This window comes from Glycomyces sp. NPDC050141 (assembly GCF_055586545.1).
Window position 1 is genome coordinate 1 of the sequence record NZ_JBVJHZ010000032.1, and the last position, 54,727, is coordinate 54,727.

54 protein-coding genes and 1 pseudogene (1 of these 55 cut by a window edge) are annotated in these 54,727 nt (G+C 70.5%); 24 read left to right on the forward strand and 31 right to left on the reverse strand.

What is annotated here, in order from left to right:
- Positions 1–105 precede the first annotated feature (105 nt).
- Positions 106–2,364, reverse strand: a complete 2,259-nt coding sequence (locus tag ACZ60M_RS18330; protein WP_465419547.1) for a heavy metal translocating P-type ATPase — start codon at positions 2,362–2,364, stop codon at positions 106–108.
- A 30-nt stretch (positions 2,365–2,394) separates the two neighbouring features.
- The gene (locus tag ACZ60M_RS18335; protein WP_465419549.1) at positions 2,395–3,336 is read right to left on the reverse strand and encodes a heavy-metal-associated domain-containing protein; all 942 of its coding nucleotides are present in this window, start codon (positions 3,334–3,336) and stop codon (positions 2,395–2,397) included.
- A gap of 287 nt (positions 3,337–3,623) precedes the next feature.
- On the opposite strand from ACZ60M_RS18335, the gene ACZ60M_RS18340 reads away from it, so the two are divergent.
- Complete coding sequence (locus tag ACZ60M_RS18340; RefSeq protein WP_465419551.1) at positions 3,624–4,658, forward strand: fatty acid desaturase family protein; 1,035 nt, start codon at positions 3,624–3,626, stop codon at positions 4,656–4,658.
- A 16-nt stretch (positions 4,659–4,674) separates the two neighbouring features.
- Here ACZ60M_RS18340 and ACZ60M_RS18345 read toward each other — a convergent pair whose 3' ends face one another.
- A complete protein-coding gene (locus tag ACZ60M_RS18345; protein WP_465419553.1) occupies positions 4,675–4,842 on the reverse strand; it encodes a hypothetical protein in 168 nt (55 codons plus the stop codon).
- A 200-nt stretch (positions 4,843–5,042) separates the two neighbouring features.
- Here ACZ60M_RS18345 and ACZ60M_RS18350 point away from each other — a divergent pair, with 200 nt between their 5' ends.
- From ACZ60M_RS18350 to ACZ60M_RS18375, 6 genes are all read left to right on the forward strand, one after another.
- Positions 5,043–6,248 (forward strand): cytochrome P450, encoded by a 1,206-nt coding sequence (locus ACZ60M_RS18350; protein WP_465419555.1) that lies wholly within the window; start codon positions 5,043–5,045, stop codon positions 6,246–6,248.
- A gap of 1 nt (position 6,249) precedes the next feature.
- Positions 6,250–6,915: a TetR/AcrR family transcriptional regulator gene (locus tag ACZ60M_RS18355; RefSeq protein WP_465419556.1), complete on the forward strand. Its 666-nt coding sequence runs from the start codon at positions 6,250–6,252 to the stop codon at positions 6,913–6,915.
- Between the two features lie 14 nt (positions 6,916–6,929).
- Positions 6,930–7,130 (forward strand): ferredoxin, encoded by a 201-nt coding sequence (locus tag ACZ60M_RS18360; RefSeq protein ID WP_465419560.1) that lies wholly within the window; start codon positions 6,930–6,932, stop codon positions 7,128–7,130.
- A complete protein-coding gene (locus tag ACZ60M_RS18365; protein ID WP_465419562.1) occupies positions 7,127–8,287 on the forward strand; it encodes an NAD(P)/FAD-dependent oxidoreductase in 1,161 nt (386 codons plus the stop codon). The genes ACZ60M_RS18360 and ACZ60M_RS18365 overlap by 4 nt, the downstream gene beginning before the upstream one ends.
- 66 nt (positions 8,288–8,353) lie before the next feature.
- Positions 8,354–9,592 (forward strand): cytochrome P450, encoded by a 1,239-nt coding sequence (locus ACZ60M_RS18370; protein WP_465419564.1) that lies wholly within the window; start codon positions 8,354–8,356, stop codon positions 9,590–9,592.
- Positions 9,593–9,699: 107 nt separating this feature from the next.
- The gene (locus tag ACZ60M_RS18375; protein ID WP_465419566.1) at positions 9,700–11,178 is read left to right on the forward strand and encodes a glycoside hydrolase family 43 protein; all 1,479 of its coding nucleotides are present in this window, start codon (positions 9,700–9,702) and stop codon (positions 11,176–11,178) included.
- 3 nt (positions 11,179–11,181) lie between these two features.
- Here ACZ60M_RS18375 and ACZ60M_RS18380 read toward each other — a convergent pair whose 3' ends face one another.
- The 3 genes from ACZ60M_RS18380 to ACZ60M_RS18390 form a co-directional block, all read right to left on the reverse strand.
- On the reverse strand, positions 11,182–11,628 hold the full coding sequence (locus ACZ60M_RS18380; RefSeq protein WP_465419568.1) for a universal stress protein: 447 nt from the start codon (positions 11,626–11,628) through the stop codon (positions 11,182–11,184).
- 118 nt (positions 11,629–11,746) lie between these two features.
- Positions 11,747–12,163: a VOC family protein gene (locus ACZ60M_RS18385; protein WP_465419570.1), complete on the reverse strand. Its 417-nt coding sequence runs from the start codon at positions 12,161–12,163 to the stop codon at positions 11,747–11,749.
- A 52-nt stretch (positions 12,164–12,215) separates the two neighbouring features.
- Positions 12,216–12,554, reverse strand: a complete 339-nt coding sequence (locus tag ACZ60M_RS18390) for a helix-turn-helix transcriptional regulator (protein ID WP_465419677.1) — start codon at positions 12,552–12,554, stop codon at positions 12,216–12,218.
- A 217-nt stretch (positions 12,555–12,771) separates the two neighbouring features.
- On the opposite strand from ACZ60M_RS18390, the gene ACZ60M_RS18395 reads away from it, so the two are divergent.
- The 7 genes from ACZ60M_RS18395 (at position 12,772) to ACZ60M_RS18425 (ending at position 21,812) form a co-directional block, all read left to right on the forward strand.
- Positions 12,772–14,049: an MFS transporter gene (locus ACZ60M_RS18395; RefSeq protein WP_465419572.1), complete on the forward strand. Its 1,278-nt coding sequence runs from the start codon at positions 12,772–12,774 to the stop codon at positions 14,047–14,049.
- A gap of 23 nt (positions 14,050–14,072) precedes the next feature.
- A complete protein-coding gene (locus tag ACZ60M_RS18400) occupies positions 14,073–15,647 on the forward strand; it encodes an ABC transporter substrate-binding protein (protein ID WP_465419574.1) in 1,575 nt (524 codons plus the stop codon).
- Entirely contained in the window at positions 15,647–16,588 is a 942-nt protein-coding gene (locus ACZ60M_RS18405; protein ID WP_465419576.1) for an ABC transporter permease, read from the forward strand. The genes ACZ60M_RS18400 and ACZ60M_RS18405 overlap by 1 nt, the downstream gene beginning before the upstream one ends.
- Positions 16,585–17,373, forward strand: coding sequence for an ABC transporter permease (locus ACZ60M_RS18410; protein WP_465419578.1), 789 nt, complete (start codon positions 16,585–16,587; stop codon positions 17,371–17,373). The genes ACZ60M_RS18405 and ACZ60M_RS18410 overlap by 4 nt, the downstream gene beginning before the upstream one ends.
- Positions 17,370–18,992: an ABC transporter ATP-binding protein gene (locus ACZ60M_RS18415; protein WP_465419580.1), complete on the forward strand. Its 1,623-nt coding sequence runs from the start codon at positions 17,370–17,372 to the stop codon at positions 18,990–18,992. The genes ACZ60M_RS18410 and ACZ60M_RS18415 overlap by 4 nt, the downstream gene beginning before the upstream one ends.
- Positions 18,993–19,098: 106 nt before the next feature.
- Positions 19,099–20,538 (forward strand): basic amino acid/polyamine antiporter, encoded by a 1,440-nt coding sequence (locus ACZ60M_RS18420; RefSeq protein WP_465419581.1) that lies wholly within the window; start codon positions 19,099–19,101, stop codon positions 20,536–20,538.
- A gap of 26 nt (positions 20,539–20,564) precedes the next feature.
- On the forward strand, positions 20,565–21,812 hold the full coding sequence (locus tag ACZ60M_RS18425; RefSeq protein WP_465419583.1) for an arginine deiminase: 1,248 nt from the start codon (positions 20,565–20,567) through the stop codon (positions 21,810–21,812).
- Between the two features lie 79 nt (positions 21,813–21,891).
- On the opposite strand, the gene ACZ60M_RS18430 is transcribed toward ACZ60M_RS18425, so the two are convergent.
- Positions 21,892–22,362 carry a carboxymuconolactone decarboxylase family protein gene (locus tag ACZ60M_RS18430; protein WP_465419585.1) on the reverse strand — a complete coding sequence of 157 codons (471 nt, stop codon included), beginning with the start codon at positions 22,360–22,362 and terminating at the stop codon, positions 21,892–21,894.
- 181 nt (positions 22,363–22,543) lie between these two features.
- Here ACZ60M_RS18430 and ACZ60M_RS18435 point away from each other — a divergent pair, with 181 nt between their 5' ends.
- Positions 22,544–23,425 carry a sigma-70 family RNA polymerase sigma factor gene (locus ACZ60M_RS18435; RefSeq protein ID WP_465419587.1) on the forward strand — a complete coding sequence of 294 codons (882 nt, stop codon included), beginning with the start codon at positions 22,544–22,546 and terminating at the stop codon, positions 23,423–23,425.
- A 107-nt stretch (positions 23,426–23,532) separates the two neighbouring features.
- Positions 23,533–24,003 carry a rhodanese-like domain-containing protein gene (locus tag ACZ60M_RS18440; RefSeq protein WP_465419589.1) on the forward strand — a complete coding sequence of 157 codons (471 nt, stop codon included), beginning with the start codon at positions 23,533–23,535 and terminating at the stop codon, positions 24,001–24,003.
- A 91-nt stretch (positions 24,004–24,094) separates the two neighbouring features.
- Here the strand turns inward: ACZ60M_RS18440 and ACZ60M_RS18445 are convergent, their stop codons facing one another.
- The 6 genes from ACZ60M_RS18445 to ACZ60M_RS18470 all read right to left on the reverse strand — a co-directional run bounded on the left by ACZ60M_RS18445 (position 24,095) and on the right by ACZ60M_RS18470 (position 31,174).
- Entirely contained in the window at positions 24,095–24,883 is a 789-nt protein-coding gene (locus ACZ60M_RS18445) for a hypothetical protein (protein WP_465419591.1), read from the reverse strand.
- Complete coding sequence (locus ACZ60M_RS18450; RefSeq protein ID WP_465419593.1) at positions 24,880–25,449, reverse strand: SigE family RNA polymerase sigma factor; 570 nt, start codon at positions 25,447–25,449, stop codon at positions 24,880–24,882. The genes ACZ60M_RS18445 and ACZ60M_RS18450 overlap by 4 nt, the downstream gene beginning before the upstream one ends.
- A 149-nt stretch (positions 25,450–25,598) precedes the next feature.
- Positions 25,599–26,753 (reverse strand): right-handed parallel beta-helix repeat-containing protein, encoded by a 1,155-nt coding sequence (locus ACZ60M_RS18455; RefSeq protein WP_465419595.1) that lies wholly within the window; start codon positions 26,751–26,753, stop codon positions 25,599–25,601.
- Positions 26,754–26,913: 160 nt separating this feature from the next.
- A complete protein-coding gene (locus ACZ60M_RS18460; protein ID WP_465419597.1) occupies positions 26,914–28,224 on the reverse strand; it encodes a glycosyltransferase in 1,311 nt (436 codons plus the stop codon).
- Positions 28,221–30,500, reverse strand: a complete 2,280-nt coding sequence (locus ACZ60M_RS18465; RefSeq protein WP_465419599.1) for a glycoside hydrolase domain-containing protein — start codon at positions 30,498–30,500, stop codon at positions 28,221–28,223. Before ACZ60M_RS18465 ends, ACZ60M_RS18460 begins: the two co-directional genes overlap by 4 nt.
- Before the next feature lie 92 nt (positions 30,501–30,592).
- Positions 30,593–31,174, reverse strand: coding sequence for a histidine phosphatase family protein (locus ACZ60M_RS18470; protein WP_465419601.1), 582 nt, complete (start codon positions 31,172–31,174; stop codon positions 30,593–30,595).
- Between the two features lie 96 nt (positions 31,175–31,270).
- On the opposite strand from ACZ60M_RS18470, the gene ACZ60M_RS18475 reads away from it, so the two are divergent.
- The 3 genes from ACZ60M_RS18475 (at position 31,271) to ACZ60M_RS18485 (ending at position 34,039) form a co-directional block, all read left to right on the forward strand.
- Positions 31,271–32,350: a hypothetical protein gene (locus ACZ60M_RS18475; protein WP_465419603.1), complete on the forward strand. Its 1,080-nt coding sequence runs from the start codon at positions 31,271–31,273 to the stop codon at positions 32,348–32,350.
- A gap of 84 nt (positions 32,351–32,434) precedes the next feature.
- Entirely contained in the window at positions 32,435–33,415 is a 981-nt protein-coding gene (locus ACZ60M_RS18480; RefSeq protein ID WP_465419604.1) for a S66 peptidase family protein, read from the forward strand.
- Positions 33,416–33,502: 87 nt separating this feature from the next.
- On the forward strand, positions 33,503–34,039 hold the full coding sequence (locus ACZ60M_RS18485) for a GNAT family N-acetyltransferase (protein ID WP_465419606.1): 537 nt from the start codon (positions 33,503–33,505) through the stop codon (positions 34,037–34,039).
- Between the two features lie 52 nt (positions 34,040–34,091).
- On the opposite strand, the gene ACZ60M_RS18490 is transcribed toward ACZ60M_RS18485, so the two are convergent.
- The gene (locus tag ACZ60M_RS18490; RefSeq protein WP_465419608.1) at positions 34,092–34,658 is read right to left on the reverse strand and encodes a dihydrofolate reductase family protein; all 567 of its coding nucleotides are present in this window, start codon (positions 34,656–34,658) and stop codon (positions 34,092–34,094) included.
- A gap of 102 nt (positions 34,659–34,760) precedes the next feature.
- Positions 34,761–35,795, reverse strand: coding sequence for an endonuclease/exonuclease/phosphatase family protein (locus tag ACZ60M_RS18495; RefSeq protein WP_465419610.1), 1,035 nt, complete (start codon positions 35,793–35,795; stop codon positions 34,761–34,763).
- A 39-nt stretch (positions 35,796–35,834) separates the two neighbouring features.
- Here ACZ60M_RS18495 and ACZ60M_RS18500 point away from each other — a divergent pair.
- The 3 genes and pseudogenes from ACZ60M_RS18500 to ACZ60M_RS18510 all read left to right on the forward strand — a co-directional run.
- Positions 35,835–36,227, forward strand: a pseudogene (locus tag ACZ60M_RS18500) (serine hydrolase domain-containing protein); the annotation flags it as partial.
- Between the two features lie 149 nt (positions 36,228–36,376).
- Entirely contained in the window at positions 36,377–36,832 is a 456-nt protein-coding gene (locus ACZ60M_RS18505; RefSeq protein ID WP_465419612.1) for a MerR family transcriptional regulator, read from the forward strand.
- A gap of 12 nt (positions 36,833–36,844) precedes the next feature.
- Entirely contained in the window at positions 36,845–37,588 is a 744-nt protein-coding gene (locus tag ACZ60M_RS18510) for a DUF1963 domain-containing protein (RefSeq protein WP_465419614.1), read from the forward strand.
- Here ACZ60M_RS18510 and ACZ60M_RS18515 read toward each other — a convergent pair.
- The 8 genes from ACZ60M_RS18515 to ACZ60M_RS18550 all read right to left on the reverse strand — a co-directional run bounded on the left by ACZ60M_RS18515 (position 37,582) and on the right by ACZ60M_RS18550 (position 44,843).
- Positions 37,582–38,508: a phosphotransferase family protein gene (locus tag ACZ60M_RS18515; protein ID WP_465419616.1), complete on the reverse strand. Its 927-nt coding sequence runs from the start codon at positions 38,506–38,508 to the stop codon at positions 37,582–37,584. The genes ACZ60M_RS18510 and ACZ60M_RS18515 overlap by 7 nt on opposite strands.
- A gap of 106 nt (positions 38,509–38,614) precedes the next feature.
- On the reverse strand, positions 38,615–38,956 hold the full coding sequence (locus ACZ60M_RS18520; protein WP_465419618.1) for a GrpB family protein: 342 nt from the start codon (positions 38,954–38,956) through the stop codon (positions 38,615–38,617).
- A gap of 18 nt (positions 38,957–38,974) precedes the next feature.
- On the reverse strand, positions 38,975–39,673 hold the full coding sequence (locus ACZ60M_RS18525) for a hypothetical protein (RefSeq protein ID WP_465419620.1): 699 nt from the start codon (positions 39,671–39,673) through the stop codon (positions 38,975–38,977).
- A 430-nt stretch (positions 39,674–40,103) separates the two neighbouring features.
- Positions 40,104–40,757 (reverse strand): response regulator, encoded by a 654-nt coding sequence (locus ACZ60M_RS18530; protein WP_465419622.1) that lies wholly within the window; start codon positions 40,755–40,757, stop codon positions 40,104–40,106.
- Entirely contained in the window at positions 40,754–41,737 is a 984-nt protein-coding gene (locus tag ACZ60M_RS18535) for a sensor histidine kinase (protein WP_465419679.1), read from the reverse strand. The genes ACZ60M_RS18530 and ACZ60M_RS18535 overlap by 4 nt, the downstream gene beginning before the upstream one ends.
- Positions 41,737–43,200: a serine hydrolase domain-containing protein gene (locus ACZ60M_RS18540; protein WP_465419623.1), complete on the reverse strand. Its 1,464-nt coding sequence runs from the start codon at positions 43,198–43,200 to the stop codon at positions 41,737–41,739. The genes ACZ60M_RS18535 and ACZ60M_RS18540 overlap by 1 nt, the downstream gene beginning before the upstream one ends.
- 78 nt (positions 43,201–43,278) lie before the next feature.
- The gene (locus ACZ60M_RS18545) at positions 43,279–44,226 is read right to left on the reverse strand and encodes a phosphotransferase (RefSeq protein ID WP_465419625.1); all 948 of its coding nucleotides are present in this window, start codon (positions 44,224–44,226) and stop codon (positions 43,279–43,281) included.
- 41 nt (positions 44,227–44,267) lie between these two features.
- The gene (locus tag ACZ60M_RS18550) at positions 44,268–44,843 is read right to left on the reverse strand and encodes a mycothiol transferase (RefSeq protein ID WP_465419627.1); all 576 of its coding nucleotides are present in this window, start codon (positions 44,841–44,843) and stop codon (positions 44,268–44,270) included.
- A gap of 216 nt (positions 44,844–45,059) precedes the next feature.
- On the opposite strand from ACZ60M_RS18550, the gene ACZ60M_RS18555 reads away from it, so the two are divergent.
- A complete protein-coding gene (locus ACZ60M_RS18555; RefSeq protein ID WP_465419629.1) occupies positions 45,060–46,196 on the forward strand; it encodes a Cmx/CmrA family chloramphenicol efflux MFS transporter in 1,137 nt (378 codons plus the stop codon).
- On the opposite strand, the gene ACZ60M_RS18560 is transcribed toward ACZ60M_RS18555, so the two are convergent.
- Entirely contained in the window at positions 46,186–46,776 is a 591-nt protein-coding gene (locus ACZ60M_RS18560) for a TetR/AcrR family transcriptional regulator (protein ID WP_465419631.1), read from the reverse strand. The genes ACZ60M_RS18555 and ACZ60M_RS18560 overlap by 11 nt on opposite strands.
- 60 nt (positions 46,777–46,836) lie before the next feature.
- Between ACZ60M_RS18560 and ACZ60M_RS18565 the strand changes: the two genes are divergently transcribed.
- Positions 46,837–47,244, forward strand: a complete 408-nt coding sequence (locus ACZ60M_RS18565; RefSeq protein WP_465419633.1) for a DUF6463 family protein — start codon at positions 46,837–46,839, stop codon at positions 47,242–47,244.
- Here ACZ60M_RS18565 and tsaD read toward each other — a convergent pair.
- From tsaD to metE, 7 genes are all read right to left on the reverse strand, one after another.
- Entirely contained in the window at positions 47,241–48,299 is a 1,059-nt protein-coding gene (tsaD, locus tag ACZ60M_RS18570; protein ID WP_465419635.1) for a tRNA (adenosine(37)-N6)-threonylcarbamoyltransferase complex transferase subunit TsaD, read from the reverse strand. The genes ACZ60M_RS18565 and tsaD overlap by 4 nt on opposite strands.
- The gene (rimI, locus tag ACZ60M_RS18575; RefSeq protein WP_465419637.1) at positions 48,296–48,739 is read right to left on the reverse strand and encodes a ribosomal protein S18-alanine N-acetyltransferase; all 444 of its coding nucleotides are present in this window, start codon (positions 48,737–48,739) and stop codon (positions 48,296–48,298) included. The genes tsaD and rimI overlap by 4 nt, the downstream gene beginning before the upstream one ends.
- Positions 48,740–48,759: 20 nt before the next feature.
- Entirely contained in the window at positions 48,760–49,416 is a 657-nt protein-coding gene (tsaB, locus tag ACZ60M_RS18580; RefSeq protein ID WP_465419639.1) for a tRNA (adenosine(37)-N6)-threonylcarbamoyltransferase complex dimerization subunit type 1 TsaB, read from the reverse strand.
- Complete coding sequence (gene tsaE / locus ACZ60M_RS18585; RefSeq protein WP_465419641.1) at positions 49,413–49,889, reverse strand: tRNA (adenosine(37)-N6)-threonylcarbamoyltransferase complex ATPase subunit type 1 TsaE; 477 nt, start codon at positions 49,887–49,889, stop codon at positions 49,413–49,415. The genes tsaB and tsaE overlap by 4 nt, the downstream gene beginning before the upstream one ends.
- A gap of 53 nt (positions 49,890–49,942) precedes the next feature.
- Positions 49,943–51,142 (reverse strand): alpha/beta fold hydrolase, encoded by a 1,200-nt coding sequence (locus ACZ60M_RS18590; RefSeq protein ID WP_465419643.1) that lies wholly within the window; start codon positions 51,140–51,142, stop codon positions 49,943–49,945.
- Positions 51,143–51,227: 85 nt separating this feature from the next.
- Positions 51,228–52,415, reverse strand: coding sequence for an alanine racemase (gene alr / locus ACZ60M_RS18595; RefSeq protein ID WP_465419644.1), 1,188 nt, complete (start codon positions 52,413–52,415; stop codon positions 51,228–51,230).
- A 75-nt stretch (positions 52,416–52,490) separates the two neighbouring features.
- A protein-coding gene (gene metE / locus ACZ60M_RS18600; protein WP_465419645.1) for a 5-methyltetrahydropteroyltriglutamate--homocysteine S-methyltransferase crosses the window boundary here: on the reverse strand, positions 52,491–54,727 show its 3' portion. The gene runs 7 nt beyond the window's last position; 2,237 of the gene's 2,244 nt are visible here — the last part of the coding sequence; its start codon lies beyond the right edge, outside the window — the gene reads right to left on this strand; the stop codon is at positions 52,491–52,493.

Here is a 54,727-nt window from a genome sequence, read left to right on the forward strand (position 1 = left end):
ACACCCTCCTCCCCCCCCCCCCCCCCCCCCCCCCCCCCCTCCCCCCCCCGCCCCCCCCCCCCCCCCCCCCCCCCAAACCCCCCCCCCGGGACTTCGCTGATTGGTTCAGTTGTCGCGGGCGCCGCTCTTGAACGAGCGCAGCCGCAGGCTGTTGCCGACCACGAACACGCTCGAGAACGCCATCGCTGCCCCCGCCAGCATCGGGTTCAGCAGCCCCAGCGCGGCGAGCGGGATCGCCGCCACGTTGTATGCGAACGCCCAGAAAAGATTCCCCTTGATCGTGCCGAGCGTCTTGCGCGACAACCGGATCGCGTCTGCCGCCGACCGCAGGTCGCCGCGCACCAGCGTCAGGTCCGCGGCCTCGATCGCGACATCCGTCCCCGTGCCCATCGCCAGCCCGAGGTCGGCTTTCGCAAGCGCCGCCGCATCGTTCACGCCGTCGCCGACCATCGCCACGACCCGGCCCTCGGCCTGCAGCCGCGCCACCTGCTGGACCTTGTCCTCGGGCATGACCTCCGCGATGACCTCGTCGATCCCGACCTCAGCCGCGATCCGCTCGGCCACCACCCGGTTGTCGCCGGTCAGCAGCACCGGGGTCAGGCCCAGTGCCTTGAACTGCGCCACCGCCTCCGCGCTCGTCGGCTTCACCGTGTCCGCCACGATCAGCACGCCGCGCGCCTCGCCGTCCCAGCCGACCGCGACAGCGGTCTTGCCCTCGTCCTCAGCCGACGCCTTCGCCTCAGCCAGTTCAGGACTCAGCTCCAGCGACCAGTCGGAGAGCAGCGACTCACGGCCGACCACCGCGAGGTGGCCTTCCACGATCCCCTGGACGCCCTTGCCCTCGATGTTCTTGAAGTCCTCGACCTCGGGCAGCGCACCTTCAGCGGCAGCGAACTTCGCGATCGCCTGCGCGACAGGGTGTTCCGATGCGTGCTCCAGAGCGCCCGCGACCCGCAGCAGCTCGGCCCGGTCCGTGTTCTCCGCAGGAACGGCTTCGACCAGGGTCATCTTGCCGGTGGTCACGGTCCCGGTCTTGTCGAGCACGATCGTGTCGACGCGCCGCGTGGACTCCAGCACCTCCGGGCCCTTGATGAGGACGCCCATCTGCGCGCCCCGCCCGGTACCGACCAGCAGCGCGGTAGGCGTCGCCAGGCCGAGAGCGCAAGGGCACGCGATGATCAGCACCGCGACAGCCGCGGTGAAAGCGGCCGTAGCCGGGTACCCGGCCCCCAACCAGAAGCCGAGCGTCGCAACCGCAATCGCGATCACGATAGGCACGAAGATCCCCGAGACGCGGTCCGCAAGGCGCTGCACCTCGGCCTTCCCTGACTGCGCGTCCTCGACCAGTTTCGCCATGTGCGCGAGCTGCGTGTCGCTGCCGATCGCCGTGGCGCGCACGACGAGTCGGCCGCCAGCATTCACCGTGGCACCGGAAACGGAGTCCCCCGCGCCGACCTCGACCGGCACCGACTCGCCTGTCAACATCGAAGCGTCAACGGCCGAAGTGCCGGAGACGATCACGCCGTCGGTCGCAACCTTCTCGCCGGGCCGGACCACGAACTCATCCCCGACAGCCAACTGCCCGACAGGAATCCGGGTCTCGACACCACCACGCAGTACCGCGACGTCCTTGGCGCCCATGTGCAGCAAGGCCCGCAGCGCCGCGCCCGCCTGCCGCTTCGACCGCTTCTCGAAGTACCGCCCGGCCAGGATGAACATCGTGACCCCGGCGGCGACCTCGAGGTAGATGTTCCCGGCCCCGTCGGTCGGGGCGACGCTCAGCGTGAACGGGTGCGTCATGCCAGGCGTCCCGGCCGTGCCGAGGAACAGGGCGTACAGCGACCACACGAACGCGGCCAGCGTGCCGACCGACACCAGAGTGTCCATAGTGGCTGCCCCGTGGCGCAGGTTCACCCAGGCCGCCTTGTGGAACGGCCACGCCGCCCACAGCACGACCGGCGCCGCGAGCGCCAGCGAAGCCCACTGCCAGTACTCGAACTGCAGGGCCGGGATCATCGACATCGCGATGACCGGAAGCGACAGCACCACCGACCCGATGAGCCGCAGACGAAGGCTCGTCAGCTCAGGGTCCGGCTTTTCCTCGTCCTCAACCGCCTCAGGCTCGGGCGGCGCGGGGAGAACGGCCGTGTACCCGGTGGCCTCGACGACCGCGATCAGCGAGGCCGGATCGGTGCCCTCGGGGGCCTCGATCCGCGCCTTCTCGGTCGCGTAGTTGACGGTGGCGGTGACGCCCTCGACCTTGTTGAGCTTCTTCTCGATCCGCATGGCGCAGGAAGCGCAGGTCATCCCGCCGATTTCGAGTTCGATGCGGTCGACCGGACCTGTCGGCAGCGACGTGGTCATGTTGGTCATTCCTCTCTCTCGCAGCGGGGCCTAGTGGCCGTGGCCTTCGGATTCGGACTCGGAGGCGGCGTCCGGTTCCGGGGTGGGTTCGGTGTCCGCGTCGACCACGAAGGCCGCACTGTGGACCTGGCCGTCGACCTGGAAGTCGAAGTACAGGTAGTACCGGCCCGAAGTGGGCACATCGGTCGCGAAAGTGACCTCGGGACCGGAGATGTCACCAGCGGCGGGCGCTTCGCCCTCCGGGTGCACGTGGAGGTAGGCGAGGTCGCCTTCGCGAAGGGCCACAAGGTGACCGAATGCGCCGAGGTAGGGCTCAACGGTGGTCACCGGCTCGCCGTCGCGCGAGACCGAGGCCGTCAGCTCGGCCGTCGCCCCCGCGGTCAGGTCGCCTTCGAGCGTGACCGTGAACCCGTCGACCTCCGACACCAGTGAGGGCGCGGTCGCGATCTCGGGCCCGTAGTCGCCCGCGACCTCGATGGTCCGGGTGAGCGTGACGTCGAGTTCTTCGTCGACGTCGCCAGGGACGAAGTCGGCGTAGACGCGGTAGGAACCGGCGGCGTCCCAGGTCCAGGGGAGCGACCAGGTGCCGTCGGCGGCGAGTTCGGGGTGGACGTGCCGGAAGTGGGTGCCGTCCGCGCGCACGACGATGAGGTGAAGTTCCTTCTCGTGCGAGACCGTGTAGTCGGTCAGCGGCTCGCCATCAGACCCGGTGATCTGGAACGCCAGTTCACCGGCCGCGCCGACCTCGGCAGGTGCGGCGACCTCGCTGAGCAGGTAGCCGTCCTGCTCGATCGAGAGCCCGCGAACAGGGTTGGGTTCGGCGCTGTGGCCTTCGTCTTCGTGGCCGCCTGCCTGGTCGTTCCAGTCGTCGGCCGCGTCGTCGGGGGCGACGAGCGCGGCCGTGCCGAACGCGGCAGCGAACAGCACCGCGAGCCCGCCGCCGTACAGGCCGAGTCGTGTTCCGGTGTTCATAGCGATCCTCCCGGTCAGATGATACCCCCTTAGGGTATCTGCATAGCTCGTATTTTTACCCCCAGGGGGTATCCATGTCAACCCTGGGGGTAAATCGTGAGCCACGAGACAGGTGACCGCGCTGGTCAGCCGTCGCAGTCTCGGAGGCATTCCTGCCGGACGCGGACCGCTGCCTCCTCGATTTGGTCGCGCTGATCCGGCTTTGCCTTGTGCGGTGTTCCGAGTCGTGGTTATGGTGGAGATGACCGGTTCCAATGAGCGCGCACGACTGGTAAGAGGTATTTGCCGTGGGCGACTCAAGGGTCGGCAGCGACTTCGCCGAGCTGTCGCGCAGGATTCGGGCAGCTGGCCTCATGCGCCGCCGCCCCCGCTACTACGCGATCCGGTTCGCGCTCGTCGGCGGGGTGTTCGCGGCCTCCTGGGCGGCCTTCGTCCTGATCGGCGACACCTGGTTCCAGATGTTCATGGCCGTGTTCATGGCCATCGTGAGCGCCCAGGTGGCGCTGCTCGGCCACGATCTGGCGCACCGTCAGGTCTTCCGGGGCCGCGCCGACACCGAGCGGGCGGGTTGGTTCACCGGCAATCTCGCGAACGGCATGGGCTACGGCTGGTGGACTGACAAGCACAACCGCCACCACGCCAACCCGAACCACGAGGAACTCGACCCGGACGTCTCACCGGGCCTGTTCGTGTGGACGGAGCGTCAGGCGCGCACCGCCGAGGGCCTGAGCCGGTTCGTGATCAAGTACGAGGCAGCGCTGTTCTTCCCGGCCCTGCTCTTCGAGGGCTTCAACCTCAACTGGTCGGGCATCAGATCGGTCCTCACACCGGGCCTGAGGCACCGGGGCATGGAGGCGGCGCTGCTCGCGGTGCACTTCGCCGCGTATCTCTCTGCCGTGTTCCTGGTGCTCCCGCCGGGCAAGGCGATCGCGTTCATCGTGGTGCACAAGGCGGTCTGGGGCCTGTACATGGGATCGGTCTTCGCCCCCAACCACAAGGGCATGCCGACGTTCGCGGGCGACACCGAGCTGGACTATCTGCGCAAGCAGGTGCTGACTTCGCGGAACGTCAAGGGCGGCTGGCTGATGGAAGTCGCGCTCGGCGGCCTGAACCTCCAGATCGAGCACCATCTGTTCCCGGGTATGCCGTCGGTGCACTTGCATCAGGCCAGGCCGATCGTGCGCGAGTTCTGCGCCGAGAAGGGCATCCCCTACCACGAGACCGGTCTGATCGAGTCCTGGCGCGAGGCCCTTACCCAGTTGCACCGCAACGGCGAGTACCTGCGCACGGCTGTCCGGGGCGAGGCGAAACCCCGCCCTTGATACACGGTCGCCGTGGTCAAGCCGCGCGGTGGTGACCGGCGCTGCGCCTGATGAACGCGAAGACGATCGTGCCGATGAACAGCACGATGCCGGCGACGGCCAGCCAGAGCAGGCCCTCGATGGCGAACCCGATGATCGCGAGCAGGACCCAGGCGACGATCAAGATCCAAAGGACGGTAGCCATATCTCGATCGTATGCCCGTGAACAGGGCAAAGGACCCGAATATGAAGCAAATTCCCGTGCGGAGACGCCCCTGCGGCGGTCGTCTCGTCGGCGGGATGCGGGTCGCCCGCTCGATGAATTTTAAGTCAACCGCTTGACTTATCAAGATTTCCGCGCTTCAATTGGGGTGAAATCGTCGCCGAAGCCAAGGAGGCAGTGCAATGGTTCACGAGAGCACAGACGTGCTGAAATACCCGATCCCCAATGACGGCACCCTGGAGCCGCCCGCCGAGTGGGCGGAGCTTCGCGGGAAGTGCCCCGTCGCCCACGTGACCTTCCCCAGTGGAGACGCGGCTCGCCTGCTCACCCGCTACGAAGACGTCAAGGACCTGCTCGCGGACACCCGATTCGGTCGCGGCACCGGGCAGGACGCCGCCAGCGTCACCGAAGGCGAGCACGACCCGCTCAACAACTCCGACATGGCCATGGCCATCCCGCAGGAAGGCGAAGGCCACCTCGCCTGGCGCCGCCAGCTCAACAAGTGGTTCACCGCGAAGCAGATGGCGCGGCTGCGTCCACGTATCAGTGAGGTCGCCGAGCGCCTCATCGACGAGATGACCGCCAAGGGCGCCCCCGCGGACATCAAGGGGGACTTGGGCTTCCCGCTGCCCGTGTGGGTGATCTGCGAGATCCTCGGCGTCCCGGAAGAGGACCGCGACAAGTTCTCGTACTGGTCCGACACCCTGCTCAACATGACCCGCTACGACGGCTCGGAGATCCGGGCCGCGCAGACCGAGTTCTACACGTACCTGGCCGGGCACGTCGCCGCCAAGCGCGAGAACCCGGGCGAGGACCTGCTGTCGGAGCTGGCGAACGACCCCGAGTCCACCATGTCCGACGCGACGCTCATCGCCACCGGCCAGGGCCTCCTGGTCGCCGGGCACGAGACCACCGCCAACATGATCGGCAAGATGATGGCGATGCTCCTCGCCGACCGCAGCCGCTGGGAGGCGCTGCTGGCAGACCCGAAGCTGATCCGGTCCGCCGTCGAGGAGGCGCTGCGGCTCGACGTCAACGCCGGGTTCGGCATGATCCGCTACATCGACCAGGAAATCGCGATCGCAGGTGTCCAGATCACTCCGGGAACCACGGTCGTATGTTCGATGGCCGCCGCCAACCGCGACGAGAGCGCGTTCGCGAACGCGGCCGAGATGGACCTCTCTCGGACCCCGAACGCGCACTTGGCATTCGGGGCCGGGCTGCACTCGTGCCTCGGGCAGTCGCTCGCGCGCACCGAACTGCAGGTCACGCTCGAAGTGCTGCTGCGCAAGCTCCCCACGCTGGAGCTCGCCGTGCCGGAAGGCGACCTGAAGAAGGTCGAAGGCCTGCTCGTCGGCGGATTGGTCGCAGTCCCGGTTAGATGGTGACATGAACGCAACGAGCACCAAGCGCACCGACCGCGTCGCGGCCACCCGCGACGCCATCATCAACGCCGCCGAGCGGCTGTTCGCCGAGCAGGGCGTGCAGGCCGTCTCGAACCGCCAGATCAGTGAAGCCGCCGGTCAGGGCAACAATGCCGCCGTCGGCTACCACTTCGGCGGGAAGGCGGACCTGATCCGCGAGATCGTGCGCAGGCACGTGGAGCGGATGGAACCGCTGCGAGAACGCATGTACGAGGCGATCAAGGACTCGAAGGATCTGCGGGACTGGGTCGAATGCCTGGTCGTGCCGGTCTTCGAGCACTACGACACGCTCGGCCGGCCGTCCTGGTTCGCGCGGTTCGCCGCGCAGGTGCAGTTCGACCCGCAGCTGCGGTCCATTGTCGAGGACGAGGCTTTGCGGGCCGAGTCGCTGGACCGTACGGTCGAGGGGCTCAGCCGGTACATGCCCGCGCTGCCTGAAGACGTTGTGGCCGAACGGTTCCGGATGATGCAGATGCTCATGGTGCTCACCCCCGCCTCGCGAGAGGCGTCGATGGCCAAGGGGGAGCCGGTGTACGGCTCCTCCTGGCGCGAAGCCGGGGGCGCGCTGGTCGACGCGATCGTCGGCCTGCTCCAGGCCCCGCACAACACCCAGGAAACACAGCAGGAATGAGCAAGGAGAACACCATGAAGGTCACCGTTTACGAGGACAAATGCTGCGGCGCCGGCTCCTGCGTCATGGCCGCGCCGGACGTCTTCGACCAGCGCGACGAGGACGGGATCGTGGTCCTGCTCGAGGAGTCGCCCGGTGAGGACCAGTTCGAGGCGGTCCGCGAGGCCGCCAGCATCTGCCCGGCGCTCGCGATCGAGCTGAGCGAGGCGAAGTGAACAGCGTGCTCGTGGTCGGGGCCTCGGCCGCCGGCCTCGCCACCGCTGAGGCGCTGCGCCGCAAAGGCTTCGACGGCCGCGTGACGCTGCTCGGGGCCGAGGCGCACCTTCCCTACGACCGTCCGCCGCTGTCGAAGCAGGTCCTCAGCGGCGACTGGGAACCGGAGCGGGCCCGTCTGCGGCCCGAATCCATGTTGTCTGATCTGGACATCGAGCTGGCGCTCGGCGAGGCGGCCGTGAGCCTCGACGCCGGGAAGCGCCTGGTCAAGACCGAGCGCGGGCGCGAGATCGGCGCCGACGCGATCGTCATTGCCACCGGGATCCGGCCCCGTGCCTTCCCCGGGAGCACCGGGCTCGCCGGTGTGCATCTGCTGCGCACCTTGGAGGATGCGGCGCTGCTGCGTGCTGAGCTCTCGGAGTCGGGTCGGCTCGTGGTCGTCGGCGACGGGGTGCTCGGGGCCGAGATCGCCGCTACCGCAACAAAGCTGTGCAGCAGCGTGACGCTCGTCGGGCCGCAGGCCGCTCCGATGGAGATGCAGCTCGGCGGCGAGGTGGCCAAAGCGCTTGCGGCGCTGCATGTCGAGCAGGGCGTCGACCTTCGCCCGGGTGTCGGCGTGGACGGCCTGGTGGAGTCGGGCGGGCGCGTGAGCGGCGTCCGGCTCGAGACCGGCGAGGTGCTGGCGGCGGACGCCGTGGTCGTCTCGATCGGGTCGGTGCCGATGACCGAATGGCTGGCCGGGTCCGGTCTGCGCATCGAGAACGGCGTCGTGTGCGACTCGCAGTGCCTTGCGGCCGAGGGGATCTGGGCTGTGGGCGATGTGGCCCGGTGGGACCACGTCGGGCTCGGGCGGTCGCTGCGGCTGGAGAACCGCACGAACGCGACCGAGCAGGCCGGAGTCGTCGCAGCGAACATCCTCGGCGAGGGGCTGCCGTACGCGCCGGTTCCGTATTTCTGGACCGACCAGTTCAACGTGAAGATCCAGGTGTACGGCCTGCCGAGCGTCCAGGCCGGGACCGAGGTCGTCGAGGGCGACCCGGCTGACGGCCGGTTCGTGCTGCGCTGCAGCGAGAACGGCCGCGTGAGCGCGGTGATCGGCTGGAACATGCCGAAGCAGTCGCGGTTGCGGCGCGCGGAAGTCGTCGCCGCGTACGCCTAGCGCGCTCCAGGTGCCCCCGGATGCCGCCCGCCCTTGCCCTGCCGACACCCAAGAGAGGCAAGCAATATGACCGACACCGAAATCCCCGCCTATCCGATGGAGCGGGCCGCGAAATGCCCGTTCAACCCGCCGCCGCAGCTGCAGGCGCTGCAGGCACAGACGCCGATCGCGCGGGTGCGGCTCGCCGACGGGACCACGCCTTGGCTGGTCACCGGGTACGCCGACCAGAAGCAGGTGCTCTCCGACCCGCGCGTCTCGGCCGACGCGAACCGTCCCGGCTACCCGATCGGGCGCGAAGGCGGCGACCAGTACGAGAGCGAGAAGCCGCCTGCCGAGGAGGCGAAGGGCCCGAGCATCGGGTTCATCCTCATGGACGACCCCGAGCATGCTCGGTTGCGGCGCATGGTGACCGCGCCGTTCATGGTGAAGCGGATCGAGGCTATGCGCCCGGCCGTGCAGAAGATCGTCGACGACCTGCTCGACGAGATGCTGGCCGGGCCGAAGCCGGTGGACCTGGTGGAGGCGTTCGCGCTGCCGGTGCCGTCGCTCGTGATCTCCGAGCTGCTGGGCGTGCCGTACGGCGACCACGAGTTCTTCCAGGAGCAGAGCAAGGTCATCATCAACCGGTTCACGACCGATGCTGCGCGGCGGGGCGCGATGGGCGCGCTCGTCGGGTACCTCGCGAAGCTCATGGGCGAGAAGATGAAAGCGCCCGGTGAGGATCTTCTGTCGGGGCTCGTGCCGCGCATCGAGGGCGGCGAGATCAGCGTCGTCGACGCGGCGCAGATCGGGATGCTGCTGCTCATCGCCGGGCACGAGACGACCGCGAACATGATCGCGCTCGGGACGCTCGCGCTGCTCGAACACCCTGACCAGCTGAAACTGCTGCAGGAGACGGACGACCCGAAACTCATCGCGAGCGCTTCCGAAGAGCTGCTTCGGTTCCTGCACATCACCCATAACGGGCGGCGGCGGGTTGCGTTGGAGGACTTCGAGATCGGCGGCCAGGTCGTCCGGGCCGGCGAGGGCCTGATCATGGCGAACGACATCGGGAACCGCGACCCGCGCGTGTTCGACGAGCCGGACCGGCTCGACCTCGCGCGCGAGGCGCGGAACCATGTGGCGTTCGGGTTCGGGGTGCACCAGTGCCTCGGGCAGCCGCTCGCGCGAATGGAGCTGCAGGTCGTGTACGGGACGCTGTACAAGCGGATTCCGACGCTCGCGCTCGCCGGGGACATCGCGGACGTGCCGTTCAAGCACGACGCTTCGGTGTACGGCGTGTACGAGTTGCCGGTGACCTGGTAAAACGGGGTCGGGTCGCCGCCGGAAGGCGGCGGCCCGGAGCGAGTTCGGTTGACAAAGTTTGGCGACACAACTTAATCTTGGGCTTCCGCGCTGATCGAGGGAGCACAGTGAACCGACCTGCCGTGTCCGGGGCCGAGTATCCGATCGTCTCCGGGTTCCACCCGGACCCGTCGATCTGCCGCGTCGGCGACGACTACTACCTCGCCCACTCCAGCTTCGAGTACTTCCCCGGCGCACCGATATTCCACAGCCGCGACCTCGTGCACTGGAAGCAGATCGGCAACATCCTCGACCGCCGCAGCCAATTCGTCCCCGGCGGCGGCACCGCCTCCGGCGGGATCTACGGCCCCACCCTCCGCCACCACGGCGGCCGCTTCTACTACATCACCACCAACGTCTACGACTCCCGCGGCCAGCTCATCGTCTCCGCCGACGACCCCGCAGGCGACTGGAGCGACCCCGTCTTCGTCCCCGCCGCCAACGGCATCGACCCCGACCTCTGCTGGGGCGACGACGGCGAGTGCTACCTGACCTGGACCGGCCGCACCGAATCCGGCCTCGAAGGCATCCTCCAAGCCCGCCTCGACCTCGCCACCGGCGAGTTCATCGGCGACCCCTACCTCGTCTGGCAGGGCACCGGCCTCGCCGCATGCGAAGCGCCCCATATGTACCGGATCGGCGACTACTGGTACCTCATGCTCGCCGAGGGCGGCACCGAACGCGGCCACAGCGTCACCATCGCCCGCGCCGAAAACCTGCAAGGCCCGTGGGAGGCCTGCCCCGCCAACCCCGTCTTCACCCACCGCTCGACCGCGCTCCCGGTCCAGAACACCGGCCACGCCGACCTCATTGAGACCGCCACCGGCGAATGGGCCGTCGTCTACCTCGCGGTCCGCCCGGGCGGGTTCACGCCGCAGTTCCACGTGCTCGGCCGCGAGACGTTCCTCGCCGGGGTCGAGTGGGTCGACGGCTGGCCCGTCTTCGACGAGAGCCGCTACTCCTTCACCCCCGACGACACCACCTTTGTTGACGACTTCGCCTCGGAGACTTTGGATCTGCGCTGGGTCGCGCCGTCGAGCGAACCCGAAGCGATCGCTACCGCCCGCGGCAATGGCCTCGACCTGCGCGACCCGGACGACGGCTCCCCCGGTCTGCTGTGCATCCGCGTGAAGGACCACCGCTGGAGCGCCGAAGCCGAGTTCGAAGGCGACGGCCGCTTCGTGCTCTGGCTCGACAAGCGCCACTGGTACGGACTGGCTAGCGAGAACGGTGTGGTCCGGGCGCAGGCGCGCATCGGCGGCGTCACCGCCGAACTCGGCTCAGCCCCCGCGCCGGAGGGCCCGGTCGTGCTGCGCCTCGACGCGGTCGACCCGCAGGCCGACGAGATGTGCGCCTACGGCCCCGACGACATCGTGCTGTCCTTCAAGGGCGGCAACGACTTCACGGAGCTGGGCAGGCTCGACGGACGCTACCTCTCCACGGAGGTCGCGACCGGCTTCACCGGCCGGATGCTCGGCGTCGGAGCAGCTGGCAGCGACTCGCGGGTGCGCGAGTTCCGGTACACGCCGACGTCATCCGAGGAGTAACGCTCAGTCCGTACTGCGGATGACGACGACCGGGCAGCTCGCGTGGCTGACGCAGTAGTGGCTCACCGAGCCGATCAGCGTCCCCACGAAACCGCCGTGCCCTCGGCTGCCCACCACCAGCAGGTCCGCGCCCTCGGCCATGTCGATGAGCGACTTGGCCGGGTGGCCGCCCACGGTGTGGTGCTCGATCTCGACGTCCCGCCTCCCGCCGAGCACGCCGTTGACCGCCGCTTCGAGCGACTGCCTCGCGGAGTTGTCGAACTCCTCGCCGCCGGGCAGGACCATCATGCCGCTGCCGTACATGGTCGGCACTTCCCACGCCTGCACGGCCTCGACCTTCGCGCCCGTGCGCCGCGCCTGCTCGACAGCCCACTCGAGGGCCTTGATCGAGGGCCCGGAGCCGTCGACGCCGACGACGATGCGCTCCTGCCGCTCCATCTGCTCGTCCATGTCCCCTCCTAGGAGCCGGTCCGAGCTCCAGGAATACCCGCTCAGACGCCCGTCGAACCCTCCCCGGAAACGCGAAACGCCCGGGCGGGACCGGGCGTTTCACGTGGTCAGTGGGCGCTTAGTCGTCCTTGCCGCCGGGCTGGGTGATGCGGATGTGGTTGCCGAACGGGTCGCGCAGCGCGCAGTCGATCCCGTACGGCTGCTCGACCGGCTCCTCGGTGAACTCGACGCCGAGGTCCTTGAGCCGCTTGTACGTGCCGCGGCAGTCGTCGGTGTTGAGGATGGTCGCGCCGAGCGCGCCCTTCGTGAGCAGGTCGCGGACCTGGGCGGCGATCTCCTCGCTCTTCGAGGGCGGGCCGGGCACCTCGAGGTGGAGGTGGCGCTCGGGGTCCTCCGGCAGCGCGATCGTGAGCCAGCGCATGAAACCCAGGTCGGCGTCGGTCGTGACCTGGAAGCCGAGCTTGCCGACATAGAAGTCGAGCGCTTCGTCCTGGTCGAGGACGTACACCGTGTGAATGCTGATTCCTGTGAACATGCCCCCAGCCTATGGGCGCGGGCGGCCTGCGGGCTTATCCGAAACTGCTCAGTCAGCCGCCGGGTCTGGTCCAGCTCTTGACGAAGCAGACCGGGGCTTTGAGCGGGACCGCCTGCGCCCTGTACAGGGTGGGGGAGCGGCCGATGAGCGCGCTGAACGTGCGGGAGAAGGTGCCGAGCGAGTCGAAGCCGACCGCGAGCGCGGTCTCGGTAACGGTGCGGTCGGTGTCGCGGAGCATCGCGCAGGCGCGTTCGATGCGGCGCCGCTGGAGGTAGCGGTGCGGGGTCTCCCCGAACGTGTCGCGGAACTGGCGGCTGAAGTGCGCGGGCGACATGAGGGCGACGCGCGCGAGGGCGGGCACGTCGAGCGGTTTCGCGAAGTCGCGGTCCATCGCGTCGCGGGCGCGCAGGAGCCGCCGGTTCTGGTCCTCCGCTGGGGTCTTCACGGCATCCTCCGAGGTCACGTGCGTGTATGCCGATGATCGCACGGGTGGAGGCACGTCACATCCGGGGATGAGCACACAGTATTGAAAACGAGTTCCGTTATCTTTGTCGAATCCGACTGCCCTCCGGCGCTCCCCGGCGCCGCCCCTGCCCCGGTGAGGTCCCTTGCGCACCATACGGTCCTTCGCGGCGCAGCCGCTCCCCGTGCGGCTGCTGCTGGTGAACCAGCTCGGCGTCAACCTCGGCTTCTACATGGTCATCCCCTACCTGGCGGTGCACCTCGAAGCGTCCGCCGGGATGTCGCTAGCGGCGATCGGCGTGGTGCTCGGGGTGCGGAACCTCGCCCAGCAGGGGCTGTTCCTGATCGGCGGCACGGCCTCGGACCGGCTCGGCCCGCGCGGAGTCATCATCGCCGGATGCCTCATGCGCGCCTTCGGGTTCGGGCTCTTCGCGCTCACGCCGAGCCTGCCGGTGCTCATCGCCGCGTCGGTCGTGAGCGGCGTGGCCGGGGCGCTGTTCAACCCGGCGGTGCGCGCGTACGTCGCCGAGGCGGCGGGGGAGCGGCGGGCCGAGGCGTTCGCGCTGTTCAACCTGTTCGCCAACACCGGGATGTGCCTCGGGCCGGTGGTCGGGAGCGCGCTGGTGGTCGTCGACTTCCGCTTGGGCGCCTTGGTGTCGGCGCTCGTGTTCCTGGGCCTGGCGGTCGCGCAGATGCTGGCCCTGCCGCCACACGGGGCGGCGAAGGCCGCGACGACGGTGCTCGGCGGGTGGCGGGAAGCGTTCGCGGACAAGGGGTTCCTGGCGTTCACACTCGCCACGGCCGCGCTGTTCGCGCTGCAGAACCAGCTGTACCTGCTGCTGCCGAAGGCGGCCGTCGACGCGACCGGCACGGACTGGGCCACGGCTGCGGTGTTCGGCGCTTCGACCGTGGCGACGCTCGGGCTGCAGGTGCGCAGCACCGAGTGGTGCCAGCGCCATCTGAGCCGGGCGGCGGCGATCGCGGCGGGCATGGCGCTGATCGGCGCGGCGTTCCTGCCGCCGGTGCTGCTGCCCGCGAGCGAGCCGGGGCCGCATTTCGCGGCGGTGCTCGTGTCGGCGCTGCTCTTGTCGATCGGGGTGATGGTCGCGCAGCCGTTCGTCATGGAGCTCATCCCCGGCTATGCGCCGCAAGGGCTCACGGGCACGTACTTCGGCGTCTACTACCTCCTCTCCGGCATCGCGGCCGCGCTCGGGACGAGCGCGGTCGGCCTCGTCGCCGACGTCGCGGGCGACCGCGCCCCCTGGGCGTCATGGGCGTGCTGCGCCCTGCTCGGGCTCGCCTCGGCGGGCGCGGTGGCCGCCATGCGCGGCTCCCGATCCCTCGCGGCGGCGGCCCAGCCGGGCGCCAGCGCCTCGCGTTCGGCGTCGCCGCCCTCCTCTCCCGAAACCGCGCAGACCTCTTGAACCGCAACCACTAAGGAACCGCTATGACCAGCCCATCGAACACCTCGCCCGTCACCCCTGCGACCCCTCACCTGAGCCGCCGTACCGTTCTCGGCGCCGCCGGTCTCGCCGTCGGGGCCTCTGGGGCCGTACTCACCGCGTGCAGCTCCGACTCCGGGACCGCAGGGACCGAACCGAAGTCAGGCGGCACCCTCCGGGCGGCCTTCGCCGGGGGCGGCGCGGACGAGACCATCGACCCGCACCGCGTCAACCTCTTCGCCGACGCCGCCCGCGCCAAAGCCGTGTACGACAAGCTCGCCGACCTCGGCTCCGACATGGCGGCCGTGCCGCGCCTCGCCGAGTCCTGGTCCTCCGACCCCGACCTCACGGTGTGGACCGTGAAGCTCCGCGAAGCGGTCTTCCACGACGGCGGCCCCGTGCGCGCGGCCGACGTCCTCTACAGCTACCGGCGCATCGCGAACCCCGAGGAGACCTTCCGCGCCAAGCAGGACCTCGCCCCCATCGACCTCGAAGCCAGCAGGGCCGTCGACGACCTGACCGTCGAGTTCGTCCTGCACTACCCCCTCGCCGAGTTCCCGAACTCCCTCTCTGCCTTCGGTGCCTACATCGTCCCCGAAGGGTCCGACACTTTCGACGCACCCGTCGGCTCGGGCCCGTTCAAGTTCACCTCGTTCACCCCCGGCAGCGAGTTCACCGCCGACCGGTTCGACGGCTACTGGGACGGCGCGCCGAAACTCGACCGGCTCCAGATCGTCGTCGCCGACGAGGAGTCCGCGCGCATCAACGCCCTCCTCGGCGGCCAGGTCGAGTACGCCCACGACCTCTCCGCGACGACCGCCCGCGCCAACGAGGCCAACGACGCCGTCGACCTCGTCTCCTCCCCGGGCTCGAACATGCTCGGCTTCGCCATGAAGACCGAACGCGCCCCCTTCGACGACCCCCAAGTGCGCCAAGCGATGTTCCTGCTCTGCGACCGCGATGAACTCGTCGAGTCCGTGCTCTCCGGGCGCGGGCAGGTCGGCAACGACCTGTACGGCCTCGGCTTCGCGCACTACGCCGCCGACATCCCCCAGCGCGAACGCGACCTCGAGACCGCCAAGACCCTCCTCGCCGCCGCCGGGGTCCAGAGCATCACGCTCGACACCGCCGACGTCGGCTCCGGGTTCACCGAGGCCGCCCAGATCTTCGCCGAACAGGTGCGCGAGGCCGGGATCGAGGTCGAGATCAACGAACGCAACGCCGACACCTACTGGGCCGACGTGCTCACCGAAGGCCAGATCGCCTCCTACCGGTCCGGCGCCATGCCCATCGCCTCGCACCTCTCGCAGCGCCTCCTCACCGAGTCGCCCACCAACCTCACCCAGTGGCACCACGCCGACTTCGACGAAATGTACCTCCAGCTCCAGTCCACAGCGGACGAAGCCGACCGCGAGGTCCTGTACCGGCAGATCCAGCAGCGCCTCCACGACGAGGGCGGCTACCTCGTCTGGGGATTCGCCGACTGGATCGTCGGCACCCTCCCCGGCGTGCACGGCGTCGAGCAGGCCCCCGCGAACACCCTCGGCTGGGCCCGCTTCGACAAGGTCTGGATGGACTAGTGCTCGCCTACGCGGCCAAGCGGATCGGCCTCGGCGCGCTCCAGGTGCTCGCCGTCGCGGTCCTCGCGTTCGCGCTCGTCGAACTGCTCCCCGGCGACGCGGCCGTCGCGCTCGCCGGGGACCAGCCCGACCCCGCGAACATCGCCCGCATCCGCGAGCAGATGCACCTCGACGAACCGGCGCTCGCGAGGCTCGGCGACTGGCTCGCCGGCATCCTCACCGGGGACTTCGGCGCGTCGCTCGTCTCGGGCCGCCCGGTCGCGGGCCTCCTCGCGACCGCGCTCGAACCGACGCTCATCCTCGCCGGGCTGACGCTGATCCTGCTGCTGCCCTTGTCGATCGGCCTCGGCGTCGCCGCGGCGCGGCGGCAGGGGCGCTGGCCGGACCGGCTCGTCACGACGTTCACCGTCGGCCTGTACTCGGTCCCGGAGTTCGCGCTCGGGGTGCTGCTGGTGAGCGTGTTCGCGATCGGCCTCGCGTGGCTGCCGCCGACGGCGGTAGGGGTGCCGTCGCTGCTGGCCGAGCCCGCGGTCCTGGTACTGCCCCTGCTGGTGCTGCTGGCGCGGCCGATCTGCTCGATCGCGCGGCTCGTCCGGGCCGGGATGATCGAGGCGCTCGGCTCCGAGTACGTCGCCCACGTGCGGCGCGCGGGCGTCCCGGAGCGGCGGGTCGTGTTCGCGCACGCCCTGCCGAACGCGGTCACCCCGGCGGTAGCGCAGATCGCCCGCACGGCCGACTGGCTGCTCGGGGGCGTGATCGTCGTCGAGAGCGTCTTCGTGATCCCCGGGCTGGGGACGGCGCTGGTGGACGCGGTCAACGCCCGCGACCTGCCTGTGGTGCAAGGGATCGCGGTCGTGTTCGGTACGACGACTGTGCTCGTGAACCTCGCGGCCGACCTGGTCGCGTTCCGGCTCGCCCCGAGACTGGAGGTCGCACGATGAGGTCCCGCCTCGAACGCGTCGCGCTCATCGCGCTGCTCGCGCTGCCGCTCGGGATCGCGCTCGCCGGGCCGTTCATTCCGGTCGCCGACACCGGGCGCACGCAGCCGTTCGACCCGGCCGTGCCCTGGCCCGGGACCGACTACCTCGGGTCGAGCGTGCTCGACGGGGTCCTCGACGGCGGGTGGGGCATCGTCGTCACCGCCGTCGCCGCGACCGCCCTCGCGTTCCTCGTCGGCCTCCCGGTCGGCCTGGTCGCGGCCGCGACCCGCCACCGCTGGCTCGACGAGATCCTCATGCGCCCCTTCGACCTCCTCCTCGCCCTCCCGTCCCTGCTGCTCATGCTGCTGCTCGCTTCCATCGCCCCGCCCACGGCATGGATGCTCGTCCTCATCGTCGCGCTCGTGAACCTCCCGGACATCGCCCGCATCGTGCGCGCCGCCGCCCTCGAAGCGGCGCACCGGCCCGCTGTCGAAGCCCTTTGGCTGCAGGGCGAATCCTGGTGGCGCATCTCGATCGGGTACATCGGTCGGTCGATCCTGCCGACCGTGGCCGCCGATGCCGGGGTGCGGCTCGTCGGCGCGTTCTACCTCGTGGCCGCCGCGAGCTTCCTCGGCGTCGGCGCGGGCCCTGAAGCGAGCGACTGGGCTGTCATGGTCGACGCCAACCGGGGCGGGATCTTCCTGTCCCCCTGGGGCGTCGTGCTCCCGGCCGCGCTCCTCGTCGCCCTCTCGGTCGGCCTGAATCTCCTGTTCGACAGGCTCCTCTCCCGAAAGGCCCCCGCATGACCGTGCACGTGACCGGCCTCCGCGCCGAAGCCGCCGGGAAGACCCTCGTCGCTGACGTGGACTTCTCGGTCGACGCCGGGCGCGTCCTCGCCATCGTGGGGGCCTCCGGCTCCGGCAAGACCACGATCGGGTCGGCGCTGCTCGGCGCGGTGAAGCGCGGCGTCGAGGTGAAGGGCACGGTCGAGGTCGCCGGGGTTGACGTCTTGCGTTGCGCGCCAGGCGAAGTGCCCGCCGCGTACCTGCCGCAGCATCCGGCGGCGGTGCTCAATCCGGTCCGCCGCATCGGCGGTGTGCTCACCGAGATCGCGAACGCCAACGGCGCCGATGCCGCCGAGCGCATCGCCGACGCCATGCGCCGCGGTGGCGGGGCGGCGGCGCCGCCCGGGGCGCCCGCGCGTAGGGCGTGCCCCTTCCCACCCGCATCCGCCTCCGACCAACCGAAAAGGACCACACTCCCACACGGGTCCGACAATCGGGCGTTTTCCCAGGTGGACCGCGTTGACGACGCCCGGCGGCGGGCTGGGGCGGACCGCATTGCCGACGCGATGCGGCGGGTCGGGCTCGACGATCCCGTGTTCTTGCGCCGGTTCCCACACCAGCTTTCCGGCGGGCAGCAGCAGCGGCTCGTCCTCGCCCAGGCGTTCCTGTGCGATGCGCGGCTCCTCGTCGCCGACGAACCCACCACCGGCCAGGACCTCGGCAACCGCGACCGCATCGCCGCCGAACTGCGCCTCGCCGCCCAGAACGGTCTGGCCGTCGTCCTCCTCAGCCACGACCTCGAACTCGTCGAAGCCGTCGCCGACGACCTCCTCGTCCTCGACGGCGGCCGCGTCGTCGAACGCGGCGCCGCCGAGCGGGTCCTCGCCGAGCCCGGCCACGACTACACGCGGCGCCTGCTCGCCGCCCGGAACCCCGGACCCGCCCCGGCCGTCGGTGCGGAGGCCCCGATCCGCATTGCAGGCCGGGGCCTCCAAGTCGTCGTCGGCCGCCGCACCCGCCTCCTCGACGGCGTCGACTTCGAAGCCCGCCAAGGCGAATGCCTCGCCGTCCTCGGCGCCTCCGGCTCCGGGAAGACCACGCTCGCCCGCACCGTCGCCGGGCTCCAGCAGGCCAGCGCAGGGACCCTCCACCTCGACGGCGAGCCGCTTCCCGTGCGCGGCAGGCGGCGCAGCCGGGCCGAACGCGCCCGCGTCCAGTACGTCTTCCAGGACGCCCGCGCCTCCTTCGACGAGCACCGCGCCATCGCCGCACAGGTCGCCCGCAGCGCCGTCCGCCTCCGCGGCCTCCCCGTCGACCAGGCCCGCGCCGCCGCCGCCCGAGCCCTCGCCGAAGTCGGACTCGACGCCGAGACCGCGGGCCGCCGCCGCGACCGGCTCTCCGGCGGGCAGCTCCAGCGCGCCGCGCTCGCCCGCGCCCTCGCCGCCGGACCGGACGTCCTCGTCTGCGACGAGATCACCTCCGGCCTCGACGCCCTCACCAGGAAAGGCGTCCTCGACCTGCTCGCCGCCCTCAAGACCGGCGGGCTGACGATCCTCCTCATCACCCACGAACCGGCCGTCGCCGAACACCTCGCCGACCGCATCCTGCGCGTCAAGGACGGCACGGCGGTCCCCGGCTGAGCCGCGGGCGGGCTTCGCCGAATCCGAGTTCTTGTCTGCTTTGCGGCGATATATTCAGGGATCCAGTGCCCTCATCGGCCTCGACGGCCCGACCTGCGAGGACTCCATGGCCCAACCCGCGAACGCGATCGAGACCCCGCGCACCGCGAAACTCGCCTTCTGGACGCTGACCTCCATGGTCGTCGGCTCCATGGTCGGCGCGGGCGTGTTCTCCCTCCCCGCCCGGTTCGCGCAGGAGACCGGCGTCGCCGGGGCGGTCATCTCGTGGGCCGTCGCGGGCAGCGGCATGCTCATGCTCGCGTTCGTGTTCCAGAACCTCGCGATCCGCCGCCCCGACCTCGACGCCGGTGTCTACGCCTACGCGAAGGCCGGATTCGGCGAGTACCCCGGCTTCTTCTCCGCGTTCGGCTACTGGGCCAGCGCCTGCGTCGGCAACGTGACGTACTGGGTGCTCATCATGTCGACGGCGGGCGCGCTCGTGCCCGCCCTCGGCGAGGGCGACACGGTCCTGGCGATCGTGCTCTCCTCGGCGGGCCTGTGGGGGTTCTTCCTGCTCATCAAGCAGGGCGTGAAGGAAGCGGCCGCGATCAACCGGGTCGTCACGGTCGCGAAGCTCATCCCCATCGGCGTGTTCGTCATCCTCGCGCTGTTCTTCTTCAAGCCCTCGGTGTTCGCCGGGAACTTCGGCGGCGCCGACTACGCCGGGTCGCTGTTCAGCCAGGTCAGGGGGACGATGCTGGCGACGGTGTTCGTGTTCCTCGGCGTCGAGGGCGCCTCGGTGTACTCGCGGCACGCCAAGCGCCGAGAGGACGTCGGGCGGGCGACGATCACCGGTTTCCTGTCCGTGTTCGCGGTCTTCGCGTCGGTCACGATCGTGTCGTACGGGATCATGCCGATGGAGGAGATCGCCGAGCTGCGCCAGCCGTCCATGGCCGGGGTTCTCGAAGCCGCCGTCGGCACGTGGGGCATGGTGTTCGTCTCGATCGGCCTGGTCGTCTCCGTGCTCGGCGCGTACCTGGCGTGGACGCTCATGGCCGCCGAGGTCCTGTTCGTGGCCGCGAAGGACAAGGACATGCCGCGGTTCCTCGGCCGCGCGACGAAAGCCGACGTGCCCGTCCCGGCCCTGGTCCTGACGACCGCGCTCAGCCAGATCGTCCTGGTCATCACGTACTTCTCCGACGACGCGTTCAACTTCGCGCTCGACCTCACCTCAGCCTTGTCGCTCATCCCGTTCCTGCTCGCGGCCCTGTTCGCGGTCAAGGTCGCGGCCGGGCGCGACGGCCTGCTCGAACGCGGCTCCTCGAAGGAGATGACGGTGGCGGTCCTGGCGGTCCTCTACACGGCGTTCCTGCTGTTCGCGGCCGGTCTGGAGTTCCTGCTCGTGTCGTTCATCGTCTACGCCCCCGCGACGATTCTGTTCGTCATGGCCCGCCGCGAGCAGGGCCGCCGCCTGTTCAGTCCCGGCGAGGCCGTCCTGCTGGCGGTCTCGGTCGCGGGCGCCGTCCTCGGCGTCGTCGCGCTCGCACTCGGGTGGATCGACATTTGAGAACGCAGAGCTAAAGGGGTGCAGTCATGTCCGATGTCCAGTCGTACGGCGTCCATTCCGAGGTCGGCAGGCTCCGGAAGGTCCTGGTGTGCGCGCCGGGGCTCGCGCACCGGCGCCTGACGCCCACGAACGCCGACGGGCTGCTGTTCGACGACGTCATGTGGGTCGAGAACGCGCAGCGCGACCACGCCGAGTTCGTGGAGCACATGCGCAGCCGCGGCGTCGAGGTCGTCGAGCTGCACGACCTCCTGTCGCAGACCATGGCGGACAAGGAGGCCCGCGGGTGGCTCCTCGACCGGAAGATCACCCCGAACGAGGTCGGGATCGGCCTCATGGAGCCGACCCGGGAGTACCTGGAGTCGCTGGGCCCGGCCGAACTCGCGGAGTTCCTGATCGGCGGTATGTCCACACACGACCTTCCGCAGGACCTGCGGCCGGGGTACGTGGCGCTGGCGCGGGAGTCGACGGGCGCGCGCGAGTACCTGATGCCGCCGCTGCCGAACACGTTGTACACCAGGGACACCACGTGCTGGCTGTACGGCGGGCTCACGCTCAACCCGCTGTACTGGCCTGCGCGCCATGACGAGACGCTGCTGATGAAGGCGGTCTACACGTTCCATCCCGAGTTCAGGGGCTCGCGGGTGTGGTGGGGCGACCCGGACGAGACGTGGGGGCAGGCGACGTTCGAGGGCGGCGACATCATGCCCGTCGGCAACGGCGTGGTGCTCATGGGGATGAGCGAGCGCACGTCGCGGCAGGCGATCACGCAGGTCGCGAAGGCCCTGTTCGACCAGGGCGCGGCCGAGCGGGTGGTCGTGGCCGGCATGCCGAAGCTGCGCGCGGCCATGCACCTGGACACGGTGTTCACGTTCGCCGACCGGGACGTGGTGACGCTGTACCCCAGGATCATGGACGCGGTGCACACGTTCTCCCTGCGGCCCAGCGACAGGTCGCCGGGACTGGAGCTGGAGGACCACCGGTCGGCGGCGTTCACCGAGGTCGTGGCCGAGGCGCTGGGCCTGCCCAGTCTGCAGGTGATCGCCACGGGCGGCGACGTGTACGCCTCCGAGCGGCAGCAGTGGGACTCGGGGAACAACGCGGTCGCGCTGGAGCCGGGCGTGGTGATGACGTACGACCGGAACACGCAGACGAACACGCTCCTGCGCGACGCCGGGATCGAGGTCATCCCGATCGTGGGCGCCGAACTCGGGCGCGGGCGCGGCGGCGGGCACTGCATGACCTGCCCGATCATCCGCGATCCCGTGGACTTCTGAAGCGCTGTGTAGACCTTGGACCCGGCTCAGGGGCGCGGCCTTTCCGGCCGCGCCCCTTCGGGTCTCCTTGCTTTCGGGTCTAGCCCCAGGCGCCGGGGGTGTAGTTGCCGCCGGGGATGCGGGGGATGGCGTTCATCCGGTTGTAGGCGTTGATGAGCGCGATGAGCGAGACGAGGCCGGTGAGCTGGTCGTCGTCGAAGTGCTTGCGGGCGTCGTCCCAGACGTCGTCGGGGACGCCCGCGCTGTCGGCGAGGCGCGTCCCGGCCTCGGCGAGGGCGAGGGCCGCGCGCTCGGGCTCGGTGAAGACCACGGAGTCGCGCCAGGCGGCGACCATGGTGAGGCGGACGGTGGTCTCGCCGGCGTGGGCGGCGTCCTTGGCGTGCATGTCGGTGCACACGCCGCAGCCGTTGATCTGGCTGGCGCGCAGCAGGACCAGGTTGGGGATCTCGGCGGGGAGGCCGGTGTTCTTGAGGGCCAGTCCGGCGGCGTTGATGTGCTTGGCGAACTTGGCGGTGATCGGGTTGGAGTAGTAGTCGATGCGGGGTTCCACGGCGGGCTCCTTCAGGATTCGTTCGGTACACCGGCATGACGGAACCCGGCGCGGAGGTGTGACCGGCGAAGGGCTCTTAGTGCCGTGGATCACTCGAGTGGTGTCGCGAGAGGCGGGACGGTCACGTTTCCCCGCGCGCGTACGTCATAAGGTCGACAACCCCGTCGAAGGAGGAGCGAGCATGAACGACGACCAGTGGCTGGCAGAGCGTTTCGAGACCGACCGGCCCCGGCTGGAGGCCGTCGCGTTCCGGATGCTCGGCTCCTCCGGCGAGGCCGAGGACGCGGTCCAGGAGGCCTGGTTCCGCTTGGCCGCCAGCGACACCGCGCGCATCGACAACCTGAGCGGCTGGCTCACCACCGTGGTGGGCCGGGTCTGCCTCGACCAGCTGCGGCGGCGCAAGTCCCGGGCCGAGCAGCCCATGCCCGAATATGAGGTCGAGCCGACCGCGCTGCCGGGCCCGGCCGATGTCGAGGCCGACCCGGAGTCGGCGGCGGTCATCGCCGACTCGGTGAGCCTCGCGCTGCTGGTGGTCCTGGAGACGCTGGAGCCCGCCGAGCGGCTCGCGTTCGTCCTGCACGACATGTTCGGCGTGCCCTTCGACGACATCGCCCAGATCGTCGACCGGACGCCCACGGCCGCAAGGAAGCTCGCGAGCCGCGCGCGGTCGCGGGTGCGGGGGACCGATGTGCCGCAGCGCAAGGAGGTGTCGAAGCAGCGCACCGTGGTCGAGGCGTTCCTCGCGGCGGCGCGCGGCGGCGACTTCGAGGCGCTCGTGTCGGTGCTCGACCCCGAGATCACGCTGCGCACGGACGCGGCCGAGGTCGGCCAGATCATCCGCGGCGCGGCCCAGATCGCGGGCGGCGCGATGACCTTCGCGGCCATGGCGACCGGCGCGCAGCTCGTGCTCGCCGACGGCAAGATCGGCGTCATCTCCTCGCTGCCGAACCTCCCGACGCGGGTCCTCGTGTTCACCGTCGAAGGCGACAAGATCATCGCCATGGAAGGCGTCACGAACCCCGACCGCGTGCGCGGCATGGCGTTGACCCTGTTGGACGCCTAGGAGAGCGGGCCTCCGCTCCCGCGGAGGCCCGTCCGCGCTGGTCCCACATCATGGCCAATTTTGTGTCAAGTGCTCATATCTTTGTATCAGCACATAGATTTCGGGGCATGGAAACGAACTCGAACCCCGTGCTCCGCGTCGCCCCCGCCTCCCCCGCCGACGCCCTCGCGTACTTCACCGGGCTCATGACCTACAGCACCGACGTCTCCGACGTCTTCGCCGCCTCCCAGGCCGACGACCTCGGGTTCACCCTCGTCGACACCCGCGGCGACGCCGCCTGGTTCCAGGGCCGCGTCCCCGGCGCCGTGCACCTCCCCACCGACGACATCGCCTCCCGCGCAAGCGAACTCGCCGACCCGGCCAAGCCCGTCGTCGTCTACTGCTGGGGCCCCGGCTGCAACGGCGCCTACCGCGCCGCCGTCGAGTTCGCCAAGCTCGGCTACCAGGTCAAGTACATGATGGGCGGCTTCGAGTACTGGGCCCGCGAAGGCCTCCCCGTCGAGACCGCCGCAGGCGTCGAGCGCGGCAAGCCCGACCCGCTCACCGCCCCCTCCAGCGGCGTCTCCTGCGACTGCTGACGTTTCATATTCGCGGAACGGGGGCCGGGCGATCGCCCGGCCCCCGTTCTCGCTCTGGGGTTGCCGCGCTGGTGAGGCGCGGCTGAGTCGCTTATTCGAAGTCGCCTTCGATGGTGCCGCTGTCGCCGGATTCGGTCACGGCCTCGAACGTGTAGCTGTCGTCGTCGGCGCTGCGCCCGCCGCCGCCGTGGTTGAACTGGCCCGCGAGCGTGTACTCCCCGGCCGGGAGGACCTTGCCGTCCTGGAGTCGCCATGTGTAGACGAGGAAGCCGTCCTCCTCGGTCACTACTGCGGCCTGGAACCAGCTGTCGCCGGTCGTCCACGAGCCGGTCGACTCGATGCCCGCGCCCACGGCGATCCGCAGCTCCACGGTCAGCTCGGCCAGCGGCTGCTCGTTCTTCACCGTCAGGTCCGACTGCGACCAGAAGTCGTTGCTGTTCTGGTTGACCGAGCCGTCCGTCCACAGCCATTCGGGCGCGTCGGCGTCGACCTCCGGGCTGGAACCGTCGTCGGTCTCGCCGCCGTCGCTCGACTCGTCCGCTGAAGGCGAGCCCTCCCCGGTCGTCGCGGCGTCGCCGCTGCTCTCGGGGTCCGTGGCCTCCGCAGACCGGGTGCCGGGAGCGGCCGCGGGAGGTTCGGGGGTGGGGCCGAGCACCGGGCCGAAGCCCAGGAACTGCCCGGCGAACACGATCGCGCCGATGAGCGCCAGCGCCGCGCCCGTCGCCAGGCCCAGCTGCGGGATGCGCCAGCCGGTGCGCACCGGTTCGGCGCGCACGCGCGGCTCGCGCATGCCCTCGGACACGCGCGACCACATGCGGTCGCGGTCCGGTTCGTACTCCTCGGCGTGGACCCGGAGCCGGTCGTTGATGTCGTCGTTCACCGCTGCTCCCCCTTTCCGATCGAAGCCCAGGCCGATCCCGCCTGGGGTCCGAGGATGCGCCGCAGTTCGGCGAGGCCCTTCGAGGTCTGGCTCTTGACCGTGCCGACCGTGATGCCGAGCGCGTCGGCGGTCTCGCGTTCGGAGAGCTCCAGCGAGTGCCGCAGGACGACGCACGCGCGCCGCCGCAGCGGGAGCCGCTCGAGCGCTTTGCGCACGTCGACGACGGCGGCCGAGTCGGGGCCGTCGTGCGTTTCTCCTGGCCGCTGCCAGAACAGGGTGTTGCGGCGCCGCTCGCGCACGGCGGCGCGGATGCGGGCCTTGGCGAGGTTGGCGACGATACCGCGCGCGTACGCGATCTGCGACCGGGCCCGCCGGGCCTGGTCCCACTGCCGCCACACCGCGAGCATCGCGTCCGCCGCGATGTCCTCGGCCGTCCCGCTCTCGCCGATGAGCAGCCACGCGAAGCGCGCCAGCTCGGCGTGGTGCCGCTCGAAGAAGGCGCGGAAGGCGTCTTCCTCCAGCTGAGCGGGGACATCCAACGGGGGGCCTCCGGTCGCGGGTCTCATTCGGGGAGGCGGAGAGTCTAGCAGTCGGACCACGACACGCTCACTTTCAGAAGTGGGGCGCGGAAACAGGGCGGGCTCGAGCACCCCCGGTGCTCGAGCCCGTTGTTTCCCATGGCAGGAAAAGCCCTTCCTTGTACCGGCGCAGTCGCCTAGTACGTCATGCTCGCGCCGATCGCGGTGGACCCGGTCGTCAGGAAGGTGACGCTCGGGAGTTTGCCGCCGGAGGTGCGCGCCTTCGCGGCCTGCGCCGAGTCGGTCGACTTGAAGGTCGGGACGCTCACGCCGGAGTCCCAGCTGTTCGCGGCCGAGACCGTGCTGGAGCCGATCTTGTCGGCGGAGCCGCCGCTGACCGAGAGGTTGCGGGCGAGCCGCGCCTTGCCGGTCTGGAACCAGAAGCCGGAGCCCTTGTTGGCCCAGGCCGTGTTCTTGTGGATCTGCATCTGGCCGGTGTTGGAGTTCTCGGTGAACCCGTTGGCGTTGTTCGACCAGGCGGCGTTGTTGGTCACGACGTGCGCGACCGCCTCGTCGTCGCCGCCGAGCTTGAAGCCGTTGCCGTCGCCCTGCCAGTTCGCGTCGCTCCAGCGGTTCACGCCGTTGCCCCACGCCCAGTTCGACTCGACGCGCACGGGCGAGGAGAAGGACCAGAAGTCGAGGCCGTCGTCGGCGTTCTCGTAGAGCCGGGCGCCGCGGATGACGTTGCCCGAGCCGGAGCCGAACTTGACGGCGATGCCGTCGGCGTTCTCGCCGTTCGCGGCAGCGTCGTAGTTGCGGTACGAGTCGAGGTCCTCGACCAGGTTGTTCACGGTGTTCTCGCCGCGGAGGTTGAAGCCCGTGTCGCCGTTGTAGCGGGTCACGAGGTTGTCGAACACGCCTCCGGTGGAGGAGGTGACGACGAAGCCGTGCGCGGGGGAGTTCTGGAACGTCATGTCGTGCACGTACCAGTAGGAGCCGTAGATGCCGGCGAGCCAGTCGCCGTCGGGGAGGTTCGAGCCGTCGACGGTGACGGCGCCGTTCCCGTACGGTTCCAAGGTGATCCGCGCGGAGGCGGTCCCCGAGTTCGATGATTTCAGTGTGGCGGACGGGTAGTAGGTGCCCGCCTTGACGCGGATGACCGTGCCCGCCTTCGCGTTCTTGACCGCCGATTCGAGCTCGGCGTTCGTGTCGACCACGACGTCGGTGGCGGCGGCCGCCTCGTTCGCGCCGAAGCCGTACTGGAGGCCGATGCCCGCCGCGCCCGCCACGACGGCGACCGCTGCGGAGATCAGTGCCCGCGTCCTGCGCTTCTTGCTATTCGGTGAGGACATGACGCCCTTTCCCTGATTGTGGTTGGTGGGTGCGGCGGAGCCGGGTTGCCGCACCGTCATGTGGTTGCCGCGGGCGCCCCGAAGGTTGCCGCGAAATCCGAAGATTTTCTGAGAAACTTCGGCGCGGCTGCAGAACCACAGGTCAGGGAGGTGGCGGGCCTTAAGAGAAGGTGACGTGGGCGCCGACGGGGCGCCCGGCCGGGTCGTCGAGGAGCCCGGTGAAGAGGTTGTCGAAGACGGCGGCGCGGTCGAAGCGCAGCGCGTACGCGCGGGCCCGTGAAGCCGCGGCGTCCCGTTCGGCCGGGCTCATGGCGAGCGCGCGGTCGATGGCGGCCGCGAGCGCCGCCGGGTCGGAGTGCGGGACCTCGATCGCGGTGTCCCCCACCGCCTCGGGGATGCCGCCGGTGTTGGTGGTGATCACCGGGCCGCCGCCCGCGAGCATCTTCTCGACGAGCGCGATCCCGAAGGTCTCGACGAACTCCGGGCGCGGCTTCGACGGCAGTGCGTATGCGGCGCAGCCGTTCATGAGCAGCGGCTTCTCCTCGTCGCCGACGTCGGTGAGGAAGACGATCCGGTCGTCGCCCCCGGCGAGGGCCTTCGTCTCAGCGTGCGCGGGGCCGTTCCCGGCGATCACGAGCCGGTGCGTCTGCGACGCGTCGGACGCGCGGTAGGCGGCGATGAGGTCGTCCGCGCCCTTCGCGGCGGCGACGCGGGAGAGGAAGAGGATGTAGCCGTCCCGGGTGAGTCCCCTTGCGGCCAAAGCGCTCTCGACCGCCACCGGGTCGAGGTCGAGGTACGCGCCCGCGTCGACGGCCGGGTAGGAGACCTCGACGCGGTCGGCGACCTCGTCGGCGAACCTGGTGCCGCAGGCGAGGTCGACCTGCGCGGCCGACTCGAGGATCAGGTCCCGCGTGTAGGCCGAGACGGCCACGCACCTGTCGTGCGACAGATATGTCGTGAACAGGGACGCGGCCGCGCCGATCGCGCCTTCGGCGATACACGAGCGGACGACGTTCGTGATGTCCGAGCCCACGGCCTCGGCGATGGTCGTGACATCGGCGTCGAGCCCCGAGGCGCGCACCGACCGCAGCGCCTCGGCGACCGCGTTCGCGTGCGGCGTCAGGTACATCGACATGCACACCGTCGGCACGCCGTCGGTGAACAGCTCGAACAGCCGCCCGGCCAGGCCGAGCAGGTGGCGGCCGGTGGGGACGCGGTAGTCCCCCACCGGGCCGGGCCGCTCCACGGTGATCCCCGCCGAGTACGGCAGGAGGTCGTCGAGCGGTTTGAGCGGGAGCCCCGCCGCCCGCAGCGCCTCGATCGGCCAGGTCACGATGCGCACGTCGTCGAAGCCGCGCGTGAGGGCGACTTCGGCGAGGCCGCGCGCCTCGGTGGCGTGGCCGCAGATGACCGGGTCCGCGCGGACCACGATGACGAGACGGCGCTGCGGGCCGCGAGGCTGTGTGATCACGGTAGGAACTCCTGGAGTCGGGCCCCGCCGGCCCACTCGGGGCGGCGGTCGGAGGCGGACGGCGGGCGCATCTTCGTGGCCCAGTCGGACGGTTCGGAACCGAGCTCGATCTCCAGCCTCCCGCCGCCGTGCAGCTGGTTGCCGGTGAGGAACCCGTGGTCCAGCGGCTTGCCGTTGAAGCGGGCCGACTGGACGTACTGCGCGGCGTGCCCGGCGGCGTCCTCGCCGATGCCGGACTCGACATGGCCGGTGGTGACCAGCTCGAAGTCGCTGCCGCCGAAGCGGAGTGACGCGCCCTTGAACGCGGGGGCGTTGACCAGGAACAGGTTCTGGCCCGCGACCGGGAAGAGCCCCAGCGAGGCCCACACGTACCAGGACGAGAGCGCCCCGGAGTCGTCGTTGCCGGGCAGGCCGCCGCGGCTCGTCCCGAACTGGTAGGCGAGCGCGGCGTGCACGACCTCGGCGGTGCGGTCGGGCCGGCCGGCGTAGTGGTAGGCCCAGGGGGCCTCCATGTCCGGCTCGTTGTTGAGGCCCTCGAAGCGGTTGAGGTCCTGGCCGATCGCGAACTCCGAGCCGAACGGCGGCACGCCCAGCTGCGTGACCGGCCCGGCCCCGAACCCGAAGAAGCGGTCGAGGATCGCGGTGAACGCCTTGTCGCCGCCCGCGAGCTTGATGCGGGCGGCCATGTCGTGCAGGAGCCGGAACGAGTAGTTCCAGCGCCCGCCCTCGTAGAAGCTCGAATCGCGCAGCAGCCCGTCGCTGCCGAACGCGTTGACCCAGTTGAGGGCCTTCGCCTCGAGTTCGTCGGCGAGCCGGTGGTCGCCGAGGCCGCGCGCGACGATCGCCGTGCACCAGTAGCCCGTGGCGAGGTCGAGGGTGTGGCTGATCGGGTGCACGATGCCCCGGTCGGCGTAGTCCTCGCCGTAGCCGCGCCGCAGGTCGTCCTGCATGTGGACGAGCGCCCAGTCCCATTCCAGGCCTTCGAGGCCCAGCTGGTAGCCGTCGGCGAGGACGGTGTGGGCGAGGGCCGAGGCCTGGCGGAAGAACCGGTCGGAGCCGCGCGACATGCGGTAGCCGATCGGGAGGTTCCCCTCCTCCTCGGCGATCTTCACCAGCGACTCGACCATGGCCGCGCCCTTGACCGGGTCGAGCGCGGTGAGCAGCGGGAACTGGGTCTTGTACATGTCCCACATCGTCGCGATGTCGAACACGAAGGGGCCCTTGGCGGGCCAGAACGGGCTCTCGTCCTCGGCGAAGCACGGCTTGATCAGCGAGTGGTAGAGGCTCGTGGCGAACACGGTGCGCCGCTCCGGCGTGCCTCCGTCCACTTCGACCTGTGCGGCGTACCCGGCCCAGGCGTCGTGCGTCTGCGCGCGAACGCGTTCGAAGCCGTTCTCGAACCCGCCGGGCAGGTTGGCCTCCAGGTTGCGGCGGGCCTGGTCGGTGCCGCGCATGGAGAAGCCCATGCGTATCTCGACCGTCTGGCCCGCGCGGGCCGGGCCCATGAACATGAGGCCGAAGGGGCGCAGCGTGGTGCGGCGGATGTAGTCGAAGTCGAGGCGGGTGCCGCCGTCGACGCGGCGGCGGTCGTACCAGACGAGCTGGCGCCAGGCCTTCGGCGTGTCCGAGTCGATGTAGACCGAGAGCGGGATGCCCTCCATGACGACGGTGCCCTGCGCGCAGCCCTGGCCGAGGCTCTCCAGCCCGGCGCGGAGGGGGACGGTGGAGCCGTGCTCGATCGCGAGGCCGCCGTACGAGAAGTCGAGGACGACGCGGGCCGAGGACGCCTCGGGGAAGGTGTAGCGGTGCACGGCGGTCTTCTCGCCGACGGTGAGCTCGCAGCGGATGCCGTTCGCGAGGGTCGCGGCGTAGTAGCCGGGCTCGGCGGTCTCGTCGTGGAGCTTCCAGCGGGTGCCGAGCGCGTCGAGGGGCTCGATCATCGGCGTGACGCGGAAGTAGTTGTAGTACTTGCGGATAGCGCCCGTGCCGGACTGCTGGAAGTGGGTGAATCCGCTGGCGAGGTAGTCGTCGTAGAGGGGCGCGGGGGCGCCCTCGGTGGACATGCCGTAGCGGCCGTAGCCGGTGGGGTAGGCGCCGGAGCAGGCGCAGGCGGAGACCATGCCGAGCGGGTGGCAGGCGCCCGGGTGGGTGTTCCCGACCTGGGCTTTCGGCCACCACCAACTGGCGGCCAGCCCCTGTGCCGCGGGCAGATCGGCCGGTTCGGTGCCGATGAAGGGGTCTACTGAGTCCAATATGCGACCGAGATTAGATGTCATGCGTCACATCCTCGTTACAGCCGCATGAACGCGCAAGCGTAGACGTGCACTTCGTCTAAAATTCAGTGCTGCGCATCGTGAAACATGAGCGTTTACCCGGGTCGGTGGCCCGTCTCCAGACCCGCGAGGTGCTCGGTCCGGGCGATCTCGACCGGCTTCAGGCCGTCGATCACCGTGATCGCGCCCGAGGGCACGCCGTTGTGCAAGAGCTCCGCCGGCACCGCCGCGTCCCCCACGAGCGTCCGCAGCAGATCGACCGTGACCCCGCCGTGGCAGGCCACCGCGACCGGCCCGTCCTCGGCCTCCCGCTCGACCAGGAACTCCCGGAACCGCGCCCCCGCCGCCCGCGACGAATCCCCGATCACCGGCACGAAGTCCCGGTCCCCGCTCGCCCGCATCCAGTCCGCGAAGAACGCCTCCGCCGACACACTCCCGTCCCAGTTCATCCGCTCAGTCACCCGCGCGTCGACCAGCACCGGCAGCCCCGCCGCCGCCGCGACCGCTTCCGCGGTCTGCCGCGCCCGCAGCAGCGGGCTCGCGTACACCGCCCGCAGCCCCTTGCCCCGCAACCGCTCCGCCGCGAGCGCCGCCTGCTCCCGACCCCGCGCCGTCAGGCCCGGATCGCCCGGCGCCCGCTCCTTCTCGCCGTGCTGCACCACGTACACCATTCCCATCGCCGCAGCGTACCGGCGGGGGTAAGGCAGGCCCCACCCTTTATTGGGCGGTCAACAGCAATGTGCCGCAACGCCAACCGCCATACCGTCGTATCCATGAACGAGACCCCCGTGACCGCGCCGGTCAGCCCCGCCGCCCGCCACCGCCGCGCCGCCCTCGCCGAGAAGGCCGCCGAGTCCGGCCTCGCCCTCACCGACGGCGGCCGCCGCTGGCACCGCCCCCTCGTCGTCCTCGGGATCGTCTGCGGCGTCATCGCCCTGGTCTCCCTGGCCGCCATGCCCTTCGACGACCGCACCCTGATGGGCGAGAGCGTCTGGGCGAAGTCCTTCAAGTTCGGCTTCTCCTTCTTCGCCTACTGCCTCTCCCTCGCCTGGCTGCTCTCGCACATGACGAAGCTGCGCCGCACCGGCTGGGTCCTCGGCACGGTCTTCGCCGTCATCAGCGCGGCCGAGGTCGGGGTCATCACCGCGGCCGCCGCGATGGGCACGTTCAGCCACTTCAACGCCACCGAAGGCGGATTCAACGACGTCGTCCAGATGGCCTTCCAGTTCGTTCCCGCCATGTTCATGGTGAACGTCGCCATCGCGGTGATCGTGCTGTTCCAGAAGATCGGCGACAAGGCCGTCACGGCCGTCATCCGCTGGGGCCTGCTCCTGTCGAGCCTCGGCATGTTCGCGGCGTTCTTCATCGTCACCGTCGGCGGGCAGGGCAAGCGGACCCAGGTGGACGCCAACGGGACCGAGGTCCCGCTCAACGCCGGCCACGGCGTCGGCGACCTCGACGGGCACGGCATGTTCCTCACCGGCTGGTCCACCACGGGCGGCGACATGCGGGTCCCGCACTTCATCGGTCTGCACGGCATCCAGGTCCTCATCGGCGTCGCGATGCTCCTGGGCTTCGTTGCGGCCCGCCGCGCCTGGCTGCGCGACGAACGCGTCCGCGCCGCCGTCGTCCGCTGGCTCGCCCTCGGCTACCTGGGCGTTTTCATCACCACGGTGGTGCAGGCGGTGCGCGGCCAGTCGTTCATCGCCCCCGACGCGGCCACGCTCGCCGGTTTCGCGGCCTCGGTCATCCTCGCGACCGCCGGGATCGCCCTCTCGATCCGCAAGGCCCGCAACGCGGCTCCGGCGCTCGACACGGTCGAGGTTCGCGAGCCCGCACTCCAGATCCGATAACGCTTGCACTCAGGCATTGCACTGGGGCCGTCCCAGCCGTAGGCTGTGGGCGGCCCCGCACCCGTCCCGATGGAGGCAGACCACATGGAACCCTTGCGCCCCAAGCGACTCCACCCAGGCGACACCATCGCGATCGCCGGTCTCTCCGGTCCTCGCACCGCCGATCGGCGAGCCCAGCTCGACGCTGCCGTCGCCGGGTTCCAGGCCATGGGCTTCAACGTGCGGGTCACGCCCCTGGTCGAGAACGCCGACACGCATTTCTGGCGCGCGGCCCCGCCCGAGGTCCAGGCCGCCGAGCTCAACGGCCTCCTCAACGACCCCGAGGTCCGCGCGATCATCTCCTTCACCGGCGGGAACGCCACCACCGCCTACCTCGACCGGATCGACTACGACGCCGTCCGCCGCGACCCCAAGCCCCTCCTCGGCTTCAGCGACATCACCGCACTCCACCTGGCCATCCACTCCCAGACCGGCCTGGTCGGCTTCCACGCCGATCTCGCCCCGAGCTTCGGCGGCCGCGTCCGCGGCGATGCCGCGGCGGACCGCCAGGCAGCGATGAACGACCTCGTGCACCAGCTCCTCACCGGCAAGCTCGACGAGACCCTCCTGCCTCCCGACAACGCCTGGGAGACATGGAAACCCGGCCGAGCCACCGGTCGCCTCGTCGGCGGCCTCCTCGACCGGCTCATCAACGTCCAGGCCTCCCCGTTCGCCCTCGCCCCCGAGACCTGGGACGGCGCGGTCTACTTCTGGGAGGACGTGGGCCGCAACCTCGGGCACGTATGGAACCAGCTGCACGTCCTGCGCATGAACGGCGTCTTCGACCGGATCGGCGCGATGGTCGTCGGCATCAACCTCGACGTCGAACTCCCCGAGGACTCGCCGTTCGGGCCGCTCTCGGTGAAGGACATCGTCCTCGACGTCCTCGGCGACTACCGCTTCCCCGTCCTCGCCGGAGTCGACTTCGGACATACCGGACCCAACCTGCCCATGCCCATCGGCGTCCTCGCCGAGGTCGACGCCACCGCCCGCACCCTGCGGCTCCTGGAGTCACCGGTCGACTAGACACTTCTTGCACAGGCGGGTTGCCGCGGCAATTCACCGCGCGTCAATGGTTGATTTCTTGTGGACCTTCGGGCACGGTTGGTAGACATGAGGATCCGAACGGCCACCCCCGCAGACGCCGATGAGATGGTTCAAGCCCGCACCGCCGCGTGGCGCGCGGCCTACGCCGGGCTGGTCGACGCCGACGTGCTCGCCGGGCTCCCCGAAGAGGCCTCCGAGCGCTACGTGCGCTCCCTCGCCGAGCACCGCGACCTCGAACTGACGCTCGTCGCCGAGAAGGGCCCGTACGTCATCGGCTACGCCGTCTTCACTTGGGACCGAACCGAAGCCACCGCCGAAGACGCCGGTCCCGGAATCCCCGGCGAGGTGCGGATGCTCTACGTCCACCCCGACCACTGGAGCCGCGGCACCGGCCGGGCCCTCATGCGCGAGGGCGAGCGGTGGCTCACCGAGCAGGGGCTGCTGCCGGTCCGGGTGTGGGAGCTCGAAGGCAACCCGGTCAGCCGCCGCTTCTACACGCGGTACGGCTTCGTCCCCGACGGCGAGCGCAAGACCGAGCTGATCAGCGGCACCGAGCTGCCGTGCGCGCGGCTGACCCTCCCGAAGGACCACCGCCCCGACTGAGCCCGGGCAGCGTTATGGGCCGGAATCGCTTCCGGCCCATGGAACTCAATGCCTACTTGATGACGTCGAAGACCTGCTTCTGGATGCCGTTCTTGTACACCTCGTGCTCGACGAGGTCCAGCAGCGTGGCGTCCTTGTCGGCGGTGCTGAACAGGCGCTTCCCGGCGCCGAGGAGCATGGGGAAGACCAGCAGGTGGTAGCGGTCGACGAGCCCGGCGTCGGCGAGGGACTGCCCGAGGGTCGCGCTGCCGTGGACCGAGATCGGGCCGCCCTCGGTCTCCTTCAGCGCGGCGACGTCGTCGAGCGAGCGGAGGATCGTGGCGGGCCAGCGCTCGTCCTGCTCCTGCAGGGTCGTCGACACCACGTAGCGGGGCATCGCGTTGTACCCGGGGAACTCCTCGGTCATGGTGGGCCACACGGGCGCGAAGGCCTCGTACGACTTGCGGCCGAGCAGCAGCGCCCCGGCCTCCTCCTGCTCGCGGGTCTTGATCTCGTACGCCTCGGGCACGAACTCGATGTCCTTGAAGGTCCAGCCGGAGTTGCGGTAACCGGGCTCCCCGCCGGGGGCCTCCATGACGCCGTCGAGGGAGACGAACGCGGTGACGATGAGCTGGCGCATGATGCTGGCCTTTCGGTAGTGAACGCTTGTTGCTTCCACTCACTATGACGAGGCGGCCCGGCGGGATTCATCGCAAGCGCGAAAAATCTTTTCGGGCCGCCGCTACGGCAGCCGGAGGCGGGCCACGACCGGGGCGTGGTCGCTGCCGGAGCTGTCGAGGACCTCCCAGTCGAGCACTTCGATGCCCTCCTCGGCGATGACGTGGTCGAGGGTGACGGCCGGGATCTTGACGAGGCCGTTCAGGTAGCCGCCGGTCGGCTGCCAGGTGGCGTCGAGCCCCTCACCGGTCGCTTCGGCGGCGTCGGTGTACCCGGCGTCGAGCAGTTCGCGCATGTTCTCGTGGTCGAGGGTGGCGTTGAAGTCCCCGGCGAGGACCCACGGCAGGCCGCCGTCCGGGCGCGGCAGCTGCTCGAAGTCCTCCTCCCACAAGGGGATGCGCTCCGCCGAGGCGGGCGCGGCCGGGTGGGCGGCCATGAAGCGGATGTCGGTGCCTTCGGGCATGTCGATCTCGGCGGCGATCTGGTAGAAGATGGCGTCGCGCCCAACGGTCTCGATGCGCTCGAGCGGGTACTTCGAGTACAGGCCGGTCCCGATCGCGAGGTCGTCCGGTTCGAGGATCGAGTACGGCATGAGCTCGTCGAGGCCGCGCTCGGTGAACGCGTCGGGGGAGCCGGGGGTCAGCTCCTGGACGCTGAGCAGGTCGGGCTGGTGCTCCTCGACCAGTTCCATGATGTAGTCGAAGTTCGCGTTGCCCACGTACAGGTTCACGGACATGACGGTGAGTTCGGCGCCGCCCGCGGCGGGCTGGTCGTCGGCGACGGCCCTGGGCACCAGCACTGCCGCCAGTGCCACCGCCATCGCCGCGGTGATGCCCGCGGCCAGCCAGTGCCTGATGGCCGCCTGCACCCCGGCGCCGACGAGCGCGGCGACCGCGAAGTACGGCACGAACGCCACGGTCGTCACCAGCAGGAAGCCGGTCTCGAGCCCGAGGAGCCGGACCGCCCCGTACGCGACGACCCCGGCCGTCCCGAGCCACGACAGGACGCGCAGCCACCGCCGCCGGTACCAGCGAGGTTTCGCCGCCTGGTCGTCTTCCTCGCGTTCGGCCACCGCAACGGCCCCAAGGTCACCACTCATGCGCCGGGAGCCTACAGGCCCGCGTCCACCGCTCCAGTTTCTGTGGCGCGCATCCTGCTCGGACTCGACGACCCGGTCGCGGCCCACCTGCCCGCGTTCGGGCTCGACGAGCGGATCACCGTCCGGATGATCCTCCAGCAGACCAGCGGCCTGTTCAACTTCACCGGCGAGGTCTACGAGGACGGCACCATGGCGCTCGGCATGACCATGCCCTACGGCCCGGCCGGGAACGACTGGGTCGGGCAGCGGACCGTGGACGTCACCCGCCAGAATCCGTCCTGGATCTCGGCGGGAGGCGACATGATCTCGACGACCGCCGACCTGCATGCGTTCATCGCCGCCCTCACCGGCGGCAAGCTCCTCCCCGCCGAACTGCGGGAGGCGATGTTCACGCCGGTCGCCACGGGCATCCCGAACATGGACTACGGCCTCGCGGCGGCTTTCCATAACGCCCAGCAGCGGCTGCTGAACGAGGTCTTCGGCAAGGCCTAGGCCCACCGGGGCCGCGCCGAGCGTCCGTCGCCCGGCGCGGCCGGTCCACTGTTCAAGCGGTGCAAGCGCAGACGAGGCAGGATGAGCACATGAAGATCGGCGTCACGATAGGCCGGGCCGCCGCGTTCACCGGCGTCACGGTCAAGACCGTGCGGCACTACCGCAAGCTCGGCCTGATCGCCGAGCCCGAACGCGACGGCTCCGGGTACCGCCGCTACGGCTCGGACGACCTGCTGCGCCTCGTCCAGGTCCGCACCCTCGCCGACGCCGGGGTGTCGCTCGCCGAGATCGCGCCCCTGCTCGACGCCGACACCGCGCTCTTCACCACCGCGCTCGCCGACGACGCGGCCCGCGTCTACCTCGCCGACCCCGCACTCCTCAAGACCGTCACCGGCATGCGGGCCCGCACCGACGCCGCCGCCCGCTACGCGCTGATCGCCAGCCACGGCGAGGAACCGACCCCGGCGAGCGCCCGCCTGACCGCCCTCTTCGAAGTCCGGCTCCGTGCCGCCGGAGCCCACTTCCCCCGCCCGACCGACCCGTAGAAGGAACCCAAGGTGCAACCGGACAAGTTCGAGGAATGGAAGACCCTGTGGCGCAACTCGATCGCCCTCCGGCGGGCCGAACCCGGCTCGGCCGTCGTCGGCTCGGTCGCGGGCACCCCCGCGCTCCCGCCGGACGCCGAATGGCCCCGGGACGGGTACGGATCGCCGCACCAGTTCCTGATGACCCTCGACCTGGAAGCGCTGCCGCGCATAGGGATCGACCTGCCCGAGCAGGGTGTCCTGCTGTTCTTCCTCGACGAGGAGTTCGAGGAGCCGGTCGTCCTGTACTTCGAGGACACCGCCGTCCTTCGGCCCCGGGAGTACCCGGCGGACTTTGACTGGACGCCGCCGGAGCGGATCGAGTTGACGGCGGTGATCGAGACGAGCAGGCCGGCGGAGGACCACCCGTACCTCGGCAGCCGCCCGGAGGGCCACTACAAGGGGATCGGCACGATGCTCGCCGCCGGGTTCGACGATCCGGAGCCGCCGAACGAGGGTGACCACCGGATCGGCGGGCACTACGCGGTCACCGTTCAGGGCGGATTCCCGTGCGCACCGGAATCGGTGGTCCCGGACCTGCCCGGTACTCCGGACCCTGCGGCACTGGATCTGCCGGTCGTGTTGGTGCGCATGGACTACGACCCCGACGCAGGGATGAGCTGGGGCGACTGCGGTTCAGCGGCCTGGGTGATCGGCCGCGAGGACCTGGCCGCGCGGCGGTTCGACAAGGTCGAGTTCAGTTGGAGCTGCTACTGATCCGTCCCGAGGAGCTCCGTGAGGGATTCGGGCGCCCCCGGCATGGCCCGGAGGCGGTCGAGCATCAGGTCGAGTTCGGGTTCGCGCGATCCGGAGAGGTAGAAGGACGCTGAGCGCAGACCGGCCACGACCATGTAGCAGCGCAGCCGCTGGAGTTCGCCGGGTGTGGGTTCAGTCGGGAGTGCTGCCCGGGCCTGCGGGATCATGACGGGCCAGGCGGCGCTCCAGAACAGCTGGTACGCGACGTCCCAGAGCGGGTCGCCGATCATCGCGCCCTCCCAGTCGATGACGCCGACTTCGCCTGTCGCCGAGACGATCAGGTTGTCGGCGCTGAAGTCGCCGTGCACGAGCTGCCCGAAGTCGGGAAGCCCGTCGACCTCGGCGAGCACCGCCGCCGACGCGGCTTCGAGGAACTCGCGGTCGGCTTCGTCCTCGACCGCGTCCCAGGTGCGCGGCACGCCCCAGCCGACCGCACTCGACCAGGTCGGGCCACGGCCGTTGCCGGTGGCCGGGTTGATCCCGCCGTAGCCTTCGGTGCCGACCAGGGGAGTCGCGTTGATCCGCCGCAGCGCCTCGGCGACGGCCGGGGCCGCAGCGGCGATCGCGGGACCGTCCAGGTCGCAGAGCCGCACTCCTTCGAGGCGCGTACTGACGCAGAACCAGGCCTTGCCGATCGCGCCGACCTCGACCACCTCGGGGACCTTGACGCCTTGGCCCGGAACGACTTTCGCCGCCCACGCGTCGAGGTCGAACCCCTCCCGCCGGAGATTCACGCGCACCACGACCTGCCGCCCGGCGGCGACGGCGCGGTAGGCCTGCGAGTTCTCGCCCTCGGCGATGGACTCCCACTCGGTGACCGGGCCGACCTCCTCGGTGACGCGCGCGCGGGCCGAGTCGGCGTCGATCATGGGTTTCCACATGACCGCAGGCTAAATCCGCACCCTGTTCCCCAGCAACCGAATTGCCACTAGCCCTTCTCCCACACCGGTTCCGCCGGCAGCCCGACCTCGGCGCGCGCTTTGTCGGTCAACTCCTGAATGAGCGCCGTCTTCGCCCTCGCATACTCGCCCGGTCCGATCCCCGCGGCGATGATCGATCCGCGCGGACGAACAGCGCGCGGTCGCGCATCCCGTTGTCGTGCGGGAGGAAACCGAGCGCCGCTAGCGCCCTCTGATGCGGCCGCGTCGCTTCGAGCTCCGGCACGGCGGCCATCAAGTCGATGACCGGTTTTGCGGCCAGCCCAGGCACCGCGGTCGAGCCGATGTGCTCGATCGCCATGAACACGCCGGGCGCGGTGGTATCGAGCGCGCCGATCATCGCGGCCGCATCTCGCGGCCAGTCGGGGTCGTAGTCGACGATGCGGAACATCGGGTCTCCTTGCGGGGACTACCAGGTGATGCGTTCGATTTCGCGGATGTTGGCGGCGCGCAGGTCGGGGCGCCAGACGACGAGGGAGAGCTCCCGGGTCGTGATCGAGCCGAAGTCGACGGTGGTGCGGGCGTCGACGTAGGCGGCGACCTCGGGTTCCGGGACGGGCTCGCGCGGGACGAGGAGGGAGACATGGGCGTTGTCGCGGAAGCGGTCGCCGTCGCCCCCGGCGGGCCCGAGGTTGCCGAAGGGGACGCGGGCGTCGCGGAGGCGCCGACGCAGCTCCAGGAGGGCCGGGTTCGGGTAGCCGCGCACGTAGAGGCCCCCGGCGGACCCGCCGAGGCCTTCGAAGCGGGCCGAGATCGGGCCGAGCCCCGCGGCCGCTTCCTTGAACTGGCCGAGGTAGTGGTCGATCTGGTGCTGGGGGACGGTGTCCTGGAAGCCCTCGACGCTCCGCACGGTCATGTGCAGGTCTCGCAGCACGTAGTTCAGGTGCGTGCCGTTGCACAGCTTCGCGATCGCGTCGGACTCGGCGGCGATCCGGTCGGCGAAGGCGCCTTCGGCACGGACGACGAAGCTGAGCCCGAAGCGCGGGACGCCGTCGCGGGGAACGGGGTCGACGCGAAAGGTGCCGTCGGTGAAGGCCGCACGGCCCTCCTCCCATTGGCGTTCGTAGTTCGAGCGCAGGCCGGGGTGGTCTGGTTGGACGAAGGACAAGGGACCTCCAGGATGCCGATGCCCCGGAGCGGAGCGGCCCCGGGCGCTGTTCTCGGCGTCAACCTTCGCATGCCCGTTGGCGCGCTTGCCAGGAGCGAGGTCACATCAGCGGCTCACCCGCGCACCGCCCGCCATCTCGCCCCGCGCCTCGCGCCGCTCACCGCACTCGCGCCTAACCGCACGGCCTCGCACTGCGCCATGCCGCATAGCGCCACGCCGCGCCTCGCGCCGCCTTGCCTCGCTTCACGCCGCCCTACGGTGCACGCCCGGTGCCACACCGGGTCGCGCTGCACCGCCTCGCTGCGCCGTGCCTCGCGGGCCGAACCTCGACCCGCGCTTCGCCTCCCGCTTCTCACCCCGCTTCTCGCGGCGGCGCGGTGCGGCGGGGCGTGGTTCGTTCTTCGCTGCCGTACTTGCCGTTCGGCGGGCGTCAGTCGTCTACTAGGCCTGCTTCGTAGGCCGTGATTGCCGCTTGGACCCGGTTCTTTGCTCCGAGGCGGGTGAGGATCGTGCTCACGTGGCCTTTCACGGTGCCCTCCGAGAGGTGCAGCTGCTTCGCGATCTCTTGGTTCGACTCTCCTTTCCCTATGAGGGCCAAGACGTCCCGTTCCCGAGGCGTCAGGGCCTCGATGCGTTCGCGGGCGGGGGCGACGCGTTCGAGCTTGCCGTTGTTCAGCTTGGTGATGAGCCGCTGGGCGATCCTCGGCGAGAGGTAGGCGGCGCCGTCGGCGACGGCCTTCACGCCGATGATGAGTTCGCGCGGGTCGGCGGCTTTCAGCATGAAGCCGCTCGCGCCCTGCGAGAGCGCTTGGGCCACATACGCGTCCTCGTCGAACGTGGTCAGCATGACCACCGCGACCTCGGGCATGGTCCGCCGGAGTTCGGCGGCGGCCGCAAGGCCGTCGAGCTTCGGCATGCGGATGTCGAGCATCGCGACGTCCGGGCGGTGCGCGCGGGCGAGTTCCACCGCTTCGGCGCCGTCGACCGCTTCGGCGACGATCTCGATGCCGGGGTCTGTGGCGAGGATGGCGGCGACTCCGGCGCGGATCATCGCCTCGTCGTCGGCGAGCAGTACGCGGATCATTGGTTCCCCTGCCATGTCGCATCGATCTTGGCGTTCTCAAGCGGCACTTCGGCCCGCACCTCGAAGCCGCCCTCCACCGGGCCCGCCCGGAAGGCGCCGCCGAGGAGCCGGACCCGCTCCTCCAGACCGACCAGCCCGCTGCCCTTCCCGGAGGGGACCTCGACGTGCCTGCCGCTGTTGCGGACCGACACGGTGGCGAGCGCGTCGGCGACCCCGACCTCGACCGTCACTTCATAGCCCGGGGCGTACCTCGCGGCGTTCGTCAGCGACTCCTGGACCACCCGGTGCACGGTCTTCGCCGCCAGCGGCGGCAGCGGGGTCTCGTCGGTTTCGAACGTGATCCGCATGCCCGCTTCGGTCGCGCGGGCCACCAGGGTCGCGACGGACTCGTCGAGCGGCGCCGCCGGGGCCGGTTCGTCCCGGAGGATGCCGATGGTCTGGCGGAGCCGGTCGGTGGCGCCGACCGCGTTGTGCCGCAACGCGGCGGCCGCCTGCCGGTTCTCCTCGGACAGGTCCGGGGAGAGTTCGAGCGCACCGGCGCGCAGCGCGATCAGGGCGAGTTCGTGGCCGAGCGAGTCGTGCATGTCGGTCGCGATCCGGGCCCGCTCCTGGGCCCTGGCCCGGCCCGCCACGAGTTCGCGTTCGCGTTCGAGCCGGGTGACGCGGTCGGCCGAGGCGACGATCAAATCGGCCTGCTGGCGCCGGAACCGCCCGATCAGCCAGGGCAGCACCACGAAGGACCCGAACGTGAGCAGGGTGTAGAACGGGTCGCGTTCGGAGACATAGCCGAGCACCGCGCCCAGGCTTGCGACCGCGCCCAGAATCCACCAGGCGTAGCGGACCGTCAGGCGCCAGCCGTGGAGGTATGCCGCGGCGGCCACCAGGATGAGGACCGCCTGTCGCGACATCGGCACCGCGAAGGTCGCCACACCGTCGACAAGGCCCAGCACCGCGATGGCCGCCAGCAGCATCCCCTTCATCACGCGGCCGAGCCTACCGACCGCAGCCGGATCAAACGCGCGATCACCGCAGCAGCACCGGCCAGCGCGCCGATGAGCAGCGTGACCGTGAACGGCAGCGCGAAGTACAGGGTTCCCTGCCAGGTGACCGTGCGTCCGCCCGAGATGAGCGACACGAGCGACGGATAGGCGAGGAACAGCGCTAGCGGGGCGAGCGCCGGGAGCAGGCGGAGGCCGATGCGCCAGGCGGGTCGGCCCGCGCGCTTCCGGGCCCAGCGGCCCGACCGCACGACCGCAGTGGCGCCCAACGCGATGGCCGTGAGCGACAGGACCGCCAGGACCAGTTCGAACAGCTGCCGCCCGTGGCCCGGTTCGGGCGCGGTCTCGCCCCCGACCAGGGTGGACAGGCCTTCGAGGGTCGACCACGCGATGTCGGTCAGCCCCGCCCCGTTGGTCATCGCCGCGATCCCGTAGCCGCTCTCCGGGTCGATCCACTCGACGGCGTTGAAAGTGGTGAGGTTCCCCGAATGCACCAGGGTGCCGTCGGACTCGGTGCTCCAGCCCATGCCGTAGTCCTGGATCTCGGAGGGGGCGTGCATCGCGGTCAGGCCCTCTTCAGAGACCAGTTGCGTGCCTTGGCCGTTCTGGCTGATGAGCCACTGCCCCATGTCGGCCGCGCTGGTGATGATGCCGCCCGAGCCCGAGTTGTCGAGGAACCCTGGCTCTTCTTCGCGCGCGATCCATGCGCCGAAGAACGAGTTGTAGCCGAGCGCGGGATCGACGATCTCGTCCCGGGTGGCGCTGTGCTCCATGCCGAGCGGCGCGAAGATGCGCTCCTGCATGAACTCCTCGAACGGCTGCCCGCTCGCGACCTCGACCAGGCGCGCGGCGACGTTGAAGTTCGGGTTGGCGTACTCCCAGGAGGTGCCGGGGTCGGCGGCGAGCTGGTCGTCCGCGAGGCGGGAGACGTAGTCCTCGAGGGAGGTGGCCTTGTCGAGTTCGACGATGTCGATGGTGGTGTCGGAGAAACCGGAGGTCTGGTTCACGAGCTGGCGGACCGTGATCTCGGCGGCCCGCTCGTCGGCCATCTCGAACTCGGGGAGCTGGGAGGCCACGGTTTCGTCGAGGGCGATCGCGCCTTCTTCGGCGAGGATCATGACGGCCATTGCGGTGAACGATTTGGAGACCGAGGCGACGCGGAACGGGGTGTCCTCGGTGACTTCGTTCCCGTTGGAGTCGTGGCCGTACCCGGCGGCGTGCACGACCTCGTCCCCGTGGGTCACGACGACCGAGAGGCCGGGCACGCCGGAGGCCTCGTAGAGGTCGGTCATGTACGCGTCGATCGCTTCGGGGGTGACCTCGGCGGCGGGTGCCGCGGAAGCGGGGGCGGCGGCGAAAGCCAAGGCGGAGAGCGTGAGTGCGGTGGCGGTGAGGCCTGTGGCGAGTCCGGTTCGGTTGGGGTGTTTCGGTTCGATCGGGTGCATATTTGAAGGCTATGGATTTTCGGGGGTGCCGCCCTCTGCCGAATTTCCGAACCTACCCCTGACGAAAGTTAGGGGTCGCTAGTCGCGGGCGTCCCGGTTCGCGAGGTATCCGAGCCAGCTGTGGCACTCGTCGACATGGCGGAGCCCCAGGTGAGGGGCGGCCCACCTGATGAATCCGGCCGCGTCGACGAGCCCGGCGAGGTCGAAGGCGACCGGGAGCAGTTCCAGTTCGGTCAGCGACATCGGCCGGACTTCCTGATAGCCCGCGAGCGCGGCTTCGGCGACGGCGTCGGGGAGTCGCCGGTCCGGCGGCTCCGAGGCCGCGTACTGGAGGAGCCTGGCGAGGTCGAGGACCAGCGGCCCGTGGTTCAACTCGTCGAAGTCGAGCACCGCCGTCACCCGGCCGCCAGCGACCAAAAGGTTCTGGCGGTGGAGGTCGTGGTGCAGAGGGCCCGCGGGTTGGGCGGCGAGTAGCGCAAGGTCGTCGGCGCGATGATCGAGGAAGCGGCGCGTCTCCTTGCGCCAGGCGCCGGCTCCATCGAGATCGACTTCGCTCGTCGCCGCGGATTCGAGGATGTCGAGACGGTCGACGATCGGGACGCGGTCGTCGGCCCAATCGGCTGCGGCCGTGTGCATACGGGCGAGTAGCGCCCCGGCCTGCCTTGCGAGGTCCGGCGTCATCGCGGGCGGGACCTCACCGGAGACGAAGGGGAACACCGCGATCGGTTTACCGGCCACCAGGGCGAACTGTTCTCCGTTGTCGGCGGTGAACGGCGCTGGCGTCGGGAAGCCGACGCGGGCCAGGTGCGCGACTAGCGCGAGTTCGGCCGCGACCTTGGCGGGTGCGGAGCGGACGTACTCGCGCACGACCACGTCGCCCCGGTCGGTGGCGACACGGGCGTTGATGTTGTCCTCGCCGCCGAGCAGCGGCACCGGCCCGCCACGCGCCTCGAGACCGAAGCGCGCCAAGAACACGGGCAGGTCGAGCCGGAGTTCGCCGTTCGGCCAGGTCTGGTTGCCGGTCATGCCGGTCAGCATCCCGGGAGAGCGGTTCGCGAGCAAGCGGTTTAACCGGCCGAACCGCTCACCGGCCGCCAGCCCGCGGGCGGGTCCTCGCCCACGCGGCCGTCGACCGACTCGCGCAGCAGGTCCGCGTGCCCCGTGTGGCGGCCGTACTCCTCCACGAGGTCGAACACCACGCGCCGCACGCTCAGGTGCCCGCGCCCCGGCCACTCCAGATGCGCGGGCTGGTCGAGACCGCCCTCCTCCAGGACCGCGGCGAGCCGCTCGCGCGAGCGCGCCACCGCGCCGTCCCACAGGTCGTACAGGTGCTCCGGCGAATCCCCTGCCGCCGAACTGAACTCCCAGTGGTCGGTGTCGTCGAGCAGGCTCTCGTCCCACTCCGGCCCCGGCGCCCTGCCCCGCAGTTTCCAGTTGAACGTCACGTCCTCAACGCGCGCAAGGTGTTTCAGCAACCCGCCCAACGTCAGTACCGACGTCCCGACCTTCGCGTTCAGGCCCGCCGAGTCGAGATCGTCGGCCTTCCAGCGAAACGTCGTCCGCAGCCGGTCGAGGGCCCCGACCAGATGCGCCTCCTCGGTCCCCGCCAGCGGCGGCTCCCACCAGAACTCGTTCACATCCATGCCGCCCACGGTAGACCGCGCCACCGACATTCGGGGCAAATGCGTTGCGCGCACCCGGCCCGCACGCATACAGTCCCGGCATGGTGAATCCGGAATCGGACACGGCAGGGGCTGCCGGTCACCCGCCAGCCCCCTGAACCACACGCGAAACCCCAGGGCCGCTGGCCGCGGTGACGAGACGTACCCGATGAACGCTCGACACCACGGAGAAACCCGATGCCGCTACCCGTCTACCTGCTCGCCCTAGCCGTCTTCACCATGGGCACCTCGGAGTTCATGCTCGCCGGACTCCTCCCCGACCTCGCCGCCGACCTCGACGTCCCGGTCGGCACCGCAGGCCTCCTCACCACCGCGTACGCCGCAGGCATGGCCGTCGGCGCGCCGCTCACCGCCGCACTCGCCCGGCGCTGGCCGCCGCGTTCGCCCCTGCTCGCGTTCCTCGGCCTGTTCCTGGCCGCGCACGTGGTCGGGGCGGTCACCGAGGACTTCGCGGTCCTGTTCGCGACCCGGATCATCGCGGCGTTCGCGAACGCGGGGTTCCTCGCCGTCGCCCTTACTGCGACGGCCGCCCTGGTCGCACCGGACCGGAAGGGACGCGCGCTCTCAGTCCTCTTGGGCGGCACCACGATCGCCACTATCGCCGGAGTCCCCGGCGGCGCCCTCCTCGGTGCGCTCACCGACTGGCGCGCGACCTTCTGGGCCGTCGCCCTCCTCTGCGTTCCTGCCGCTTTCGGCCTGCTCAGGGGCCTTCCCGATACCCGTGGAATGGACGGGACGCCACTGCGAACCGAGCTCGCTGCGCTGCGAAAGCCCCGGCTGATCCTCGTGATGGGCCTCGGTGCGCTCGTGAACGCGGCGACGTTCGGTGCGTTCACCTACATCGCGCCCGTCGTCACCGGCACCGCCGGGCTCGGCGAACTGTGGGTCCCGGTCGTCCTCGTGCTGTTCGGCGCAGGGTCGTTCACCGGGGTCACGGTCGCCGGGCGGTTCTCGGACCGCAAGCCCGGCAGGACGATCGCCGTTGCTGGCCCGCTCCTGCTGCTCGGCTGGTGCGCGCTCGCTCTCGGGGCCGCAAATCCGGCCGTCCTGCTGCCGCTCGCGTTCACCCAGGGCGCCTTGGCGTTCGCCGTCGGCAGCACCCTGATCGCACGCGTCCTCTACGAGGCAGCGGCCGCGCCCACGATGGCCGGGTCCTACGCGACCGCCGCCCTCAACATCGGCGCGGCAGCGGGACCGGTCATCGCCGGTTTCGCGCTGGTCGCAGGCAATGCGGGCCCGCTGTGGACCGCCGCCGTTCTCGTCGCGGCGGCGCTGGTCCTTGCCTTGTCTGGCCGCCGCGTGCTCACCGGTTAGTCAGCGTCGCGGCGACCGCCGCGGCCGTGGTCTGTACGAGTTCGGGCAGGGTGCGGCGGTCGCCGATGAGGATGAGGAGCCAGTAGAAGATCGGGCCCAGCAGCAGCGCGTGCACTATGGCGGAGTCCGGGGCCGTCGCGAGCTCGCCGCGTTCGACGGCCCGCGCGAGCACCGTGTCGATCACGAACCGCTCGCGTTCGATGAACGTTCCGGTGAACCGCGCCCCGAGCGCCTGGTCGCCGTGGATGTCGGCCAGCAGTCCGTGCAGCACGGCCGGAGGCGCGGTGGAGAGCTGCGCGGCGATGACCTCGCAGATCGCCACCAGGTCCCCGTGCAGGGAACCGGAGTCCGGCGGCGGCCGCTCCTCCATGTCGTGCACGGTGGCCGCGAAGATCATCTCCTGCTTGGTCGCGAACCGCCGGTAGATCGCGGCCTTCCCCACGCCCGCACGGGAAGCGACCGCGTCGACGGTGAGCTTCGAGTACCCGCGCTCGGAGAGGACCGCGCGCGTCGCGGCCGCTACGGCGTGATCGATCTGGCTGTCCCGGGGGCGCCCCACGGGTTGCTTCGCTTCCGGCATGCCCTTAGGATACGGAACCAAGAGTATTGAAACTATCAGTTCCGTAATTAAGGGGTCGTCATGATCAAATGGGCCGGACGGATCTTCGTCTTCCTCGGCATCGGACACACCGTGCTCAGCCTCGCGCTGGTCGCCCCGGAACACGCGGCCGCATGGTTCGGCGCCGAACTGTGGAGCCCCGACGAAGGCGTCATCACGATGGGCCCCAGCATGTCCTCATACTGGCTCAGCATCGGCGGCTTCGGTGTCCCGCTCCTGGCCTTCGGCCTCACGGTCCTGTGGATGGACCGCCGCGGGCTCGTGCCGCCCGCGTTCCTCGGCTGGATGCTCCTGGTGTGGGCAGTAACCAACACGGTGATCCTGCTGCCCTCGCCCTGGATGCTCGCGGCGGTCGCCTCGGTCCTCTACCTCGCGGGCGTCCGCCGCGCGAGCAGCAAAGCCGAACCGGTTGCGGCCCAGGCGGTCTAGAGCCGGTTGGCGAGGCTCACGATCTCGACGTCCATAGACGAGCTCGCCGGGAAGTCGATGACGGAAGGCGCGACACCGGCCGAGACGAGGTGCGAGCCGAGGGCGGCGACCATGGCGCCGTTGTCGGTGCACAGCTTCGGGCGCGGGTAGCGCAGCGTGATCCCGGCGTCCTCGGCGCGTTCGACCGCGAGGGTGCGCAGGCGCGAGTTCGCGGCCACGCCGCCGCCGAGGAGGATCGTGCCGACGCCGTGCTCCTTCGCGGCGAGGATCGCCTTCTGGGTGAGCACGTCGCAGACGGCCTCCTGGAACGCGGCGGCCACGTCGTTGACGGGCACGTTGTTCCCTTCGGCGCGTTGGGCCTCGATCCAGCGGGCGACGGCGGTCTTCAAGCCGGAGAAGGAGAAGTCGTAGCGGTGGCGCTCCATGTCCTTCGCGGCGGTGAGGCCGCGCGGGAACCGCACGAACGCGCGGTCGCCTTCCTTGGCGGCCTTGTCGATGTACGGGCCTCCGGGGAACGGCAGGCCGAGCAGGCGCGCGACCTTGTCGAAGGCCTCGCCTGCGGCGTCGTCGATGCTCGCGCCCAGCTGCGTCACCTTGCCCGCGAGGTCCTCGACCATCATGATCGAAGAGTGGCCGCCCGAGACGAGCAGGCCGATCGCGGGCTCGGGGATCGGCCCGTTCTCCAAGGTGTCCACGGCGATGTGCGCGCTCAGGTGGTTGACGCCGTACAGCGGGACGCCCGTGGCGATCGAGTAGGCCTTCGCCGCGCCCACACCGACCATGAGCGCCCCGGCGAGGCCGGGACCTGCGGTGACGGCGATGCCGTCGAGGTCGTTCAGGGTCAGCCCGGCGTCGGCCAGGGCCCGCTGCACCGTCGGCACCATGGCCTCCAGGTGCGCGCGGCTCGCGACCTCGGGCACGACCCCGCCGAAGCGGGCGTGCTCGTCGACCGACGAGGCCACCGCGTCCGCCAGCAGCTCGTGGCCGCGCACGATCCCGACACCGGTCTCGTCGCACGAGGTCTCGATGCCCATCACCACAGGGTTGTTCTTCACAGGTCCATCCTCATCACGGCGGCATCCGTGCCGGTGTGCTGGTAGTAGTTCTTGCGCACGCCGATGCCGTAGAAACCGTACCCGTCGTACAGGCGCTGGGCCGGGACGTTGTCGACCGCGACCTCCAGGTACACCGACTGCACACTGTGCGCTCTCGCCCGCGCGAGCAGGTCGTCCATGAGCATCCGTGCGACCCCCCGGCGGCGGGCCTCGGCGGCGACGGCGATGTTGTTGAGCCACATCTCGTCGCCTTGCAGCGCGGTGCCCGCGTAGCCGAGGATGCGGTCGCCTTCGAACACCGCGCGGTAGTCGTTCCCGGCCGAGAGCTCGGTCCACAGCAGGCCCTCGCTCCAGGCCTCAGGCCCGAAGATCGCGGTCTCCAGTTCGGCGACGGCGGGCAGGTGCCACCAGCGCAGCCGGTCGATCCGCAAGTCGTTCATCGCCTCAAACCGTACGCGGATCAGCTAGCCGACGGCTGGGCGTCCGGGCGGCGCAGGTACAGCGGTGTCAGCTGCTCGCTCGGGGCGCCCGCGAGCAGGCGCGGAGCGGCGAGCTCGACGAGTTTCACCAGGTCGGGGTAGATCGGGGTGGTCTCGGCGTCCATCGGGAGCACGTCGGCGTACATGCTCGCGCCTTCGCCGATCGCGTAGTCGGCCTTGGTGTCCGGCAGTTCCGCGGGCTTGCACACCTGCGGTTCGCCTTCGCGCACACCGTCTTCGTAGACGGCCCAGTAGATCTCCTTGCGGCGCGCGTCGGTGGCCGCGAGGGCCCGGCCGCGCGTGTTCGCGCCGATGCCGTCGAGCGAGCAGACGCCGTAGACGGGGATGCCCGCGCCGTCGGCGAACGCCGCCGCGGTGACCATGCCGACGCGCAGTCCCGTGAACGGTCCCGGGCCGACGCCGGAGACGACCGCGTCGATGTCTTTGACGGTCCGGCCCGCGTCGGCGAGGCAGCCTTCGATGAACGGCGCCAGCTTCTCCACGTGCCCGCGCGCGTTCACTTCACGGCGGAACGAGGTCAGGAACAGCTCGTCGGCGTCGTTTCCAAAAGCACCGTCGAGGTCGACCAGCGCGGCCTGCACTGCGGCAGTGGACGTGTCGAGTGCGAGGACCCTCATGCGGCCGCACCCACCGGGGACTCCAGTGCGGCCAGGCGCTCGGCCCAGTCGCCGCCGCGCCCGTGCAGCACGACCTCGCGCACCTCGTCGGCACGCCGCTCGATCGCGATCTCCAGGTGCGACTCGGCAAGCCGCTCGGCGAGGCCCGCGCCCCACTCGACCACGGTCACCGCCGCTTCCACGTCGGTGTCGAGGTCGAGGTCGTCGAGCTCGTCGAGGGTCTCCAGCCGGTACGCGTCGACGTGCACCAGCGGCACGCCCGCCGCGCCCGCGCGGTGCGAGCGGGCGATCACGAACGTGGGGCTGGTGATCCGCCCCTCCACGCCGAGACCAGCGCCGACGCCCTGCGTGAGCGCCGTCTTCCCGGCCCCGAGCGGGCCGGTGAGGATCACGAGGTCGCCCGCGCGGAGGACCGCGGCCAGGCGCAGCCCGAACTCGTGGGTGTCTGCGGGCGTCTGGAGCTGGAGCCTCACGTTTCACTCCTCAAAGTGCGTGTCGATGGCCGGCCTGTCGGCGCGGCGTCCGTTCAGGGTTCGAGACGGTGCCCGTGGTGGCGGGAGAACGGCGACCACCTGCGATGCCGTCCCGGGTCGCGCTCGAGCGGCGCCGCCGCCGGGGCGGGGGACACGGCGGAACCCCTGCCGATCTCAGCCACGACTTTGTCGATCATCTCCAACAGCAGTTGTGAGATCTCACCAGGGTACTCCAGCTGCGGTGAGTGGGCCGCCTCGGGAATGAGCGCGAATCGCGACCCGCCGAGCGCCGCCGCCAGCCGCCGGGAGTGCTCCGGCGGCGTCAGCAGGTCCTCGTCGCCGACGACCACCAGCGCCGGAAGCCCCGTGAACAGCGGCAACGTCGCCGTCTCGTCGTGATCGAGGATAGCTCGCGCGTAGCCGACGATGCTCTGCATCGAGGTCCGCCGGTTCATCCGCTCCACCAGCGTGACCAGCGACGCAGGCGGGTCGAGGTGCCCGAACGCGGCCTTGCGCGTCAGCAGCCACCCCAGGTCTCCCGCGAGCAGCCGCGACCGCTCGATCAGGTCCGGCGTCCAGCCCGCGACCTGCTGCAGCATCGGCAGCACGGTGCGCCGCAGCCGCTGCAGCGACCGCATCGGCTTCGTCGCCACCTTGTCGAGCCCCGCCGAGGTGGAGGAGAAGAACGCCACGCCCTTGACGCGCTCGCGGAAGTCCGCCTCGTGCGTGCGCGCGTACACCTGGATCGTCATGCCGCCCATGGAATGCCCGACGAGCACCAGCGGACCCTGGGGAGCCACCGCCGTCAGGACGTCGTGCAGCACTTCCGCGAGGTCTTCAATTCCGTACTCCGTACGGGGAAGCGGGCCGGAGCGGCCGTGCCCCGGCTGGTCGTACAGGACCGCCCGCAGCGACACCCCCTCCCGGTCCGCCTCCGCGACCGCCTTGCGCTGGAAGTAGAACGTCGCCATGTCCTGCATGTAGCCGTGCACGAACACCACCGTCAGGTCCGCGTCCTCCGGACCGGCCGTCTCCACGTGGATCGGCACGCCGTGCGAGTCCACCGTGAACACCGAACGCTGCGGCGGCAGCTCGAACGGCTCATGCGCGTACGGGTCGCTCGACGCCGCCCGCGTCCGCCGCGCCAGATACCGCGGCACCCCCCACGCCAGCGCGGCGCCGACCGCCACGCCACCGGTGATGCCCCCGGCCACGGCCAGGCCGCGCAACCGGCGGGACTGCTTCTCACTCATGCGGCCTCGCAATGCTCTCGAACACCAAGCCCCCCGGACATTCTGCCCGGAAACGCCGCAGTGCGGTAGACGCGGCGTTCAGTACTCAGGCGGCCTCGCGCGGAACCACACCCCGGTTCCACAGCCGCGGCACGCGCGAACCGATCGCCGTCAGCACGTCGTTCGGGATCGTCCCGGCCCACGCCGACCAGTCGTCCGCATTCGGGTGCTGCTCGCCCGCGCCGATGAGGACCACCGGCTCGCCCGGCTTCACCGCGTCGTCGCCGCAGTCGACCATGAACTGGTCCATGCAGATCCGGCCCAGGACCCGGCGGCGCTTGCCCGCCAGGTAGACCTCCGCCTTGCCCGAGGCCGCACGCGGCACGCCGTCGGCGTACCCGAGCGGCACGAGCGCCACGTTCGCGTCCCGCTCCAGATGCACCGTGTGCCCGTAGGAGATCCCGGTCCCGGCCGGGACGCGCTTGACCGACATGACGACCGACCGCACCTCGATCACCGGCCGCAGGTCGACCTCGAACTGCGGCACCGGGTTGTACCCGTACAGCGCGATCCCCGGGCGCACCATGTCGTACCTGGTCTCAGGGTCGGAGATGAGCGCCGCCGAGTTCGCGAGGTGCCGCACCTCGGGCTCCAGACCCGAAGCCGCCACGGTCCCCAGGAACCGCTCGAACGCGGCCTTCTGGTCGGCGTTCGCCGGATGCCCGATCTCGTCCGCGCAGGCCATGTGGCTCCACGCGCCGACGACGGCGAGCGAACCGGCCGCCTGGTGCTTCGCGGCGGCCTCGGCGACGAACGCCCACTCCGGTTCGACCACCCCGCCCCGCGACATGCCCGTGTCGCCCTTGAGGTGGATGCGCGCCGGACGCCCTGCCTTCTCGGCCGCCGCGGCGACCGCGTCGAGCTGCGCCAGCGACGAGACGCCGAGTTCGATCCCCGCGCCGATCACCTCGGCCAGGCCCGGCTGGTCCGGGGCGAAGAAGAACGCCATCACGGTGGTGCCCGCGAGGTCCGGCAGGCGCTTGAGCTGCCATGCCTCCCTGAGGGTCACGACCCCGAGGCTCGCCGCCCCGGCCTCGACCGCGACCCGCCCGGCCGGGACCATGCCGTGCCCGTACGCGTCGGCCTTGACCATCGCCATCATCGGCACCCCGGCTACGCCCGCCAGGGTCTCGACGTTGTGCGCGAGCCGGCGCCAGTCGGCGCTGGCCTTCGCCAGGCCCGACATGGTGCCGAACTCGGGCTCGGCCAGGACGCGGTAGTTGTCTATCGCCACATATGCAAGGGTACGTGCCCGCCGCGCCCGGCCCCGACAGCGCCGGAGCCGGGGAGCGGCGGGTACAGCGACTGCCTAGGCGAGCTGCTCGCGGACCGTCCGCGCGGCGGCGACCAGGCCTTCGAGCGACGGGCGGACCTCCTCGTAGCGGCGGGTCTTCAGGCCGCAGTCCGGGTTCGCCCACACGCGGTCGGGGCCGAGCGCGGCCACGGCCAGGCGCAGGGCCTCGGCCATGTCCTCGGCGGCGGGGACGCGCGGGGAGTGGATGTCCCACACGCCCGGGCCGACCGCGCTGCGGTAGTTCGCGCGGTCGAGGTCGGCGAGGACCTCCATCTTGGAGCGGGACGCCTCGATCGAGGTCACGTCGGCGTCCAGGGCCGCGATCGCGTCGATGACCTCGCCGAACTCCGAGTAGCACAGGTGCGTGTGGATCGAGGTCTCCGGCCGCACCCCGGCGGTGGCGACACGGAACGAGCGGGTCGCCCAGTCCCGGTAGGCCGCACGGGAAGCGGCGCGCACGGGCAGGAGCTCGCGCAGTGCGGGTTCGTCGACCTGGATGATCGCGGTCCCGGCCGCTTCGAGGTCGGCGACCTCGTCGCGCAGGGCGAGCGCGACCTGGTCGGCGGTGTCGGCGAGCGGCTGGTCGTCGCGCACGAACGACCACGCGAGGATCGTCACGGGCCCGGTGAGCATGCCCTTGACGGGCTTCTCGGTGAGCGACTGCGCGTACGAGGTCCACTCGACGGTCATGGGCGCCTGGCGGGTGACGTCGGCGTACAGGACCGGCGGGCGCACGCAGCGCGAACCGTAGGACTGGACCCAGCCCGCGGCGGTGGTCGCGAAGCCGTGCAGCTGCTCGGCGAAGTACTGGACCATGTCGTTGCGCTCGGGTTCGCCGTGCACGAGCACGTCGAGGCCGAGCTTCTCCTGCTCGGCGATGACGGCGGCGACCTCGGCCTTCATGCGGGCCTTGTAGTCGGCGTCGATCATCAGCCCGCGGCGGTGCGCGGCGCGGGCGTTGCGCAGCTCGGCGGTCTGCGGGAACGAGCCGATCGTGGTGGTCGGCAGCGGCGGCAGCGGAACGCGTTCGGCTTGGGCCGCTTGCCGGTCGGCGTAAGGGACGCGCCGGTCGGCATCGGCGCCGAGCGCGGCCAGGCGCTCGCGCACGGATTCGTCGCGCCAGGCGGCGGGAGTGGCCGGGCGGGCCTCGCGCGACCCCTCAGGGTCGGCGATCTGCTTGATCTCCTGGAGTTTCTGTCGGGCGAACGAAAGCCGCTCGAACAGGGCCTCAGGGAGCTCGGTTTCGGCGTCCAGATCCACAGGAACATGCAGGAGCGACGAAGAGGACGACACCCCGACGCGGTCGCTGATGCGCTGCAGCCGTGCGAGGTCGGCGGCGCCGTTCGCGAGGTCGGCGCGCCAGATGTTGCGGCCGTCGACCGATCCGGCGAGGAAAAATGTTTCACGTGAAACATCCAGTGCCTCAAGTGCATCGAGGTCACTGCGGCCCCGCATGAGGTCCAGCGCGACACCCTCCACACCGGCGTCCAGGAGGACTGGCAGCGACTCGCCGAACGGCCCGTAACCGCCCGCGATGAGGATGCGCGAGTCGGCAGTCAGGCGCCGATAGGTCGCCGACACCGCGGCCAGTTCGGCCTCGGTGCGGTCACCGCACAGTGCAGGCTCGTCGAGCTGAATGAGCCCGGCCCCAGCGTCCCGAAGGGCAGCAAGGATTTCGGTGTACACCGTGACGAGCTCATCGAGCCGGTCGAGCGGAGCGAAACCGGCCGGGGCGTCCTCGCTCGGCTTGGCGAGCAGGAGGAACGAGACGGGGCCGACCAGCACCGGGCGGGCGTCGAGGCCGCGCTCCTTCGCCTCCAGGAACTCCGCGACGGCCTTGGCGGGCTTGGCCGCGAACGCGGTTCCGGGCCCGATCTCGGGGACCAGGTAGTGGTAGTTCGTGTCGAACCACTTGGTCATCTCGAGCGGCACGGCCTGGTCGTCGCCTCGCGCGGCGGCGAAGTAGGAGGCCAGTTCGCTATCGCGGCGGTGGCGCGGCGCGAGCGCGTCCACAGCGCAGATCGTGTCGAGCACGTGGTCGTAGTAGGAGAAGGTGCCGGTCGGGACCGCGTCCAGTACCGAGAGGTCGTCGAGCATCCCGGAGCGGACGGCCGCCGCGGCGGCCTCCAGCCCGGCGGCGTCCAGGCGGCCGGACCAGTGGGCCTCGAGCGCGCGCTTGAGCTCGCGGTTCGGTCCGATGCGCGGGTATCCGAGTGCGGTGGCCTGCGGTTTCGCGGGCACGCTGGTAGTCG

What these genes read in the sequence shown, in the direction of transcription:
- ACZ60M_RS18330 (WP_465419547.1), bottom strand. Translation starts at nt 2,364, where the DNA reads ATGACCACGTCGCTGCCGACAGGTCCGGTCGACCGCATCGAACTCGAA.
- ACZ60M_RS18335 (WP_465419549.1), bottom strand. Translation starts at nt 3,336, where the DNA reads ATGAACACCGGAACACGACTCGGCCTGTACGGCGGCGGGCTCGCGGTG.
- ACZ60M_RS18345 (WP_465419553.1), bottom strand. Translation starts at nt 4,842, where the DNA reads ATGGCTACCGTCCTTTGGATCTTGATCGTCGCCTGGGTCCTGCTCGCG.
- ACZ60M_RS18350 (WP_465419555.1), top strand. Translation starts at nt 5,043, where the DNA reads ATGGTTCACGAGAGCACAGACGTGCTGAAATACCCGATCCCCAATGAC.
- ACZ60M_RS18355 (WP_465419556.1), top strand. Translation starts at nt 6,250, where the DNA reads ATGAACGCAACGAGCACCAAGCGCACCGACCGCGTCGCGGCCACCCGC.
- ACZ60M_RS18360 (WP_465419560.1), top strand. Translation starts at nt 6,930, where the DNA reads ATGAAGGTCACCGTTTACGAGGACAAATGCTGCGGCGCCGGCTCCTGC.
- ACZ60M_RS18370 (WP_465419564.1), top strand. Translation starts at nt 8,354, where the DNA reads ATGACCGACACCGAAATCCCCGCCTATCCGATGGAGCGGGCCGCGAAA.
- ACZ60M_RS18380 (WP_465419568.1), bottom strand. Translation starts at nt 11,628, where the DNA reads ATGGACGAGCAGATGGAGCGGCAGGAGCGCATCGTCGTCGGCGTCGAC.
- ACZ60M_RS18385 (WP_465419570.1), bottom strand. Translation starts at nt 12,163, where the DNA reads ATGTTCACAGGAATCAGCATTCACACGGTGTACGTCCTCGACCAGGAC.
- ACZ60M_RS18390 (WP_465419677.1), bottom strand. Translation starts at nt 12,554, where the DNA reads ATGGACCGCGACTTCGCGAAACCGCTCGACGTGCCCGCCCTCGCGCGC.
- ACZ60M_RS18400 (WP_465419574.1), top strand. Translation starts at nt 14,073, where the DNA reads ATGACCAGCCCATCGAACACCTCGCCCGTCACCCCTGCGACCCCTCAC.
- ACZ60M_RS18410 (WP_465419578.1), top strand. Translation starts at nt 16,585, where the DNA reads ATGAGGTCCCGCCTCGAACGCGTCGCGCTCATCGCGCTGCTCGCGCTG.
- ACZ60M_RS18415 (WP_465419580.1), top strand. Translation starts at nt 17,370, where the DNA reads ATGACCGTGCACGTGACCGGCCTCCGCGCCGAAGCCGCCGGGAAGACC.
- ACZ60M_RS18420 (WP_465419581.1), top strand. Translation starts at nt 19,099, where the DNA reads ATGGCCCAACCCGCGAACGCGATCGAGACCCCGCGCACCGCGAAACTC.
- ACZ60M_RS18425 (WP_465419583.1), top strand. Translation starts at nt 20,565, where the DNA reads ATGTCCGATGTCCAGTCGTACGGCGTCCATTCCGAGGTCGGCAGGCTC.
- ACZ60M_RS18435 (WP_465419587.1), top strand. Translation starts at nt 22,544, where the DNA reads ATGAACGACGACCAGTGGCTGGCAGAGCGTTTCGAGACCGACCGGCCC.
- ACZ60M_RS18440 (WP_465419589.1), top strand. Translation starts at nt 23,533, where the DNA reads ATGGAAACGAACTCGAACCCCGTGCTCCGCGTCGCCCCCGCCTCCCCC.
- ACZ60M_RS18450 (WP_465419593.1), bottom strand. Translation starts at nt 25,449, where the DNA reads ATGAGACCCGCGACCGGAGGCCCCCCGTTGGATGTCCCCGCTCAGCTG.
- ACZ60M_RS18455 (WP_465419595.1), bottom strand. Translation starts at nt 26,753, where the DNA reads ATGTCCTCACCGAATAGCAAGAAGCGCAGGACGCGGGCACTGATCTCC.
- ACZ60M_RS18465 (WP_465419599.1), bottom strand. Translation starts at nt 30,500, where the DNA reads ATGACATCTAATCTCGGTCGCATATTGGACTCAGTAGACCCCTTCATC.
- ACZ60M_RS18470 (WP_465419601.1), bottom strand. Translation starts at nt 31,174, where the DNA reads ATGGGAATGGTGTACGTGGTGCAGCACGGCGAGAAGGAGCGGGCGCCG.
- ACZ60M_RS18475 (WP_465419603.1), top strand. Translation starts at nt 31,271, where the DNA reads ATGAACGAGACCCCCGTGACCGCGCCGGTCAGCCCCGCCGCCCGCCAC.
- ACZ60M_RS18480 (WP_465419604.1), top strand. Translation starts at nt 32,435, where the DNA reads ATGGAACCCTTGCGCCCCAAGCGACTCCACCCAGGCGACACCATCGCG.
- ACZ60M_RS18485 (WP_465419606.1), top strand. Translation starts at nt 33,503, where the DNA reads ATGAGGATCCGAACGGCCACCCCCGCAGACGCCGATGAGATGGTTCAA.
- ACZ60M_RS18490 (WP_465419608.1), bottom strand. Translation starts at nt 34,658, where the DNA reads ATGCGCCAGCTCATCGTCACCGCGTTCGTCTCCCTCGACGGCGTCATG.
- ACZ60M_RS18495 (WP_465419610.1), bottom strand. Translation starts at nt 35,795, where the DNA reads ATGAGTGGTGACCTTGGGGCCGTTGCGGTGGCCGAACGCGAGGAAGAC.
- ACZ60M_RS18505 (WP_465419612.1), top strand. Translation starts at nt 36,377, where the DNA reads ATGAAGATCGGCGTCACGATAGGCCGGGCCGCCGCGTTCACCGGCGTC.
- ACZ60M_RS18515 (WP_465419616.1), bottom strand. Translation starts at nt 38,508, where the DNA reads ATGTGGAAACCCATGATCGACGCCGACTCGGCCCGCGCGCGCGTCACC.
- ACZ60M_RS18520 (WP_465419618.1), bottom strand. Translation starts at nt 38,956, where the DNA reads ATGTTCCGCATCGTCGACTACGACCCCGACTGGCCGCGAGATGCGGCC.
- ACZ60M_RS18530 (WP_465419622.1), bottom strand. Translation starts at nt 40,757, where the DNA reads ATGATCCGCGTACTGCTCGCCGACGACGAGGCGATGATCCGCGCCGGA.
- ACZ60M_RS18535 (WP_465419679.1), bottom strand. Translation starts at nt 41,737, where the DNA reads ATGAAGGGGATGCTGCTGGCGGCCATCGCGGTGCTGGGCCTTGTCGAC.
- ACZ60M_RS18540 (WP_465419623.1), bottom strand. Translation starts at nt 43,200, where the DNA reads ATGCACCCGATCGAACCGAAACACCCCAACCGAACCGGACTCGCCACA.
- ACZ60M_RS18545 (WP_465419625.1), bottom strand. Translation starts at nt 44,226, where the DNA reads ATGACCGGCAACCAGACCTGGCCGAACGGCGAACTCCGGCTCGACCTG.
- ACZ60M_RS18550 (WP_465419627.1), bottom strand. Translation starts at nt 44,843, where the DNA reads ATGGATGTGAACGAGTTCTGGTGGGAGCCGCCGCTGGCGGGGACCGAG.
- ACZ60M_RS18555 (WP_465419629.1), top strand. Translation starts at nt 45,060, where the DNA reads ATGCCGCTACCCGTCTACCTGCTCGCCCTAGCCGTCTTCACCATGGGC.
- ACZ60M_RS18560 (WP_465419631.1), bottom strand. Translation starts at nt 46,776, where the DNA reads ATGCCGGAAGCGAAGCAACCCGTGGGGCGCCCCCGGGACAGCCAGATC.
- ACZ60M_RS18565 (WP_465419633.1), top strand. Translation starts at nt 46,837, where the DNA reads ATGATCAAATGGGCCGGACGGATCTTCGTCTTCCTCGGCATCGGACAC.
- rimI (WP_465419637.1), bottom strand. Translation starts at nt 48,739, where the DNA reads ATGAACGACTTGCGGATCGACCGGCTGCGCTGGTGGCACCTGCCCGCC.
- tsaB (WP_465419639.1), bottom strand. Translation starts at nt 49,416, where the DNA reads ATGAGGGTCCTCGCACTCGACACGTCCACTGCCGCAGTGCAGGCCGCG.
- ACZ60M_RS18590 (WP_465419643.1), bottom strand. Translation starts at nt 51,142, where the DNA reads ATGAGTGAGAAGCAGTCCCGCCGGTTGCGCGGCCTGGCCGTGGCCGGG.